We start from the raw sequence: 56,834 nt of genomic DNA, 5'->3' as shown, positions 1-56,834 counted from the left end.
CTGCATCTGATACAGATCAGCCATTAAAAGAAGGCTTTCCGCGTAAGACGGGTCTTCCGGAGAAATCGTCTCCAGCACCTCAAGAGCTTTTTCTTCTTCATCAATATCTATTAACAATTCGGCGTAAAAATTCGTCAGCTCAGACTCATCCGGATAAAGGTCATGCAGATCACTGATCAGCGCTAACGCTTTTTCGGCGTTTCCCCATTCATAGTAGAGCTGGGCTGCAATGGCTTTGTCTTCGTCATGAAGCTCTGTTTCAGCTTTTGAAAGCGCTTTGAGTCCCTTTTCGGTTTCACCTGCTTCAACTAATTTTATGGCTTCTTGAATCAATGTATTCAAATCAGACCGGTCCTTTCTTTTCCTATACCTCATCAACCAATGAAAAGGGTTTTTATTCGGGTTATTCTTATCATAATTCAGACAGGGCCTGCCCGCAAATAAGATGCTTCACCCGGCATTATAGTTTATCAGAAAATAGTTAAGAGGAAAACGGCAAAAAAGGGGACGGCATCTTTATACGCAGACAGCGCAATTTGTTCCGGCTGTTTCTGTAACGAAAACGCATTCCCCCTTTCTGTTATTTTCTGTTTAAGACAAGCTATGTCAAAGCCCAAGATTTTATGACACATGAAGAAAAAAGCCCGAAGAATCGTCTTCAGGCTTTTTTGGCTAATTGATCTAAATGCTCAAAAAATGTCGGATATGAGACGTGGATCGCCTCAGTATCACGGATGTCAATCGGCTCTTCTGTCAGGCATGAAGCGATACCGAGCATCATGCCGATGCGGTGGTCGCCGTGGCTTGACACATCGGCTCCGCCCGCAAGCGTTTTTTTGCCGTGTATTTTCATGCCGTCTTCAGTCGGTTCAATGTCTGCGCCGATTTTCCGGAGCTCTGATACGACGGTGTCGATCCGGTTCGTTTCCTTCACCTTCAGCTCCGCAGCGTCTTTAATGACAGTTGTGCCTTCAGCCTGCGTTGCCAAAAGGGCGATAATCGGGATCTCGTCAATTAAACGGGGAATGATTTCTCCGCCGATTTCTGCCGCTTTCAGATCTGAAGTTTCAATAACCAGGTCTCCGTAAGGCTCCGCGCTGTCCGCTTCTGAAGGAATCACTTCAAGTGAAGCCCCCATTTGCTTTAAGACATCAATCATTCCCGTGCGTGTCGGGTTCAGGCCGACGTTTTTCAGCACAATCCGGCTTCCGGGAACGACAGCGCCTGCCGCGAGGAAAAAGGCCGCTGAAGAAATATCGCCGGGCACGAAAATATCAACTCCCCGGAGCTTCTGACCGCCCGTTACGGAAGCGCTCGTCTCCGTTTCCGCAAGCTCGGCGCCAAAAGCGTTCAGCATCCGTTCCGTATGGTCTCTTGATTTATGAGGCTCAGTGACGGTCGTCGTCCCTTCAGCCTGCAATCCGGCAAGCAGCACGGCGGATTTGATCTGCGCGCTTGCAACAGGGGAGACGTAATCAATGCCTTTCAATTGTCCGCCTCTTACGGATAAAGGCGTAAATCCTCCGTCCGCTCTTCCGTCAATCGCGGCTCCCATCTGTTTTAAAGGCTCCGTCACCCTCTTCATCGGGCGCTTTGCAATACTTTCGTCGCCCGCTACCGTACTGTGAAATGGGCGTCCGGCTAAAATGCCGAGCATCAGGCGGATGGTCGTGCCGGAATTTCCGACATCAAGAAGGCTGTCAGGCTCACAAAGTGCGTCAATGCCCTTCCCGTATATCGTTACATCACTTCCGTTTTGTTCAATGGAGACACCCATTTTTTTGAAGCAGGCAATGGTGCTCAGACAATCGGCTCCAGGCAAAAAGTTTTTTACCGTTGTCGTTCCTTCCGCAAGCGCTCCGAACATAACAGAACGGTGGGAGATGGATTTATCCCCCGGAATATGAATTTCACCGTTTAAAGACGTCACTTTTTCTCTTTTCAATGTTTTCCACCTCAGTCAGCGTAAAATGTGTCATATTTGGCGCGGGATTGAATGCAGGTTTCCGCGCGTTTCCGGTCATCATCAGTCTGGAAACTGATTCTGAGAATTCCGTTAATATCTTCTCTTGTTTCGATAATGCGGATGTTGGTAATACTGATTTTTTCTTCTGCCAATATCGCCGTAATTTCCGAAATGACCCCCGGATGATCGGGAACATCGACATAAAGGTCATAAAAGGACGGGATCGCTCCTTTTTGACGGAGCGGCAGACCGTCGCGATAATCTTTCGCTTTTTTAAAATATCCGAACAGGCTGCCCGCATCTTCATTTTCTACATAAGATTCGATCGTGTCAATCTCCCGTTTCCATTCTTTGAAGCGGTCAAGCAGTTTATCTTTGTTATGAAGAAGTATGTCCCTCCACATCGCCGGACTGCTTGAGGCGATCCTGGTGATGTCCCGAAAACCGCCGGCTGCGAAACGTTTCAAATACGGATAATCTTCTTCAGCATGATGAGCCTGATGTACGAGGCTTGCAGCAACGATATGAGGGAAATGGCTGATGACGCTCGTTACGCCGTCATGCTCCTCGGGGGTCATCTCCACAAAGTGGGCGTTTGCCGCTTTCAAGAGTTCCTTCAGATGCATTACTGACTCTTTAGAAGTTGATTTTCCGGGTGTTAAAATGTAAAACGCATTTTCGAATAAAAATTCTTTCGCGGCAGCGGCCCCGGATTTATGAGATCCCGCCATCGGATGGCCGCCGACAAATTGATAGTGAGCCGGAAGCACTTTGTCGGCGTAGCTGACGACTTTCTGTTTCGTGCTGCCCACATCCGTAATCAGGAGTTCATGGGTGATGTCTGATGCGGCCAGCACATCGAGCATTTTCAGCGTTTGGGCGACAGGCGTGGCGATAATGACAACAGACGCTTGCTGCGCCCCTTCCGTAAATGAACCGGCCCGCTCGTCAATAATTCCGAGCTTCAGCGCGGCAGTGAGCTGTTCTTCCGAAATATCTACACCGATAATCCGTTTATGCGGATGCTCCTTTTTGATGGCCAATGCGATCGATCCGCCGATCAGCCCGATCCCCGCAAGCAATATAGTATCCTTCATTTCACTCATTTCCTTTTTCAACTATTTTAATAGAGCAAAGAGGTGATGCTTGATCACCTCTTATAATATTTCAGCTAAAATTGTGAGAATTTCCTCATTCTGCTCTTTCGTACCGACCGTAATCCTTAACGCTGTCGGAAATCCGAGCGCCTGTCCTGAGCGGACGATATATCCTTTTTCCAACAGGGCTTGGAACAGTTCATCCGCCGGGCGGTTAAAATCAATGAGCACAAAGTTGGTTTGTGAAGGATAACAAGTTAATCCGTGAGTTTCTGCAAAATCATAATACTGCTTAAGGCCTGCTTGATTTTTCTCGACGCATTCCTGAATAAATGTCTGGTCATCAAGCGCTGCCAGTGCCGAAGCCTGACCGATTCTGCTCGTATTGAACGGCTCTCTCGCCGGTTCAATCTGGCGGATCAGCGCTTCGTCCGCAATGCCGTATCCGACGCGCAGCGCGGCAAGTCCGTACGCTTTAGAGAAGGTGCGGAGGATCATAACATTCGCATATTGCTTTAAAAGCGGAATGCTTTCTGGGTAATCTTCCGCCGTGACATACTCGTAGTACGCTTCATCAAGTACAACGAGTATATGCTCGGGAACTCTGTTTAAAAAGGCAATTAGCTCTTGCTCAGAAGTATATGTCCCCGTCGGATTATTGGGGTTGCATACCCATATGACTTTCGTCTTGCCGTCAATTGCTTCCAGCATCCGGTCCAAATCATGAGCGCCGTCACTGCGGAGCGGCACCTCGCGCACCTCAGCGCCTTCAATCACCGCATTGTGTCTGTATTGCGGGAAAGTCGGGGCGGCGGTAATCGTGTTTGCCTGATCATTTAATAAAGAACGGCAGATAATCTGCACAAGCTCATCAGAGCCGTTGCCGAAAATGATAGAAGATTCACTGACCTGCAGATGCTCACTGAGCCGCGTTCTCAAAGCGGCACTGTAACCGTCGGGATACAGCGCAAGCTGCTCAATCTCCTGATGCAGCGCATCTTTAGCGGCCTGTGAACAGCCGAACGGATTTTCGTTAGAAGCGAGTTTCACTACTTTCTCAAGTCCGTATTCCATTTTCACTTCTTCTATTGGTTTGCCCGGCTGATACGGTTTCAGCTGCCGCAGCTGTTCTTTAATCTGCAAATCCAGTCACCTCATTTTACACTGTACAGTCGTCCGAACGTCTTTGCGTATTCTTCAAATTCAAGAAGCGCATCAGCTCTTGTTCCGGGATTCACAAGCTTTGTTTTAAGCTCTTCAACTTTTTTGACAAGCGCGCTGCCGACAACGACACCGTCAGATATTTCATTCATCCCGTCAACCTGTTTGCGGTTTGAAATGCCAAAACCGACCGCCACCGGAACAGAGCTGAATTCTTTCACCTTACGTATGAAAGAGTATACAGACGGATCGAATTCGCTGCGTACGCCCGTCACTCCTAAAGAGGATACACAATACACAAAGCCGCTGGCCTGTTCAGTAATTATTTTCAAACGGTCTTCACTTGTCGGCGCAACCAGTGAGATATAAGCGATGTTCTCCTTTTTGCATGTCATTTGCAAAAGGGCGCTTTCCTCTAATGGAAGGTCGGGTACAAGCAGACCGTCTATGTCGTTTTCCCGCAGTAAAGCGAAAAAGTATTCTTTTTCTAATTGTAACACAGGATTATAATACGTAAAGAGGATAATTGGAATATGAACGCCGTTTTTTTTCATTTTGCCGCCAAGTTCAATGGTTTTTACGATATTCATTCCGTTTTCCAGAGCCCGTTTTGAAGCCCGTTGTATGACGGGTCCGTCCGCAAGCGGATCTGTGTAAGGAACGCCGATTTCAAGGGCAGAAGCGCCTGCATTCTGCAATGATATTGCCAGCTCAACAGAAATGTCAGGAAGCGGATCGCCAGCTGTAATAAAAGGGATAAATAATTTTTCAGAATCTCGCAGATTAAACATGTGTCTCCACCCCGTTTTCCAAAACATTCATCAGCGTATGAACATCTTTATCTCCTCTTCCCGACAAACTGACGAGAATGATTTTGTCTTTATCCATGTCTTTTGCCATTTCAAACGCTTTTGCCAGAGCGTGGGCAGATTCAATAGCCGGAAGAATACCTTCTGTTTCAGAAAGCAGACGTAACGCGGCAATCGCTTCATCGTCTGTCACGCTTTCGTACGTTACACGGCCGCTTTTATGCAGATAGGCGTGCTCAGGGCCGATCCCCGGGTAATCAAGGCCTGCTGAAATGGAATACGGTTCGATAATCTGCCCGTATTCATCTTGTATTAAATAGGTCATTGAACCGTGAATCACCCCGAGCGTCCCTTTTGCGATCGTTGCCGCATGCAGCGGTGTATCAATTCCTTTTCCGGCAGCCTCGGCGCCGATCAGCTCAGTATCTTCGTCTAAAAAGGCCTGAAAAATGCCCATCGCATTGCTTCCGCCGCCGACACATGCAACAACCATATCCGGGAGCGTTCCTTCAACCCGGCGAAGCTGTTCTTTCGCTTCCTCGCCGATGATTTTCTGAAATTCGCGAACGATATACGGATATGGGTGCGGACCCACTACAGAACCGATAAGATAGAAATGATCTTCACAATGCTGGACCCAATACCTGATTGCCTCATTCGTCGCATCTTTCAGCGTGCCGTTTCCGCTTGTGACCGGCACCACTTCCGCGCCGAGCAGTTTCATCCGGAATACGTTCAGCGACTGGCGCGCAACGTCTTCTTCACCCATAAAAACTGTACACTTAAAACCGAATTTTGCGGCGGCTGTCGCGGCAGCCACACCGTGCTGTCCCGCACCGGTTTCGGCGATGATTTTCGTTTTGCCCATCTTTTTGGCAAGCAGAATCTGGCCTAACGCGTTGTTAATTTTATGGGAGCCGGTATGGTTTAAATCTTCTCTTTTCAGATAGATTTTCGCCCCTCCCAAATACTCTGACACCCTGTCTGCGAACGTTAATGCGGTCGGTCTTCCGGAGTAATCAAACAATAGTTTTTTATATTCGGCATGGAAAACAGGATCATTCTTTAATTCTGTGAAAGCCGTTTCGATTTCCTCAAGGGGCCGCATCAATGTTTCAGGGACAAATTTGCCGCCGAATTCGCCGTATCTTCCGATTTCATTTGGATATGGATACATAGTGATTCATCCTTTCTTCTAAAAGCCGGATCAGTGTTTGATCCTTTTGTCCGTTTTTTTCAATTCCGCTGGCAAGATCTATACCGCACGGACGCGATCTCAGTAAGCCTGTAATCGTTCCAGGATTAACGCCGCCCGCGATAAAACAGCGCTTGTTTGCATTTTGAGCCTGCTTTCGGTACAAGGGGACACGGGCCCATGAAAACGCGATTCCCGTGCCGCCTCTCATTCCTTTTACTGAAGAGTCAATGACATAGCCGTCGACAGCAGGTGCAAATTGAGCCATCTGACGAAGCGTCCCTTCCCCGTGATGGAGCGCTTTCCATATCTCCGAGCGCACAAGCGGACGGAGGCGGCGGGCATGCTCAGGCGATTCATCACCGTGAAGCTGGATGGCGTCAAGTGCCAGATCAGAGGCGATTTGCACGATGTTTTCTATCGTTTCATTTACAAATACTCCGACATGTTTCTTGTCTGTCCGGACCTGCTCTTTCCATTTCCGGACCTCATCCGGCGTTACTCTCCGTTTGCTTGCGGCAAAAATAAATCCCAGATAATCCGCTTCTGAAGCTGCCGCAAGTTCATAATCATGCTTCGATCGTATTCCGCAGTACTTTAACTCAGGCTTTTTCATGTCGTCACTCCCCGAACAGTCCGCGGATCGCCTTTTGCTGCGAATCCTCTCTCATTAAGGATTCTCCGACCAATACAGCCTGCGCCCCGTGCTTGTTGACGAATTGCAGGTCAGCCAAAGAACCGATGCCGCTTTCACTGACCAGCAGGCAGCCGTCCGGTACAAGCTGCGCTATTTTTTCCGTTTGCGAAACAGAAGTACGGAACGTTTTTAAGTCCCGGTTGTTTATGCCGAGAATGTCCGGCTGAAACACTTGTAAAATCCGTTCAAGCACAGTTTCATCATGGATTTCAACGAGAACGTCCATGCCCTTCTCGCGGGCTTCCAGATAAAGCTCATGAAGCTCTGAAGGTTCCAGCGCTTCCCCGATCAGCAGAATGGCATCGGCGCCGATCCTGAACGATTCCTCCACCTGAAGGGAATCAATAATAAAATCTTTTCTCAGCACGGGAAGAGACACGGTTTGTTTAACATCTGTCAGAAATTGATTTCTCCCCTGAAAAAAACGGGTATCCGTGAGAACCGAAAGGGCGTCGGCTTTAGCCGCTTCATAATCCGCCGCAATCGTTTCCGGAACAAAATGCTCTTTAATCAATCCTTTAGACGGCGAAGCTTTTTTCACTTCGGCAATCAGCCCGATAAAACGGTTCGGGTTCAGGAGCGCTTTTTTAAAGGATCTCCGTTCAATTTGACAGGTTTCCGGCAGCACGATGGATTTGATTTCTTCTTTTTTCTGCTGAATGATTTGATCAAGCATACATTTCTTCCTCTTTCTGTTTCAGACGTTCGAGCTGCCTTTGGGCATCTCCGTTTTGAATCGCTTCTATGGCGGTTTTCGTTCCTTCTTTCAGATCGTTTGCAAGACCTGCCGTATAAATGGCCGCGCCCGCATTTAAGGCGGTAATATGCAGAGCGGATGACGGAGCTTTATTTGCAAAAATATTCTGAATGAGGAGCGCGCTTTCTTCCGATGAACTCACTTGAATATCCTTTAGTGAACCTTCTGTAAAACCGAATTGTTCAGGTGAAACGGAATATTCCAGACGTTCACCGTTTTTCAGTTCAATGATATCGGTCGGTGCTGAGATGGACAATTCATCTAATCCGTCACGGGCCGACACAAGCATGACGTGTCTGACATCAAATTGTTCCAGAGCGCTTGCCATCAGGCGCGCTTTATCAAATGAATAGACGCCGATCACCTGCCGCTTCACCTGCAGCGGGTTGCTGAGCGGGCCCAGCAGATTAAATACGGTTCGGAAGCCAAGCTCTTTTCTTGCGGCGGCGACGTGCTTCATTGACGAATGAAACAGCGGCGCAAACAAAAACCCCATTTGTTTCATTTCAATGCTGCGTTTGACGCTGTCTGGAGTGGCTTGAATGGAAACCCCCAGCTTTTCCAGCACATCCGCGCTGCCGCTTTTAGACGAAACGGAGCGATTTCCGTGCTTGGCAACTTTAGCTCCGGCGGCAGAAGCTGTAATTGCCGCTGCCGTGGATATGTTAAACGTAGAAACCCCGTCTCCGCCTGTTCCGCACGTATCAACGACATCCGCCAAGCCACCTGATGTCTGTGCCCGCGCCCGCATCACTTTTACAAATCCGGCAAGCTCCTCCGCCGTTTCACCTCGGTGGGCTAATACCGATAAAATCCCGCCGATCTCAGACTGCGACATGTCCCCGTTCATCATCATTTCCATCAGCTTTTCGGCTTCTCCGGTTTTCAGCGTACGGCCATTAACGCACGATTGCAGAAATTTGTTCATCCGTCTTCTCCTCCCCGCCAGAAAAGATGTCTTCTGCGATTTGAATCGTTTTTAAAAGCGCCCCCGCTTTGTTACAGCTCTCTTCATATTCGGCTTCCGGGACGGAATCGGCGACTATTCCCGCGCCCGCCTGCACCGACGCCGTACCGTTTTTGACACTCATAGTGCGGATGGTAATACACGAATCAATTGACCCGTCAAATCCGATATAAGCGATACATCCGCCGTAGGTTTCTCTGGAAGTCGGTTCTAATTCATTTAAAAGCTGCATCGCGCGGATTTTCGGAGCGCCCGTGAGTGTTCCTGCCGGGAATGCCGACATCAGCGCGTCAACGGGATGGATGCCCTGCTTTAAACGGCCGGTTACAACAGAGATGATGTGCATCACATGTGAAAAAGAAACGACCTTTGTGAATTCCGGAACGGCTACGGAACCGTACTCCGCAACTCTGCCGATGTCATTGCGCGCAAGATCGACGAGCATGTAATGTTCAGCTTTTTCTTTTTCGTCATTCATCAGCTCTTTTTTCAGGCGTTCGTCCTCTTCGTTTCCGGCGCCCCTTCTTCTCGTTCCGGCAATCGGATGAATTTCCAGATGCCTTTCATGCACGCGGATCAGACGTTCAGGCGAACTCCCGACAATGTCTCTGTCAGGCAGTTTGATATAGTACATATAGGGTGAAGGATTGATGATGCGAAGCACCCTGTACAGCTCAAATGAATGCCTGGATACCGGAATGTCAAACTTTTGCGAAAGCACCCCTTGAAAAATGTCTCCCGCTTTTATATATTCTTTCAGTTTATTAACACCGGCCATAAACTCTTCTTTTGTATAATTGGATGTCACATCGGCAAAACTTGGCGTGTCAAACGTTTCTTTAGAAAAAAACGGCTCTTTCATATCTTTCGATTCTGTCAAAATACCGATAAGCTTACGAAGCTCCGCGCAATTTTCTTTAAAAACGGCCCGCTTTTCTTCCTCCGTCTCCCGGCCGTTAAGCTCCGCATACTGAATGAAATGCACTTGTTTCGTTTCGTGGTCGTACGCGATGATTTTCCGGCAGACAAACAGCATGCATTTTTCGAAATCTGTTACTTTCGCGTGGCTTGGCACGGAAGGCTCAATCAAAGGAATCATGTCATAGCTCAGATAACCGACCGCCCCTCCCGCAAATGGGATATCAAGCTCTGGTGTTTTAATGCGGAAGCTCTCATTCATCCAGTCAAGCACGGCTTTTAATTCTCCGGCTTCAAACAGCGTATGCCCGTTTGGATCAGCGGCAGTGAATGTGTTATGACTCTCTTTAATCGTGATAAAAGGATCGAGGCCGATAAAAGAGTATCTCGACCAGCTTGACGACTCATCCTTGCTTTCTAAAAGATACGTAATGTTTCTGTCCAGTTTTTCAACCATCTGAATGGGTGTGATCGTGTCGACCGTAAAAGTCTCTGCGATTGGAATGGTGCGGTGTGTCAGACTGTCCTTTAAAAATAAAGAAACATCCGATTGTAAATTCATGATTCTCCTCCTTACGGTAAGGAGAATGAGATGAAGAGTGAGAGGAGTCTTGCGTATAAGAAATAAACCCAAAAGAAAGGCTTCTTTTGGGCAGAATAAAAACGTGTTTATCTCAGCTCAGCTAAACTCATTCTCTGCTACCCTATTCTAAACTCAACTGTTCAATATCTTACTTACCAGCTCTATACACACTCTTGTGTATTTCTAAGCTTTGTTTATCGTATTACATGTCAGTATTTTTTGTCAATGATAAATCCGGCCTTAACACAACGGCTTTTTCTAAATAGACATGCTTGATTTCATCCTGAGGCGTATCCGTCTGAACCGTCATCAGGACACGGATACACTTTTGCAGAGCGCCGGTGACATCCATTTCCTGCATGCACGTCACCGGGACGTACTGCCACCCGGAAAGGCGGCGGACCGCTTTTGCCGGAAATACGGAATGGATATCAGGCGTGGCGGATAACAGGATCTGTACAACGTCTTCCGGCTTGCATCCATTTTGTTCAATGATTTTTTCAAGCAGCTGCTGTGTTTTTTCTAAAATTTCTTGTTCGGTGTCTTGTTCCACCGTTGTTGCTCCGCGAATGCCGCGTATCATCATGCTGTTTCCTCCATTCGCCATTTGTTCAGCAATTTTTCGAGCTCATCTTTTGAAAGCATGCAGTCCCGCGCTTCGCCTAATTCTTTTAACACGATGAACTGTGTCATGCCTCCGCGCGTTTTTTTATCATTCATCATCCGGGCGGAGAGAACCGGCGTTTCAATATCTTGTCTGATGCTTCCCGGGTAGCCGAGCCCAATCAGCCATTGTGTGAGTTCTTTCCTGTTCATCTTGCAACCCGCAACCTGTTCACTCACGTAAAGGGCAAACTGCATGCCGAGGGCGACCGCATCTCCATGTGTAATCCGGCCGTAGCCGTATTCCGCCTCAACGGCATGGCCGAGCGTATGGCCGAAATTCAGAAAAGCTCTTATCCCCTCTTCCTTTTCGTCCTCACGCACGACGGCCGATTTGATTGAAATTCCTTTATAAATCATTTCATTCAGCTCAGCGCTTGTCAGTCCTTGCAACGTGTCAAATGTGAGAAGTTTTTCTAAAAAAGCATGATCGGCGATAAACGCGTGTTTGATCACTTCAGCCATGCCCGATCTCAGCTCTTGTTCCGGCAGGGTTTTCAGTAGCTCCGTATCGTAAATCACCGCTTTCGGCTGATAAAACGCGCCGATTAAGTTCTTTCCGAGTTTATGGTTGACGGCCACCTTGCCGCCGACCGCGCTGTCATGGGCAAGCAGTGTCGTCGGCATTTGAATGAAATCAATTCCGCGCATAAAAGTTGCTGCGCAAAAGCCGGCCAAATCACCCGTCACGCCGCCTCCGAAGGCGATCATACATGAGGAGCGGTCCATATGGAAAGCGATCGCTTCCGTTTGAATCCGTTCATACTCTTTTAGAGACTTCGCTTCTTCTCCTCTTGGAACGATCACTTTTTTCACGGGCCATGTTTCGTTTAAAAGCCGGAACATCTCATCACCGTAAAGCCGGTCAACTTCAGCATCGATGATGAGAAGGATCTTTGTCAGCGGCCTGTTCAGTGAAGACAAAAGGGCAGCAGCCTGTTTCCTTATGCCTTCACCGATATACACGGGATATGCGGAGGAAGCTGTCCGAACCTCAAGCTCTTTCATCAGAATTCCCTCGATAGTTTTTTCATGTTTTCAACATTTTCTTTAATGCGGTCGATCTGGTCAAGCCCGAATTGTTCGACGACTGCATTTGCGATTTCCCAGGCCACTGCTGCTTCAGCCACTACGCTTGCTGCCGGAACCGCGCAGCTGTCTGAACGTTCAATGCTCGCTGTAAACGGTTCTTTCGTTTCAATGTCGACGCTTTTCAGCGGCTTGTACAAAGTAGGGATCGGTTTCATAACGCCGCGGACGACAATCGGCATTCCCGTCGTCATACCGCCTTCTAATCCTCCGAGCCTGTTTGTGGCGCGTGTATAGCCTTTCTCTTCATCCCATACGATTTCATCATGAACTTCACTGCCGTTTTTGCCGGCCGCTTCAAAACCGATGCCGAACTCTACGCCTTTAAACGCGTTAATCGACAGAACGGCAGCAGCGAGCTTGCTGTCCAGCTTACGGTCATAGTGGACATAGCTTCCGACACCGACCGGCATGCCTTCGACGATCACTTCAACGATTCCGCCGATCGAGTCGCCGTTTGCCTTCGCTTCATCAATGGCTGCCATCATTTGACGGCCTGCTTCTTCATCGTAGCATCTGACCGGTGATTCTTCCGTTACCCGTTTGAGATCCTCAATGGATGTGTAATCGGTTTTCTCTGCTTTTACGCTGCCGATTTGCAGGACATGTCCGGCGACTTTAATGCCAAGCTCCGCTAAAATCTTTTTAGCGACGGCTCCGGCAGCCACGCGAACCGTTGTCTCACGCGCGGAAGATCGTTCTAACACATTTCTCATATCACGGTGATTATACTTAATAGCACCGTTCAAATCCGCGTGTCCCGGTCTCGGTCTTGAAATCTGGCGTTTCATTTCACTTTCTTCTTCTTCTGTAATCGGTGCGGCGCCCATGATTTTTGTCCAGTGAGTCCAATCTTTATTTTCTACAACGAGCGCGATGGGTGAACCGAGTGTCCGGGCATGCCGCACGCCGCTTGTGATCTTCGCTCTGTCCGTTTCAATCTGCATGCGGCGTCCGCGGCCGTGCCCTTTTTGACGTCTGGCAAGCTCAAAATTAATGTCTTCTTCAGTTATATAAAGCCCCGCAGGCACACCTTCTATAATTGTCGTCAGCTGCGGACCGTGTGATTCTCCGGCTGTTAAGTATCTCATTTCTTTCTTCTCCCTTCATCGCATTAACGCTTTTAAGTAAAACTATACCACAAGTTTTCATTAAATGTCTTCTATCTTTTTTGATAAAAAAATGTATCAGTGCTCTCAAGGCCGAATTTTTCCGGGCTGAAAATTTGTTCTGTACTGCCGACAAACAGAATTCCGTTCTTTTTCAGACTGCCCGCCATTTTCACATACAGCTCTTCTTTTGCTTTTTCAGTAAAATAAATAAAGACGTTGCGGCAGACGATCAGATCAAAATCCTGTTCATAGCTGTCGGCAAGCAGGTTGTGCCGCTTAAACCGGATGTTGTTCTGAATCTCTTGTTTTACTTGATAACTGCTGTCAGCCTGCTTGGTGAAATAACGGCTTTTCACGGAAGCCGGCACCTCTTGCAGCGAGCGTTCCTGATAGATGCCCCGCTTGGCTTTGCTTAGCGCCTTTTCATCAATATCTGTCGCCAATATATCAAATCCGGCCAGTCCCGTCTGCTGATTGAGAATCATAGCCAAAGTATAGGGCTCCTCTCCCGTTGAACAGGCCGCACTCCATATTTTTAACGGTTTGTTATGCTTTATTAACGGAAGAATTGAGGTTTCAAGAACTTCCCACCGTTTATAATTTCGGTAAAATTCAGAAACATTGATCGTCATTCTGTCTAATGTTTCGTTTAATAAAAGCTTGTCCTTTTCCAAAGCGGCGGCAAATTCCTGAAAATCTCTGAACCCCTTCTTTTCATAAAGGGACGTCAGCCGCCTTTTCATCTGTGCTTCTTTGTATAAAGATAAATCAACGCCGGTTATTTGTTTCCACTTGGTGATAAAAGTTTCGTAAGGCTCCATTGCTTCTCTCCCAATCTCGCTGTCTTTTGTCCTAGTATAGCCTGTTTTCTGTCGAAATTGTACGATTTCAATAAAAAAATCAGCCCGCGGGCTGATTTGTGAGAAACGAAAAGACAGGGCAACGCAGCCTCTGTCTTTTTTAAATGATGTAAACCTTTTCATAATACGAGAAAAAGAAAGGCTGACGGTTTAGTACACCCAGTCGGCCATTAATTTTTGATACGGTACAAGCTCTTCCTGTTTAAAGAAAATGTGAATTTCCCTCTCAGCGCTTTCTAAGGAGTCTGAACCGTGAATGATATTTTTGCCGACAAACATGCCGTAGTCACCGCGGATTGTGCCCGGCAGTGCATCTTTCGGGTTCGTTTTTCCGATCAGCTGTCTTGTGATCTCTACTACATTTTCCCCTTCCCATACCATTGCAAATACGGGCCCTGATGTAATGAATTCCACAAGCTCGCCGAAAAACGGCTTCCCTTTATGTTCAGCATAATGGTTTTCAGCCATCTGTTCTGAAACTTGCATTAGCTTGGCTCCTGCCAATTGTAAGCCCTTACGCTCAAATCTGGATAAAATCTCTCCGATCAGCTGGCGCTGTACGCCGTCCGGTTTTACCATGATAAAAGTTTTTTCCATAAGATTCTCCACCCCATCATTATGTATAGGCTTTCAAGTTGCACACCGAAATCGTAACATCTTTCTGACAATTAATCAATCCAGGGCGGAGAATGTTCACATCTTGTTCGTAAAAGGAATTTAAAATTTCCGTTTGCCGATATATTTGGCGATGGCGGCCAATGATGAGCGCGCACGTCCTCTCGGCAGTGTATTCAGTTTTTCAAACGCTTTTTTTAAGTACCTGTCACTGACGGCCATTGATTTTTCAATCGCGTCTGTGCGTTTAATATTTTCAATAATGGGGGCGAGCTGCTCCTGTGTTGTTTCACTGTTAATTAATTTCAGCTGATTTTTCAATTCAGGCTGACGGAGTGCATACAAAACGGGCAGAGTGACATTTCCTTGCAGCAGATCCCCTCCGACCGGTTTTCCCAGTTCCTCTTCCGTTGAAGTGAAATCAAGAATGTCGTCAATAATCTGATAGGACATGCCCACGTAATAACCGAACCAATATAATGCCTTGTGAATCTTCTCATCAGCTCCCGAAGCGATGGCGCCGAGCTGACAGCTGACGGCAATGAGAAGAGCCGTTTTCCGTTTGATGCGGCGCAAATAGGTTCTGAGGTTTTGCTCCATATTGTATTTATCTCTGATCTGTTCAATTTCTCCGAGGCATACTTCTACGATGGTTTTGGACAGGATCCGGTGGGCTTTCGGCTCATCCAATCTCGTCATCATCTCAAGTGAGCCCGCAAGCATATAATCACCGGTATACATGGCGATGCGGTTGTCCCACTTGGCTTTGATGGTCGGTTTTCCCCTCCGCAGCTCGGCGTCATCAATGACGTCGTCATGCACGAGGGACGCCATATGAATCATTTCCAGCGTCACCGCAACATATTTTATTTTATTAATGTCATAGTCGCCGAACATGCCGGAAAGCAATACGAAAACAGGGCGGATCCGCTTGCCGCCCGCCTGGAGCAGGTGGAGCCCGGCTTCACTCAGCAAGGGATAGTCTGACCGCACCGTTTGCTCAAGCTCCCTTTCGATCACATCAATATCGTCATTTAAAAAAGAATAGGCCATTTTAAATTTCATATCATTCACCCAAACATCTGTATATTCATCATTTCCAACCGATATGCGTAGCGGCCACTCCGCCGGTAAACGAATGGTATTTGACATTCGTCAGGCCCGCTTCTTCAAACAGACGCGCAAGTTCTTTCATACCGGGAAATTCTCTTGCCGATTCTTGAAGCCAAGAATATTCTTTATAGCTCTTCGCAAACATTTTTCCGAAGAAAGGCATGATGTATTTAAAATAAAGAAAATATGCCTGTCTGAATCCGAACATTTCCGGCTGGGATGTTTCCAGACATACGACCTGCCCGCCCGGTTTGACGACCCGCCGCATTTCTTTCAGCACGGTCAGATAGTCGGGAACGTTTCGCAGCCCGAAGCCGATGGTGACAAAATCAAAAGAATCATCAGCGAAAGGAAGCTCCATCGCATTTCCGTGCAAAAGCTCAATTTGGCTGTAACCGCCCTCTTTCACTTTTTTCTCACCGATGCTCAGCATATTTTTGCTGAAATCCAGTCCTTTGATTTCGCCGCTTTTTCCGGCCGCTTCTGCGAGGGCAATCGTCCAGTCAGCCGTTCCGCAGCAGACATCAAGCGCTTTTGCGCCTTCTTTTACATTCATGATCTGCATCGTTTTGTCGCGCCACTTTTTATGCTGCTGAAAACTGATAACAGAGTTCATTTGGTCATAATTTTTATAGATTTTTTCAAACACGCCGTGTACGCGCTGTTCTTTTGACTCCTGCATGTTGATTACCCTTCTTCCACTTTCTGATGATATGTTTTGTCCTGGCTGATCGCTTTAAGCCGGTTCAGCATGAGGTTTTGGATTGGTGAATTGAGCGGCAGCAGCGTTTCAATGCTTTGCTTTGCCTTTCGGAAGCTATCTTCCATTATGTCAGCCTTTGATTTCCCTGACTTTACAATATTGCCGATGACATCGAGAAATATAGCATTGCCGTTCATCAGCCGCTTATATACAAAAAAATCACTCGCCAGCTCTTTCCAGCGCGGAAGATTAAAGTGGTCTGACACTCTGTGAAACAGGGCCGCTTCCACAATCGCCATGCTTTCGATCAATTGATTCAAGTCATTGACAGACCGATCGTACAGACGGATTTTATGCTCATTGATTTCTTTAATTGCCGTAGCGAGCGTCCGAATCATATAGATATCCTTCATTTCAGATAAAAGCGAATAATACAGTCCGCTGAAATAGTCGCCGGCAAGCACGGTGAGCTGCCGGTTTTTATTTTCGTCTCGCTTTAACGCTCTGGCTGTTGTCACTTCATCGTGGGTATCAAGGGCGCTTTGGACAAGCATCGCAGTTACTATGTAATTTTCTCTGTCGTTGTTCTTAATGTCCGCCTCTTCAAACAAAGCGTGAAAAAGAAGAAGCTTATCCTCATCGATTTTAGGCGCGGAAATATGTTTCGCTAAATAAGGATGAGACAGCTTTTGTTTTAATTTCGTATTTAGATTCGCTAAAGTTCCGTAGATGTCTTGCAAAAATATCACCCTTGTCCCCAAATTCACATTTATTCTAATATGTATGAGATTTACTCGTCATTATTATACGCAGGTATCATTATAGCATAAAAAAAAGAAATTGGCTGTATTCTCCCGCCGTTTGCGGGCATTTGGCAAAAGCGGGAAACAGCCGGCTTATTTTTTTTCGCTGTTCATTTCTCCGTAAGCGGTCTGGATGAGGGCGTTGCCTCTCACTTTGATGGCAGAGGTATGCTCAGTAAACTGAGCGATAATCACTTCGCCTTTGTCCAGTTTTTCGGAATGGTGAAATTTCGTATCCGTTCCTCTCGTTAAACCGATGACGTTCACGCCGTCCTCGACCGCTTTAATGACGACAAAATCACTTGAATGCTTTGAATTCATATCTGCACCCTCTATCATTATTAATCCGCACGTTTAATATGTTCTAACACTTCGGAACGCGCCGCTGCGTCATCTTTAAAAATACCTCTTACAGCGGAAGTCACTGTTTTTGCGCCCGGTTTTCTTACGCCCCTCATCGTCATGCACATATGCTCAGCTTCGACGACAACCATGACGCCGTGGGGATCTAAGGTCTCTACGATGCTTTCTGCAATCGTTGAAGTGATGCGCTCCTGCAGCTGCGGGCGTTTTGAGACGGCTTCCACCGCCCGCGCCAATTTACTCAGGCCCGTCACTTTGCCGCCGCGCGGAATGTAGGCAATATGCGCTTTTCCGTAAAAAGGAACAAGGTGATGTTCACACATGGAATGAAACGCGATATCTTTTACAAGAACAAGCTCCTCATGGTCTTCTCCGAAAACGGTTTTAAAGTGTTCTTTCGGGTCTTCATTTAATCCCGAGAATACTTCCGCGTACATTTTTGCCACGCGTTTCGGCGTATCTAAAAGCCCTTCCCGGTCCGGGTCTTCTCCAATCGCCTCTAAAATCTGGCGAACCGCCTGTTCAATCTGTTCTTTATTAACTTCTTTCATTGTCTGTGTCCTCCACCATTGAATACATTTAATTTCGATTCTAGCACATTTGCCGCGCCAAAAGCAAAACGAAAGTCCTGCCCGGTGACCGAGGCTGCTTAAATATGAAAAGCCCCTTTATCAAGGGGCTTTTCTGTGAAGAAACAAAGTGTATGTATCAGATGCATACACGATCTATATTCACAATTATTTTCCTGCAACAGCGTCTTTAAGAGCTTTACCTGGTTTGAAAGCAGGTACCTTGCTTGCAGGGATTTCGATTTCTTCACCTGTTTGCGGGTTACGTCCTTTACGTGCAGAGCGCTCGCGCACCTCAAAGTTACCGAAACCGATCAGTTGGATTTTATCACCGTTTTTAAGTGCATCTAAAATCGTATCAAAAACAGAATCAACTGCTTTTGTAGCGTCTTTTTTAGACAATTCGCTTGCTTCAGCAACCGCATTGATTAGTTCTGTCTTGTTCATGCCTTTCACCTCCTCCCAAAAGGGTATCAAATCAGCAGTTTATTATCATTTCTTCACAGTTCAGCCTGATTCTAAACCTGTCTGATAAAAAATCAAAGCAGGGAAGAACAGACAAGTAAACGGCTTTTCAAAAGAAAACAGACACTTTGAGGAATGTTTGTCCAACAAAGTGAAGATTTTCTGTATGTAGAGTAACACATATAAAAAGCCATATCAAGCATTTTAAAGCCTCAATCCCTTGCTCGTCAAGGTTTTCACGTGTTTTACCGAACAAATATTCCTTTTTTTGCTTTTTTCCTCCTAATCCTTGATTGATTTCCAGTATCTAAAAAGAAGAAAAAAAGACCCCCCGTTTCAGGAAGAGGTCCTTCAGCTTACAAAATAATGGCGATCAGGCCGCCTGAGCCTTCGTTAATAATTCTCTCCAGCGTTTCTTTCAGTTTATATCTCGCATTTTCCGGCATGAGTGACAGTTTTGCGGAGATTCCTTCTCTTACGATAGAGCTCAATGATCTGCCGAAAATATCGGAGTTCCAGATAGAAAGCGGATCATCTTCAAAGTCCTGCATTAAGTAGCGGACAAGTTCTTCACTTTGTTTTTCCGTCCCGATGATCGGCGCGAATTCACTTTCCACATCCACTTTGATCATATGAATGGACGGAGCGACCGCTTTGAGCCTTACTCCGAACCTTGATCCCTGTCTGATGATTTCCGGTTCATCAAGGCTCATATCGGCTAAGGCCGGGGCGGCAATGCCGTAGCCGGTCTGTTTCACCATTTTCAGCGCATCTGATACCTGATCATATTCTTTTTTCGCGTGGGCGAAGTCCTGCATTAATTCAAGCAGGTGGTCTTTCCCGCGGATTTCAACACCGACAACTTCTTTTAAAATCTGGTCATATAAATGATCCGGCGCATACAAATCAATTTCTGCGACACCCTGGCCAAGTTCGATTCCGGCCAGACCGGCGCTTTCAATAAACTCAAATTCACTGAAGTGGCCGACAACCCGGTCGACATCGCGCAGGCGTTTAATATCTTTTACGGTTTCTTTCACTGATTCCTGGTAGCTCTCTCTGAGCCAGTGATTTTCTTTCAGCACCATGACCCAGCTCGGAAGGTTGACATTGACTTCCAGCACAGGGAACTCGTAAAGCGCTTCTCTGAGGACGCTTAACACATCTGTTTCCCGCATGCTTTCAACACTCATGGCCAGGACGGGAATATCATATTTCGCGCTTAATTCAGCTCTGAGCGCTTCTGTTTCCGGGTGGTACGGTTTTACCGAGTTGATGACCATAATAAACGGTTTGCCGACTTCCTTCAGCTCGTCGATGACTCTTTCTTCCGCTTCCACGTAATCGCCCCGCGCGATATCGCCGATTGAGCCGTCTGTCGTAATGACGACCCCGATTGTGGAGTGTTCCTGGATGACTTTTCTCGTACCGATTTCCGCTGCCTCATGAAAGGGAATCGGTTCTTCGTACCAAGGTGTATTGATCATTCTCGGTCCGTTTTCATCCTCATATCCCTTCGCCCCGGGAACCGTATATCCCACACAATCCACAAGACGGATGTTGACATCAAGTCCTTCTGCGACATGAACGGACATGGCTTGATTCGGGACAAATTTTGGTTCTGTGGTCATTATCGTTTTTCCTGCTGCGCTTTGCGGAAGCTCATCCTGCGCCCGCGCTCGATCGGCCTCATTGCTGATATTCGGGAGCACCACGAGCTCCATAAATTTTTTAATGAATGTAGATTTCCCTGTACGGACAGCGCCAACGACTCCTAAGTATATATCGCCCCCTGTTCGTTCAGCGATATCCTTGAAAATATCGACCTTTTCCAAGTGATCCCCTCCCGGACTTCCTATCCTTATCATTTTTCATTCACCATTCTCCAATCAAATACAGGACACTATATGTGTATGACGTTGTCCTATTTCAATATGACATCTTTAGAAAATTTTCAGGCAGTCTTTTCTATCAAAATCAAAAAAACCTTTCTCCCTATTTGTATGCGCGGGAAAAAGGTTCATTCCTGTTTCGTTTGACTTTCTAAAAAAACGGGTTCCTGTTTTTCATTTACGGTGTAAGTGACTGAAAAGGCCGGGACGAAAGGAGTCTCTTTCCATAAAATATCCTGAATTTCCGCGCCCGGTTTGATTTTCTTTTTGTTTTCCTTCAGGCAGCGGGCGAGATCGACGCGATAGTCGGCATAGATTTCTCCGTCAGCGCCGATTAAAAGCGGCAGAGACGTGCCTGAAACCGGACTTTTGACTGAAGGAGAGTCTTTCATGCCGAGCTTTTTTTTATTTAAAGTGAACAGCCCTTTTGAAACGGCGTCCTCATAGGGAGGATATGTATGCTTTTCCTGATACATTTTGACACGCAGCTTCATGTCACGGATTGCTTCCGCCATTTGGAGATCGACCAGCTTGACGGTCGGCTTATGTTCCACATCGACAAGCACGTATTGGTACATTCCCCCGCTTTCATAAGCTGAGGCCGGCGGCTCCTCTATGTATCTAGGCGCGAGCCGCTTAAAATCTATCGGATATTTTTGATAGAGCGGTGTTTTCATATCTTTTGTCTGAATCGGCAGAAGTCCGCCGTTCGCCTTTTTAAATTCATCCACTGCCGCTTGCACCTGCTGAAGCTGATGTTTGTAAGATACTTTATTTTCAGTTTTTTTCGCTTCAGGGTACAGACAGCCGGACAGCAGAAGCACCGCCATTGCCGTTATGACGGCCATTTTTAACTTATGCATTCCGCGCCCCCTTTCGGCTTTATTCATTGACAGGCCCGCTGAAAACGACCATTAGCACGATCAATCCCGAGATGACCATGCAGGCATAAGCGAGTGAAGAAACCGCTGCTTTTATCAGTTTGTTTTTCACTTTGTACCTGCTGACATAAATAGAGGCCACCGCAACAAACATTAATCCCATAGCACCAAGCGCAAACCACATTTTCATCAATGCCACACTCACGTTCGTGCCCCCCCGTCCCATCATTGTAAGCGTTATATTTCATTTTAATATACAAATGTTGAAAAGATCAACAGGTTTTCCATCTATTGAAAAAACAAAAAAACTGAAGCAAAGAGGGGGACTTTGCTTCAGTCAAGTTGACTATATTCACCTGTACGTCTGAGATACACTCTCTTGGACTTCGATGCTATAGTATGCGTAGATGCGTACGTCTGCATCCTCTTCTGCCTAAATCAGCAAATGTTTTAAGCGATTTCAGCCGGAGAGTTCTGCGTTTTGGACTTTCGTCACTTCAGAATATGCTGACGGCATGGTATTGTCACTTCACCCGGTTTTCGAATGTGTTGACCAAGTCTTCCATCTCATGGGTTTTCACTCTGGCCATTAAGGATTCTACGGCTGTTTCTACCTTCTGCCCGTTAAATAATACTTGGTGAAGCGCCTCTGTGATCGGCATTTTCACTTGGTATTTTTGAGACAGCTGATACGCAGCTTTCGTCGTCCGCACGCCTTCAACAACCATCCCCATCTTATCCAGGACAGCTTCCAGCTTGTATCCTTTGCCGAGCAGGTTGCCGGCGCGCCAGTTTCGGGAATGAACGCTTGTACACGTCACGATTAAATCGCCTACGCCGGTCAGGCCGGAAAAGGTGAGCGGATTTCCGCCCATCTTTGTGCCGAGTCTGGCAATTTCAGCAAGACCTCGGGTGATTAAGGCCGCTTTTGCATTATCTCCGTATCCCAATCCGTCTGTAATCCCCGCTGCAAGAGCGATGATATTCTTTAACGCTCCCCCTATTTCAACACCGATCATATCCGGATTGGTATAGACGCGAAAATGCTGGTTCATGAATAAATCCTGAACCGCTTCTGCAGCCTTGATATTTTTTGAAGATGATGTAACAGTCGTCGGGTGTCTTAATCCGACTTCCTCAGCGTGGCTCGGCCCTGAAAGCACGACGATGTCTTTTCTGTACTCCTCAGGCAGCTCCTCTTCCATTAATTCTGAAATGCGGAGAAGCGAATCCGGCTCAATTCCCTTGCTGACATGAACAAAAATCGATTGTTTCGGGATGTACGGCAGAGCCTTTTTCAGCACTTCCCGAATGGCTTTTGTCGGGACTGCCACAATGATGAAGTCAGCTCCTTTTAAAGCCTCGCTTAAATCAGCTGTACCGATGATAGAACTTGATAGCTCCACCCCCGGCAGATAATCTTTGTTTTCATGCAGTTCGTTGATTTGATCGATCAATTCGGCACGATGTCCCCACATCATGACTTGATGTCCGTTATCAGCCAGCACTAAAGAAAGTGCAGTGCCCCAGCTTCCCGCTCCAAGCATTGCCACTTTTTTCATCTCTGTATCACACCTTTTTATTTTCTTGCTCTTGCAAATATTTTAATTGGCGTACCTTCAAATCCGAAAGCGTCCCGGATTCGGTTTTCTAAAAAGCGTTCATAAGAAAAATGCATCAGCTCCGGATCGTTGACAAAAACAACGAAGCTCGGCGGCTTAACAGCGACTTGAGTCGCATAGTAAATTTTCAGACGGGAGCCGTTGTGCGTCGGAGTCGGATTCATGGCGACCGCATCCATGATGACATCATTTAGGACATTTGTCTGCACGCGGAGAGAGTGGTTTTCACTCGCTTTAATAATCGCAGGCATGAGTGTATGAATCCGCTTTGTCGTCAGTGCCGACATAAACAGCACCGGCGCATAATCGAGAAATTGGAAATGTTCCTGAATATTCTGTTCAAATTCTTTCATCGTGCGCTCGTCTTTATCAACAGCATCCCATTTGTTTACGATAATGACGACGGCTTTCCCGGCTTCATGGGCGTATCCGGCGATCCGCTTGTCCTGCTCAAGGATGCCTTCTTCTGCATTCAGCACAACGCCGACGACGTCTGAGCGGTCAATGGCTTTTAACGCCCGCAGCACACTGTATTTTTCTGTTGTTTCATATACTTTACCCTTTTTTCTCATTCCCGCCGTGTCAACGATTACAAATTCCTGCTGATTGTAGGTGAACGCCGTATCCACTGCGTCTCTGGTCGTTCCGGCTACGTTGCTCACGATAACCCGCTCTTCGCCGAGCATCGCATTGACAAGGGATGATTTTCCGACATTCGGGCGGCCGATCAGGCAGAATTGAACGACATCATCACTGTACTTCGTCTCCGGAATGTTTTTAAAATGCTCAGCACAAGCATCGAGCAAATCTCCCAATCCTAAGCCGTGTGTGCCCGAAATCGGATACGGTTCTCCAAAGCCGAGCGCATAAAAGTCATAGATGTTCGCTCTCATTTCGGTATTATCTAATTTATTAACGGCTAATACGACCGGTTTTTTCGTCCGGTACAGTATTTTTGCCACCTCTTCATCCGCAGACGTCACACCTTCGCGGCCGTTCACCATAAAGATGATCACATCAGCCTCGTCCATGGCGATTTCAGCCTGCTGGCGGATCTGTGTCAGAAACGGTTCATCTCCGATATCAATTCCGCCCGTATCAATCAGGTTAAAATCATAATTCAGCCATTCCGCCGAACTGTATATCCGGTCCCGCGTCACTCCGGGGGTATCTTCTACTATTGAAATTCTTTCACCCGCAATCCGGTTAAAGATTGTGGATTTTCCCACATTCGGTCTTCCGACAATGGCTACGACAGGTTTACCCATAGTACCCTTCCTTTCAATCCAGCCGCTTACATTTTCACAAAAAATTGTTCAACCGGTTATTAAAAATCATCTTCGCTATGAAAAGAACCCTTCAAACAGAAGGGCTTAACTCATTTATTATATCAGTTTTCACTGAGATCACAATGTATTCTTCAAAATGTTTCGCATTCATGTAACAGTCTCCGTCTGTTTTCAAGACATTTTCGTCGCTCCTTTGCCCTGCTTTTTGCTTTTTTGGCTGATGCGCGCCGCAAGCTGTTCATATGTAGTCAGCCCGACGAGAAGAATCACTCCCGCCGAACAGCCTGAAAGCCATTTATAATCCCCGACGGCTGCCGCACCCGCAATATTGCGGATGACCGCAGCATACAATAGCTCCCCCTGGCACATGCCGAGAACAAAAAGACAAAGCCTCTCAGGGAACCGCCCCTCAACAGAAAGCGTAATAACGGTAAGCAGTATAACCGCCGCCCATTCAGGTTTTATGATAAACCAAACAGGATCATATAATGCAAAAAGAAAAATAAAGCCGTACGCCGCAGCCGCCGTCAGATGAATCACAATATTACGGAGCCGTTTATGCATACCGAGGCTTCCCGCATAAACAAATGCCGCAGCAAAAAACATGACATATGCCGCGTTCAGCGTAAAATAAGCCGTAATCTGATGTATGCTTGCCATCATATTAGTCAAAATAAAGACTGATACGTAAAAACGGCTTTTTGTTTTGGCAAAAATAAAAGTCGCAAGTATCCATAAAAACCACATTGACCAGTAATAATAAAACGGTTCCATAATCGCTCCTCCTCTGATCAGTATGGAGCGGGAACGCATTTTTTAAACCAATTATACCTGAAAGGAGCGGATAAGGATGGGAAAAGACAGACAGGAGAAAAAACTGAAAGCCTCCCGCCGGGTGGAATCTGATCGCGATGATTCGATTCACCATAAAGGAGCGACAAGCCTTGAGCAAAACGGGGAATTCCGAAAAAGAAAATCGTAAAAAACAGAAAAAGGCATGCGGGTCCGCATGCCTTTTAACGTCTGCTGAAACGGGACGTGTCAATTCCCCGTTCAGAAAGCCAGTGATGTGTGTCACCTTTTATGACCAAAGGCGCCTTTTGCAATTGGGAAACCGATTGGCATCCGAGGGCGGTCATAATCATTTTCAGCTCTTGCAAAAGCGCCGTCATCTCGTCAAACAGGCCCTCTTCTCCTTTAGAGGTGAGAGCTTTCAGGAAAATGCCCGCCATTCCCGCGCTGGAAGCACCGAGGGCAATCGATTTGGCGACATCCAGGGCACTTTGCAGCCCGCCGGATGCGATAATTGATTGATCAGCGGAGAGCGAATGGATTTCCGCTAAGCTTGCAGCAGTGGAAATTCCCCACGTATTAAAAAATTGAAGCGCCTTCTCTCTGCGCATATTTTCGATCTTAGAGAAATTTGTACCGCCGTATCCGCCGGCATCAACTGCTGCTGCGCCAGCATCAAATAACTGCCGTGCCGATTCCCTGCTCATTCCGAAGCCGACTTCTTTGACAAAAACGGGCACTCCCGCTTCCGCCGCAATCCGCTCAATACGGCCGAGAGCGCCAGTAAAGCTTCTGTCACCCTCTGGCATGACGATCTCCTGAATCACATTTAAATGTATCTGGAGGGCATCTGCTTGAATCATATCAACTGCCCTTTTCGCCTGCTCAGCATCCGCCTCGCTGCCTAAATTGGCAAATATCAGCCCGTCCGGATTCTCTTTTCTGACGATCTCGTAAGAACACCGTTCGGAGGGATCTTTTAAAGCTGACATTTGCGAACCGACAGCCAGCGGCATGCCGGCTTTGTGCGCGGCTCTTGCCAGCGATCTGTTAATTTCGTATGTAAGCTGTCCGCCGCCGCCTGTCATCGCATTGATAAAAATCGGCGAACTGCTTGTGAGTCCGCCGATTTTCGTTGATATATCCACTTTTTCCAATGCTAGGTTCGGTAGGCTGACATGAACAAACGTAATATCATCAAGCCCCGTTTCCCGGTTTTGGCCGGTAGACAGCGCATGATTTATATGTTCTCTTTTTCGTTCTGCTCGTGTCACGTTTTATCACCAATTTATTTTAATTTATTAAGCTTGTCTCCGATTAAATCGCCAAGCTGGAAGCCGGTGCTCGGCTCTTCTTTCGCCTGGTATTGGCGGAAGTCCTCTTGATCGGCTTTCGGCGCTTCTTCAAGCTCACGCATGCTTAAGGAAATGCGCTCTTCGCTTTCGTTCACGTCAAGCACTTTCACTTTAACAGTCTGTCCTTCTTCAAGCACTTCATGCGGCGTTCCGATATGTTTATTGGAAATTTGCGAAATGTGCACAAGTCCTTCCACGCCCGGAAGAATTTCAACGAAGGCGCCGAAGCTTACAAGGCGCTGCACTTTTCCTTCAAGCACATCTCCCTGCTTTACCTTTTCGCCGACCTGGCTCCAAGGTCCCGGCAGCGTTTCTTTAATAGATAAAGAAATACGCTCGTTATCGCGGTCTACGGACAGTACTTTCACTTTTACGTCCTGACCTTCTTCCACCACGTCAGACGGTTTTTCGACGTGTGAATGAGACAGCTGCGAAATATGAACAAGCCCGTCAATTCCGCCGATGTCGACAAATGCGCCGAAATCAGTCAGACGCTGCACTTTTCCTTCAAGCACGCTTCCAACCTCAAGCGTTTGGAGAAAATCATGCTTTTTGGCTGTCTGTTCTTTTTCCACTACAGCCCGGTGTGACAGAATCACCCGGTTTTTATCACGGTCGAGTTCAACGACGATAAGAGAGAGGGTTTTCCCTTTATAGTCAGTGAAATCCTCGACGAAATGAGCTTCGACAAGTGATGCGGGAATGAAGCCGCGAACACCGATATCAACGACGAGGCCGCCTTTCACCACATCTTTCACTTCAGCTTCAAACACTTCTTTTGTGTCGAATTTTTTTTCAAGGTCTTCCCAAGCGCGGTCAGCATCAACGGCACGTTTAGATAAAATCAAAGCATCGTCTTCCACTTTTGTTACTTTCAGGTCAAGCTCGTCGTCAACTTTTACGACATCCGATGCTTTCTCTACATGAAGACTTGATAATTCACTGATTGGAATGATTCCGGACTGTTTGACATTGACAATTTCGACATCTACATGCTTGTCCTCTACCTTTGTCACAATCCCTTTTACTACATCTCCAACCTCTGGCACTTGAACATCAATTTGATTCATTTCCTCTGTCATTTGAATAACCTCCTTGGTCCAAACCTACACAGCTTAATTAATACGGTTTGAAAGCTGAACATGTGAATGTCCGCTTTTCAGCCGAATATGTATTAAAGAATCATCCAAAAAAGATTTTGAATGATCAATAAAAAGTTTTATTAGTATTAACTTCTAATAAATGGACTGGTTTGTCAAGCAATAACATCTTGTCTTTCGAAAAAAATTATAAAGCGCTCCGCCCGAAGTTAACGTGATTTCTGTTCGACGATCTCCAGAATTTTTCCCGCGACTTCGGCAATGCTGAGTGACGTCGTATCGATTTCAATCGCGTCTTCCGCTTTGCGCAGCGGGGAAACTTCCCTCTCTGAATCGAGCTTGTCGCGTCTGGAAATTTCTTCAATGAGCGTCTCGTAATTCACGTCATAGCCTTTTTTCTTATTCTCTTCATATCGGCGCTTCGCTCTTTCCTCTACGGACGCGAGCAGAAAAATTTTCACTTCGGCATCAGGCAGCACGTGAGTACCGATATCACGGCCGTCCATGACGACACCGCCTTTTTGTCCGAGCTGCTGCTGTCTTTTGACCATTTCTTCTCTGACGCCTTTATGCTTGGCGGCGATTGATACTTGGTTGCTGACTTCGTCTTTTCGGATTTCTTCTGTCACATCTTCTCCGTTTACCAGAACGATTTGTCCTTCCGGAGCGGATACAAGCTCAATTTCCGTACGCTTCAGCAGCTCTGTAAGCGCGGCTTCATCAGTTAAATCGGCATTCTGCTTGAGCGCCGTATATGTAATGGCACGATACATCGCTCCTGTATCAATGTACACATATGATTTTTTCTCAGCCACTATTTTAGCAACGGTGCTTTTTCCGGCAGCGGCCGGCCCGTCGATCGCAATTGATAATTTCTTGTCCATAATCTCTCTCCTTGCTCTTTACTCCTCTATGGATTGTATCATGAACTGCCGGAAAAGGGGCGAAAAAATTGAGCTGATTTACCGCTTTACCGTTTCAATCCATTCTTTTTTCTCCATTTTATCAACTCCCTCATATTTCACAGCTTTCGAAATATAAGGTTCAATAGGCTGATAATGAAGCAAAAACTGCACCGCGCCCAAAATGATAAGCTGAATGCAGACCAATTTGACCAGCAGACGTTCAAACGTTTTCATACACGCGCACCTCCATTAGGATTAGTATGGAAAAGTGCGCTGCTGTTTATTCCGACAGACTGTTTCTTCTCTGCTGCAGCTGCGCGCGCATGCAATATTGGAGTAAAAGCTGCTGCGCTGCGAGGCCGATTTCTGTAAATTCAAGCGTCATTTTTTGTTTATCCGCCTTTTCATCATAAAAAATCCGCTGGGTAACAGCCTCAGCCGTTATATCCGCCGTATTTTCCTTGCCGGGAAGAGAAAATGAGACATACAGCTTTTCACCTGGTTCCGCGGAAATATGCTCAGGCATCACAACAGCGATTCCGCCGGCGCTGATATTAGAGGAAACCGTTTGGAAAGCGGTTTTTTTCGCTTCCATTTTGACGGATACATCCAATACTGCTTCTGCACGGACGTATCGGCGTCTTTGAATCCGCTTCATTTTCTTCTGAGGAGGGATGTCCAATCCGATCATCGGAATGGGGTCTTTTTTCTTTCCTTTGATTATGCTTTTAAATTGATACGGCACTTGGCCATCCCCCATAAATTCCGCTGTTATTTCCAATCCTTTATGCAAAAAGACCGTCCGTCCCGAATCCAGATCGACGGGATATGAGATGTGCAGTTCGCCGTTTTCAACGCTTACTGCTTTGCTCCTCGCTTTTTTGGGCTCATTGTTCTCTATGTATTCAATCCAAATATAATCTCCGACAGCTATCATGGGCCTTCACTCTTTCATTATTTATGCTTTTATTAAAGCATGTAACGAAAAAAAGGAAAAGACTTTTAGTCCTTTCCTCCTTTATTTTTATAGGTCTTTATATATAGGTTCTGCACTTTTTAACTTTTCTATTTTTTCCTCTTTTCCGTCGTCCGCATTGATGAACATTTGATACGTGTCTTTCCCGATCGTTCCGAGCATTTCGTAGCAAAGCACTTCCTGACCAAGCTCATTTGTGATCAGCGCCTGCCGCGTCTCCCGCACTTCAACATTTTTATTCAGCTTCGCTTTCGCTTCATCAGCTGACAAAGCGGGAGCCGGAATCGTTCTCGTGCGGTGCGCCGCCAGGTAATCACGCGCGGAAAAACCGACGACTTCACCATCATCCAGCGCCACTTTCATTCGGATGGCTTCCGGATAAATGCGGACATTTTTCTCCACGGGAATAAAAGAAAAGACGCCGATGTTATTATATTGCGCGCTTTCATCAATTTCGAGACCTTTTGTTTCATATCCATTTTTCTTTAAAAACGCGACGGCCCGGTTAGATGCTTCATTGAGGCTGATCTTTTGTTTCTTCACGGCCCGTTTTTGAATCAAATAGACCGGATGTCCGCCTTTTTGGGTAATATCCATATAGATAAAAGACTTGTTGTCGGCGTCTTTCATGCGGATGCTGTATACGTCCCGATTCGTCTTCCTGCCGCTTTTGACCACTTTAATTGAATAATTATGATCAGGCGCAAACCGTTGTGCGATTTTGACCGCTTCTTTTTCCGTAATTTGTTTTCCTTTCAGATGCGTAAAACCTTTTCGTTCTGTATTTGCTCCCGTAAATGTGGGGCTGATGCTGTCTTCAGAAAAAGCGCCTACATTTTTTTCGACTGTTTTAAAGCTGTCAACGATCGTATTATCGCTTTGTTTTTTGTCAGAGGCGAGCGCCATCTCAACATCCATCCATCGTAAATTTTTGCTCATAACGAGATGCTGAACGCTGCGGAGCTGGTTTTGAATGTTCTCCGCCTGTTTGTACAGGCTGTTCAGTGTTGTATATTCTTTCTTATCAAGCGGTTTTTGGTCTAAATCCCGGACGGATGTTTTATAGCTGAAATCTCCTATGTTGGATAAAAACTCCTCCGTCTTATTAAAAGGCATAAGAGTCAAGGGCAGCTGGCTCACATTGTTATGAGCTTCAGATGTTATTCTCCATACATCAATGAGCGCCGGAGACAGAGATTTTTTACTGTTCATCGCAAGCGTCGTCCCGATTTTGTCGTGAAGCTGATCTACATGGTACGTCAATTCATGAAAAGCCCTTTGATAATTATTTTCCGCATGCAGAAGGACCGCATCTTTTTCCTGATGCTCTTTATATCCCCAGTATCCGGTTGCGGCGATCGCGACACCGAGAACAGCGATAATAATTCCTCTAATCATGTTAACACCTCATTTTGCGTACTTTTACTCACAGAAAATGTGTTTTCCGATTCTTTTTATCTGCGGACGTCCCCAAATCCATTTGCTTGTCGCCGTATCAGGGTTGAAATAATAAATCGCGTTTTCAGAAGGATCCCAGCCGTTGATCGCATCAAGAACCGCTTCTTTTGCTCTTTCATTCGGCTGCATGTATATTTGGCCGTCGGCAACAGCGGTAAACGCGAGCGGTTCGAAAATGACGCCGGCCACCGTATTCGGAAATAACGGGCTTTTAATACGGTTTAAAATAACCGCGGCGATGGCAACCTGTCCTTCAAACGGCTCACCGCGTGCTTCCCCGTACACAGCCTGCGCCAAAAGATTGATGTCGTTGTTTGAGAAACCGCCAGGCATATTGGCCGCTGTCGTATTTTGCTTTTGATTTGACTGACCGCCTGTATTGTTTTGCGGCTTTTGAGCAGGCTTATTCGTTCCCGCAGCCGGCTTCTGCGTTCCGGCTCTCGGTTTTGTTTGGTTTTCCAATGGGACGTTGCCATAATGAGTGAACGTATTCCCTTTTTGGATCTGCTCCATTACATATTCACGGTAATATTTTGATTTAGAGATCAGCACCTGTTTGGTTTTCGCGCCGACGAGGCCGTCAACCGGCTTCATGCCGAATTTCTCCTGAAAATTCCTCACGGCCCAGTATGTGGTCCAGCCGTAAACACCATCGATTTTCCCGTTATAAAATCCGTTATATTGAAGACGGGCCTGCAATTCTATAACATCATCACCCGTCGCGCCTCTTTGAATCACTTGATTTGAAAACGCATGAACCGTTTCATGATGATCGAAGAAAGCGGCGGCGAAAGAAAATAGAATGAGACATGCCATAAAGGCTCCTTTGCACTTCATCTCTTCAAGCCTCCTACTGCAAAATTTAAAGTGTACCCGTATTGTCTGTCACGAGGTTATTTTTATGCACGTTTCCTTCTTATCCCTCGTCAAGGCATAAAAAAAGAAACCGCACGCGACGCGCGGTTTCTTCACACTTGGATCATATTAACGGAGCGTGCTTTTTTTGCCTTTCGCAGCCCGAACCACCATAAAAACAGCATAAGCGGCAGCATATAATATACCCAATGATTGAGGGCGGTAAGAATAAAATCGTAAGAACCGTGCAGACATGAAGGCACAGCCAGCGAAATCACAAGCCATTTGACACGGGCTTTTTTCTGCGAAAAGCGGGCTTTTCCGAGATAAAATCCCATAATCACTCCGATCAGCGCATGGCAGGAGACCGGCAGAAGCGCCCTTATGAAAGCATGCTCAACGCCGTGGCCGAATAAATACAGAATATTTTCAAGCGTGGCAAATCCTAAAGACACACTGGCCCCGTAAACGATTCCGTCATAATGCTCATCAAAATGAGCATGCGGATACACACTGATCATCAGAACGAACCATTTCACCGATTCTTCCAGAAATCCCGAAGACAAAAACGAAACGAAAAAGCTTCCTCCCCCCACATGCTCTTTTTCAAGAACATATTGGATAAACATGGTCGGAAACACAAGGACAACCCCGAGAAAAAAAGACCTCAGCACCATATGTACGGGTTCATTGTCATACTGATCTTTTAAATAAAAATAGCTTAACAGCGCAATGCCGGGAGCAATTCCTGCAGAGATGATTGCAAACATCAGGCAACCTCTTTCCTTTATATTCCTATATCTATCGTACCATGTTGTTCATATTTTTACATCTTTCAATTTTTTAAAAAAAGAGCATATGAATGATCATATGCTCTCTGCACCCAGCCGTTTTGATATTTCATTTGCGATCAAGCCGCCGTGAAAACGGCCGTTCTCGATAAAAATTTCGTTGGCGTTATTTCCAGCCGCAATGACTCCGGCGATAAAAACACCGTCAACATTTGTTTCCATCGTTTCTTCCCGGAAAAACGGCCGGCCTGATTCAGCATCAATCCGCACACCGATTTTTTCGAGGAAACCGTGATCGGGATGGTATCCCGTCATGGCAAATACGAAATCGTTTTTCAGCCGGACCGTCTCATTTCGGCCCGAGCGGAAAATGATTTCATCTTCCGTCACTTCTTCAAGACAAGCGCCGAATTCCATCCGGATTGTGCCGTTTCTGACGAGGGCCTCAAACTCAGGCAGAATCCAGGGCTTGATGCTCGGGGAGTACTCATGTCCTCTGTAGAGCACCGTAACGCGCGCACCGGACTTCACGAGTTCCAAAGCCGCGTCCACACTTGAGTTTTTCCCGCCGATCACAGCAACATCTTTATCAAAATAAGGATGGCCTTCTTTAAAGTAATGAAATACCTTAGGAAGCCCTTCACCCGGTATGTTCATATAATTCGGATGATCATAATATCCTGTCGCAATGATACAAAACGGAGTGAGGTAGCGGTCTTTTGATGTTTCTACAAGAAAACGGCCGTCTTCCTGTTTCGTTACGCGCTCCACTGTTTCAAAGGCGTTTACGCGCAGCTCTTTTCTTCTGACAACCTCTCTGTAGTAAGAGAGAGCCTGTATTCGGACCGGTTTTCTGTTTTCCGTAATAAAGGCGACATCGCCGATTTCCAATTTTTCACTTGAACTGAAAAAAGTTTGGTGGGTCGGATAGTTATAAATGCTGTTTACGACATTCCCTTTTTCGATCACAAGCGCGTTCACGCCAATTTGCTTCAGATGTATAGCCGCCGATAATCCGCAAGGACCTCCGCCTATTATAATTGCTTTTTCTTCTGTCATGTCCTTCAACTCCTGCGATTGGCATTTCCATCATAAGTTTCCACTCATATAAAAAATCTCCTATATTATCATAGGAGATTTTTTTTGTTTATGCAAACGATTCGTTTATATCCAGCCTCTGAAACGCGAAGCCTCCGCCATTTTCCGCACGCCGACCATGTAAGCCGCAAGCCTCATGTCAATCCGGCGGTTTTGGGACATTTCATAAATATTATTAAACGATTTTATCATCATATTTTCCAGTTTTTCCTCGACTTCTTCTTCACTCCAGTAGAAGCCCTGGTTATTTTGAACCCATTCGAAATAAGAAACCGTTACACCGCCGGCGCTCGCCAGAACATCGGGAACCAGCAGCGTTCCTTTGTCTGTCAGGATTTTCGTCCCTTCCAGTGTCGTCGGTCCGTTTGCCGCTTCTACAACGATTTTCGCTTTGATGCGGTCAGCGTTTTCTTCTGTAATTTGGTTTTCAATCGCCGCCGGGACAAGTATATCACAGTCCAGCTCAAGCAGCTCCTGATTCGTAATGGTGTCATTGAAAAGTTTCGTCACCGTTCCGAAGCTGTCTCTGCGGTCAAGCAGATAATCAATATCAAGACCGTCCGGATCGTAAAGGCCTCCGTACGCGTCAGAAATTCCGACAACTTTCGCGCCGGCGTCATGCATAAACTTGGCCAGATAGCTGCCCGCATTCCCGAAACCTTGTACGACGACGCGCGCGTTCTGAATATCGAGACCTTTTTTCTTGGCCGCTTCTTTTATGCAGATGGTGACGCCTTTTGCCGTCGCTGATTCCCTGCCGTGGGACCCGCCGAGTACAAGCGGTTTTCCCGTAATAAAGCCGGGTGAGTTAAATTCATCAATTCTTGAATATTCATCCATCATCCAAGCCATAATCTGTGAGTTTGTAAATACGTCAGGTGCCGGGACGTCTTTAGTCGGTCCGACAATCTGACTGATTGCTCTGACATATCCCCTGCTTAGTCTTTCAAGCTCTCTGAATGACATATTTCTCGGATCACAAACAATTCCGCCTTTACCACCGCCATAAGGAAGATCAATAATTCCGCATTTTAAACTCATCCAGATGGAAAGTGCTTTCACCTCTTTTTCAGTTACATTCGGGTGAAAACGAATGCCGCCTTTTGTCGGACCTACGGAATCATTGTGCTGCGCACGATAGCCTGTGAATATTTTCACAGACCCGTCATCCATCCGAACAGGAATTTTAACCGTTAATAATCTGAGCGGCTCTTTCAGCAGTTCATACACTTCTTCTGGATACCCCAATTTTTCCAGAGCTTTATGTATTACGGTTTGGGTTGATTTTAATACATCATGTTTGTCTTCTTCATTATGACCGGTGAATCGATCGGCTGCCATTTGAGTTAACCTCCTAAAATCTTCTGTTTCTCTCATGCTCCCTTTCAGTGACTAGTATACACCTTCAATATCTCCGTGCATAGAAGAAAGACAATGATTTTTCCATTATTTCGCTTAAAAAAAGACGGCCGCTGAAAACAGCTGCCGTTTCAAATCTTTTTTATGAAAAATGTTTCTGGATGGTCTCCACAGCATTGCCGTCCATGATGAGTTTTCCGTACTCATGGAGCCTGTAAATCGTAATTGTCGCCGGGTGTCCGTATTCAGCCAGCACCGCGATGACGCCTTCGGCGGAACGGGAGCCGAGGTCTTCAAGGCTTACATAGTATTGGTTCTCATAGTGGTAGACGGTGCCGCCGGTAATCCCGATTCGGTGAAGGCTTCCGGCAAGCTGAATGATATCTTCAAACGAATGGAACTGATAAATAATATCCGGGCTTTCGTCAAGTTTGACCTGCATCTCGATATAATCATCGTCATATTCGTCATCTTCTGCGTCCGCGTCATGATTTTTCGTTACAATCACAACCATGCCTTGTGCCTGAAGAGAATATACTTCCACCGCGATCGGACCATTCGCTTCAAAGCCGAGCTCTGTATTTGCTTCATTCATCATATCTTTAAATAACTGGTGGACTTTAAACGAGTCCTTCCAGAGGTCTTCTTTTGTCAGTCCCCGATCAGTCAGATCGTCGAGGGTTAAAAAGATTTTAATCTTATTATAGTTCAGACGCTCAAGCCGCATAATGTTCCCTCCTGCCTCTTCTTGCACACAAATCATATAACACAGTATATGAATAAATGAGTCATAGGTTCTTAATTTGTTATCAGTTTACACTGTGTACAGCGGGAAGACAAGCAGAATGCCGTTTTTTATCACAGCGGCCGGGTTTGTTTCAGGAAGACGGCTCATCCGGTCCGCACAGCGTAATCATATGCGTCTCCGGTTTCGCCCCGAGCCTCAGCGGAACTTTTGTCGTCCCGTAGCCGTTGCTGATCAGGTAATGCGCTTTTTTTACCGTTCCCGTCCCGCCCAATTCGTACGGCCCGAACCGGCCGAAACGGATTTGACCGCCATGCGTATGGCCGCTGAACACAGCGTCAATCCCGTCTGACTCCCTCATTTGCTCATGGATGTCCGGGTTATGGCAAAGCAGGAGGTTTACTTTGTCAGCATCCGTATATCTGATTGCAGAATCGTAATCATCCATCATCATCCTGATATCATCCACGCCGCAGATCGTAACGGTTTCCCCTTTATAAGCAAACTGAACCGATTCATTTCTCAGCGGGATCACTTTATATGCCCGTAAAAGTGAGAGCAGTTTTTGCTGGCTGACCTCGTAATCATTATTTCCCCACACATACATGACAGGCGCGAGAGCCGTCAGACGTTTGATGTTTTCTTCAATTCTGGCGTAAGGAACTCCGCCCTCCGCCAAATCACCGCCGAGCAAAACGGCATCCGGCTTATAACCTGCCGCTTCGCGAAGAAGCTTTTCATCAATTAAACGGCGGTGCACGTCAGATATAAAGAAGATGGTGAGCGGCTTCATCCCCTTCATTTTATCAAGCGTAAATGTATGTGTTTTCAGATGGCTGCCGTTTGCCGTTTTGTACATAACGGCCGCCATAACCGCAGCCGCTCCCGCCAATGAGCCGAGAATTCCCGCTGTAAGCTTCATAAACGCACTCTCCATTCTGTCATTGTCTTACATTAGACGGACAAACAAAAAAAGACGTTTCTATCCTTTCCGGAAAACGCCTCATTTTATTTGCTTTCAAAATAAAGATTGATATCATACCGATGTTTCATCAAGTGAAAAACAGATTCTCTCGCCCTCCATTTTTCAGGCTGGGGCCATAAATCCGTGCTTTTTTGGATAATTTCACATCTCAGTTTATGAAATTCACCCTCAGCTTTTTCTTCCTTTTTTTTAAAATAATAAGAAGTGCAATACGCAAAAGCGGAAGCCATAATCCAGCACAAGTAAACCGTATGGCCTAATATTTCCTGCAGAATCAGCTGCGGAGAGGCTTGGGGGGCATTAAAGCTTTTAAACATCAGCAGTATGCACATCAGGGAAAAACAAACGAGGGACGCCCACTGCCATCTTCGGCATTGTGCGGCATAATTTTCGTATTTTAATTTCCGTTTCACCAGCGCCTGAAGCATTTGTTTCGTCGGTCCGTCAGCAAATCTGTCTAATTGCTTCCATAAAGAATCCATGCGCTTCACACCTTGTCCGTTTTCATTGGTACACTATATGAAAAACGCGGTGAAAACATGCATTTATTTTAATCAGACAGCGGAATGTTCAGAACCTGGCCGGTGTACACGTCGTTTCCGTTTAATCCGTTGTAGCTGCGGATTTTTTCTTCGCCCGCCCGGCTTTTATAATATTTCATTGAAATGCGGTAAAGCGTTTCTTTCGGCTGTACAGTATGCTGTACGGTCCGCACATTTTTCGGGACAGTCCCGGCTTGATCACTCGCGGCAGCCGGAGCCGCTTTTTCACGGACAGCCGGCGGAGACTGCTGTTTTGTCTCCGCGTATTCGGTGTCTGTCGGCTTTACTTGTTTTTCTGAGGGCGTTTCCGTTTTTTCACTTGGTTTTTCTTTCGTTTTTTCAGATGCAGCCGCTTCTTTTTTATCTTTGTCATCAGACTTTTTTTTCGGTTGTTCTAAAAGAGCGGTTTCTGACGTTTCTTTCTGAGCGCCTTTCGGAATAACGGCAGGCGCGCTTTCACTGTGGTCTATGAAGACATCTTCATAGTCCTTCGGGTCAAATCTGCTGCTGTTCGTCATATAAAGAAGACCGAAAAAGACACCGATTGTTACGATAATGAACAGGACGGTCAGAAAAGTGAACAGCGGCGTTTTTGTTTTGGTTTTTTCCTTTACCTGCTCTTCCTTTTTTTTACGCTCCTCTTTTACAGATTGTCTTGTCGGGAGGCTGTCTTCAAGATATTCAATTTGTTCATCCGCGGCCGCGGCAATCTGCTGCTCGGCACGCAGCTGAGCTTTTCTTCTTTCAACTCTTGACATTTCCGTCATGCAAACCCCTCCTAACATATTGAAAACGGATCTGACAGGCAAATACCGCATCAATAATAAAATGCGCTGTAACCGGAACGAATAAATTGCCGGTCCATTCATAGATAAGCCCCAGCAAAAGACTGATGCCCGCAACCATCATAAACAGAAGCCACTTCGCCAAGTATCTGAAATGAAGCACGGTAAAAATGAAGCTGGCGGCCCATAAGCCGATATGTGTCTGCAGAACGCCTCTGAACAAAATCTCTTCGCTGAACGAAATGAGAAGCGTCAAAAACAAAATGTGCAAAACCGGCCTGTTCTTAAAAAGCAATACATTAATGCCGCCGTCATCATATAAATGCGAAGGACACCATTTCATCACCGCCAGATCGGCAAAAATGACAAGGACAGCAAGAGTTACACCGTACCATATGATATTATCGTCACGTATATGCCACAGCTTTAAAAAATCGTGAATGTCGGTAAAAAAGAAAAAGCCGATAACAGCTGAAACCGCCAATATGAGCAATTGGGTGGCATACAGCTGCATCACAATCTCCCGGTCTGAGAGCTGCCGGATCAATTCGCTTTGCCGTCTCAGCTGAACTCACCCGCAGACTCTGAACCGAAAATCCGGCCTAATTCCAGCTTCCAATCTTCAAACCGTTCCATATTTTTACGTTCTCCTTTTTGCTCGTACGGAGCCAGATCAAGTCCGCAGCTGCTGCAGCATTGTCCGGTTTGACCTTCAGGCTCATACGATTCATCAAAATAAGACAGCAGCGCTTCTCTTATACATTCTTTCCGCTCTAATAACGCCGAAAAACGATTCATTTTACGCAGCTTCTTTTCCACGCGGTATGTCAGTTCTTCCTGCAGCTGCTCTTTTGTTGTTTTTCCTTGCAGATACAGATGGACGGCCGTTCGCGCCTGTGTTTCCTGGACGCCCTTGTTGATCAGAACGTCCCGAAGCTTTCGTTCATCACTCGTACCGGCATCCCGTATGACGGCCAGAATGCCTTCCAGATCATAATCAGACAGGCTTTCTGTCTGAATAATCTGCTGCTGAAGCTCGGTATCGCCGGGCGCCCTCAGCAAAATACTGACACTCGGGCTGCCGTCGCGTCCCGCTCTGCCGATTTCCTGCATAAAGGCCTCAGCCGTTTGGGGAGGATAAAAGTGAATGACAAAGCGGATATCTGACTTATCCACACCCATGCCGAACGCATTGGTACAGCAGATGCAATCAAGCTGGTTATGGATAAATTGCTGCTGGATTAAGATTCTGTCCCCTGTATCCATTCCGCCGTGATAATAATCCGTCCGCTTTCCCGTTTTTTCATTCAGCTCAGCCGCAAGCTCTTCCGCCCATTTTCTGGTCGGACAATATATGATACCCGGGCCTTCAAGCTTTTCGGCAAGCTCCGTGAGCCTGCTTATTTTCTCGGCATTATCCGCCAAATGTTCTGCCGCCAGGAGAATATTCGGCCGGTTGACTGAATAAAGATGACGCACCGCATGCTCAAGTCCGAGCACATCCGTCACGTCTCTGAGTGTTTCTTTTGTCGCTGTTGCGGTTAGCGCCAATACAGGCGGCTTTCCGAGTGCCTGCCTGAAAGGCCCGAGCTTCGAGTAATCAGGCCTGAAATCATGTCCCCATTCTGATATGCAATGAGCCTCATCAATAACAAATAAACTGACCGGAACGTTTTTCAAACGGTTCAGTACATAAGGTGAAGAAAGGGCTTCAGGGGACATATAGAGAAATTTATACCTGCTGATGTTGCTGAGAATAAAATGCCGCTCTGCGGAATTCAGCATGCTGTTTAATGCAGCAACCCGCTTTTCTCCTTTCGCTTTCAGCTGCTGCACCTGATCTTCCATTAATGAAAGGAGCGGCGAAATAATCAGCACCAGCCCGTCCATCATGTAACCCGGGAGCTGATAGCATAATGATTTTCCCCCGCCGGTCGGAAGCATGGCGATCGTATCCTTTTTTTGGAGCACGCTAGTCATAATCTCTTCCTGCCCTTTTTTAAAGGAATGCAAACCAAAATACTTGGATAAAGCTTTATGCAGCTCAGTCATGCTGGTTCACCGTCTTTGCCAGCGCCAGCCTGATCTGAAAATAGCTGAAGCGCATCTGCATTCCTTCGCGAATCCGTTTAATTTTATTCGTTTGATGCTGTTTTGCAAATGCCGTTATCATACGCTGTTCCTCTTCAGAAAGATACTGTTCTATAAAAAATGCAGGCTGATGCAATGATATTTCTACGATATGATCTTCGATTGTGGCAGTTTTTAAATTTCTGACCGCGGCGATCCGTTCAATCGGAAACCCTTTTTCCAACAGCTCAAAGGTTTTTCTGGCAGACTGTGTCAGCGCGCTTTCCGCCTGCAGATCGGACAACAGCTCGCGCAGAGCGGGATATGCACATTGCGGAAGCGATTGAATAACATAATGTACCGCTCCCCAAAACTGGACGGACACATACCATTCATCTTCGTTCAGCTGGAGAGCGAGCTGCTTATTCGTTTTGCCGATTCTGTTGAATGAAGTTAAAGAATAGACAAAAATAAGCGCCTGCCGTTCACTTACGCCTTGCAGAAGATGAAACAGCGCGTCATGCATTTGGACGGAAAGCTCTTTAGCATCTCTGTTTTTCCGCATGAACCGTTTGACCCATCTCAGCGTCTGCACATCGTTGGTAACCGGGATATATTGACTGCATTGATGCTCTTTGTTTGACAGGACTTGAATGAGCAGGGAAAGCCGCCTCCACAGGGTGACAGCAGGCGTTTGATAATTCGCGCCGTGGCAGTGCTTCGGCCAAGGCCGCTCGGCAAACGCCCGTTCAAGCCTTTGAACGCCGCGCGCAGTCACTTTCCACGTTCCCTCTTCTTTTCCGGCTGTGATGTATGAGTTCTCGGTGAGTTTATGCAAAGAAGCCGCAATATCGCCGCGTTCACACTGTGAAGCCATGCCGAAATATTTAGCGATCTGAAATAAGCCGGCATCCTGAATGGTTTGAGACGACTTTTTTCCTTTTAATAAATGAAACACAGCACTCGGAGTCCGTTCGCCGTCTATTTTGTCCAGACAGTCGAGAACCACGGTATCAAAGTAGTTTATCGCCAATCTAAACACACCTACATTTCTTCTGTGACAAGTTTCGTTTTTTGGTTCTTTTTATTTTAACAGATTTTCATATAAATTTGACGTTTAAAGTCATCTTTTAGGGGGAAGTGCTAAAGAGAATCCCTTATGTGATAAGCATTCTCAATCATTTTTCTGTTGAAATTTGACACTAACATCATTACAATAAGTAAGAGGAATAGGTGTTATATTTAAAAATATATAAGGTAAACCATTTGTTCCAACACGAACAATCTGGGAGGTTTTATTCATGGCAAAGTACACAATTGTAGATAAAGATACGTGTATTGCATGCGGCGCCTGCGGAGCTGCGGCACCAGACATTTATGATTATGATGATGAAGGCATTGCGTTCGTTACGCTTGACGAAAATAAAGGCGTCGTCGAAGTTCCGGAAGTTCTGGAAGAAGATATGATTGACGCATTTGAAGGATGCCCTACTGATTCAATCAAAGTTGCGGATGAACCGTTCGAAGGCGACCCGCTGAAATACGAATAAAAAAGCCCTCCCCGTGAGAGGAGCTTTTTCGTCCTGAATAAGACTCCGGCTGTTATCGGCCGGAGTCTTATTTTTTGCCGATCAGCACAAACAAAAAAGCGTCCGGCTGTTTTCACAGAGCGGACGCTTTCAATCTTTATTGTGTTTGGATGCTGCGTTTTTGTTCAATCCAAGGTTTCAGCTTCGTAAAGATGAACGTAAAGACGATGGTGATGATAATGCCTTTTACAATGTTAAACGGCAGAATTCCTGCGACAACCGCCGTTTTTAACTGGCTGTTTGACAGTGCCGGTGAATGTAAAAACCAAGTATACGCGGGCAGGATAAGAATATAGTTCAAAATACTCATCAGCACGGTCATCGCCGCGGTTCCGGCCAGCAGGCTCACCGCAAGACCTTTTGCAGAATTAAGCTTTTTAAACATAAACGCCGTCGGCAGAATAAACAGCGTTCCCGCGATAAAATTGGCTGCCTGCCCGACAGGCACGCCGGCCATGCTTCCTTGAATGATATACTGCAGAATATTTTTAATCGCTTCAACCGCAATCCCCGCCGCAGGCCCGTAAACCAAAATGGCGATAATTGCAGGAACGTCACTGAAATCAATTTTCAAATAATCCGGCAGACCCGGAAACGGGAAATTTAACAGCATAAGCACAAAAGCAATACTGCTAAGCATACTGATGACAACTAATTTTTTTACTTTCACAATGCTCTCTCCTTTTCGATCAAATCTCTCGAAAAGAGGAAAGGTTCTTTTGCGCCCCAATAAAAAAACCGCTTTTGTTAAAAAGCGGGAGCTTACTAAGGCTTGGCAAAGAAACGTTTGATATAAGCATCAAAACGTCTGCTGAACCTCCATCTTCTCCCATCCAGACTATACTGTCGGCTCCGGAATCTCACCGGATCCTGCCGCCGAAGCAGCTCGCGGGCTTAGAGCATGATGCTCATCACCGCCGGTAGGGAATTTCACCCTGCCCCGAAGATTGATCTTATGAATTTATTCACATTATATATGATCAAATTGCAATTGTATAGAGAACTGCTCAAATTTAAATAAAATATTGGGGAAGCCCAATTTAAGCTGATTCAGCGGTTTCCTTTTCTCCTTTACTGCGTCAATACACATTGACACTCTATTGAGAATATGATAAATTATCAGATATTTAGTCAGCTAAACTAGGAGGAAATCTAACAATGTTTCGAGTTTTGGTCTCAGATAAGATGAGCAATGACGGCTTAAAGCCGCTGATGGAATCAGACTTTATAGAAATTGTTCAAAAAAACGTCGCGGATGCAGAAGAAGAATTACATACCTTTGATGCCCTGTTAGTCCGCAGTGCCACGAAAGTAACCGAAGAATTGTTTAAAAAAATGACCTCTTTAAAAATCGTCGGCAGAGCCGGTGTCGGCGTAGACAACATCGACATTGATGAGGCCACAAAACATGGGGTTATCGTGATAAACGCGCCGAATGGAAACACCATTTCAACGGCAGAGCATACATTCGCGATGATTTCTTCATTAATGAGACACATTCCGCAAGCCAATATCTCAGTAAAATCTAGAGAATGGAACCGGACGGCTTTTGTCGGGGCGGAGCTCTACGGAAAGACTTTAGGCATTGTCGGTCTGGGCCGGATCGGAAGCGAGATTGCCCAGCGCGCCAGAGCGTTCGGTATGACGGTTCATGTATTCGATCCTTTCTTAACCGAAGAGAGAGCCGGCAAAATCGGCGTAAACAGCCGGACATTCGAAGAAGTGCTTGAAAGCGCGGATATCATTACCGTCCACACGCCTTTAACAAAGGAAACAAAAGGACTGCTTAACAGAGAAACCATTGCCAAAACGAAAAAAGGCGTCCGTCTTATCAACTGCGCAAGAGGCGGTATTATTGATGAAGCGGCGCTTTTGGAAGCGCTGGAAAGCGGCCATGTCGCAGGCGCTGCCCTTGACGTGTTTGAAGTGGAACCGCCAGTTGAATCAAAGCTTCCCGACCATCCGCTGGTGATCGCCACACCTCACTTAGGCGCTTCAACGAAAGAAGCACAGCTGAATGTCGCGGCACAGGTTTCTGAAGAAGTGCTGCAGTTTGCAAAAGGTCTGCCTGTCATGTCAGCGATCAACCTGCCTGCGATGACGAAAGATGAATTCAAAAAAATCCAGCCTTATCACCAAATTGCTGATAAAATCGGAAGTCTCGTATCACAATGTATGAAGGAACCCGTCAAAGATGTTGCGATTCAATATGAAGGCACCATCGCCAAACTTGAAACATCATTTATTACAAAAAGCCTGCTGTCCGGTTTCTTAAAACCGCGTGTAGACTCAACGGTCAATGAAGTGAACGCCGGCGGTGTAGCAAAAGAACGCGGAATCAGCTTCAGCGAGAAGATTTCCTCCAATGAATCAGGATATGATAACTGCATCAGCGTAAAAGTAACCGGAGACCGGAGCACATTTACGTTAACGGCTACGTATATCCCTCACTTCGGTGAACGAATCGTTGAACTGAACGGCTTTAATATTGACTTAAATCCTGCCGGCCACCTCGTTTATATCCAGCACCAGGATACGACTGGTGTAATCGGACGCGTCGGACGCATCCTCGGCGATAACGATATCAATATCGCTACCATGCAGGTAGGCCGTAAAGAAAAAGGCGGAGAAGCCATTATGATGCTTTCTTTTGATAAACATTTAGATGATAAAGTCGTCAATGAGCTGACTTCAATTCAGGATATTGTTTCCGTTAAACTGATTGACCTTCCGTAACCAACAAAAAACCCAAAACATTCATATGTTTTGGGTTTTTTACGTTTAATGGCTTGGAAGCGGATTAGGCGCGGCAGGCACAGCGATAGGTTTTGTCACATCATAATTACCGATTTTCTTTGTATGCGCATGTGTGAACAGCACCTCAGAATAACCGAATTCCTTCGCAGTTAACAGAAGCCCTTCGATCATTAAAATCCCTTCCAGCGAATCTTCAACCGTATGTTTTTCGGACAATTGAATCCGCAGCTGCTCACCGTCTTCCCTTTCCGATACCGATGCAATCGCATCTGCTTCTATAATGCTCGCGGTCTGTGAGCCTCCGTCTGTTGTCTTCATCCCGTCAATAGCCTGATATACTGAATAATAGGTTTGTTCAGACGGGATGAGATACTCTTGTCCCAGACTGTCGCTGTAAGAAAAATACGCCCGGTTTGTCTGTTTATGTACGGACATCTCAGCGGAAATGCCGTAAGATTTATAAAAATCCTGTCCGGCTCCGTTTTGAACCTTTTTCAATTTAATCCGCTCGTAAGGACTCCATGTCAAAGTCTCTTTCAGCATCTTTTTCAATAAGTCAGCATCGGCAACTGATTCGATAGAGAACCGTCCGTTTACCTGCACAAGCAAGTCCTTCTTATCCGCCGTTACCTGCACACCGTCCAAAAGGTTCGGCACAGACAGGAAGGATTCGGGCACTTCTAGGTTTTCCGCTTCGGATAAAGCCTCTGAAACCGATTCATCCGGCTTCTTTTTTTCAAAACTGACCGGAATGACGGCGGATGTTTCTGAATCGGCAAATGCCAAGGTAATGTAATTGTTTTTGTTTTGGTTTGAGACGACGAACGTCTTCTGATCCGGCGGCTTGACAGAAGCTGACTGACTGGCTTTTTCAGTCTGGCGGCTGTCAGCGGTTAGATCACCGGAAGATTTGTTTGTCATCAGGTGAGGAGATATAATCAGAGCGATGCACAATGCGCAGACGCCGGCTGCGGCGGGGCCGATCCAGCTTCGGGCCGGTTTTTTCCTGTACGGTTTACCTGTTTCAATATTCCGGTAAATGGCCTCGGGTGAACGATGATCTCTAACCGCCGGAAGTTGTCTTAACAACTCCTCTACTCTTTCTTCGTTCCAATATGACTTCATCATCCATTAGCTCCTCCCTCAAAAGCTCCATCTGTTTCCGAAGTATTTTGAGCCCTCTGTGTTGGGTCGTTTTGACTTTGCTTTCCGAGAAGCGGAGAGCGGCGGCTGTTTCCTGAATGGAATATCCCTGAATAAATCTCAAGATAATAACAGCTCTTTGATCAATGGTGCAATGATCAAGCGCGGTATAAATTTCCCGGACGTTTTCATGCTGTACGGCGAGTTCGTCCGGAAGCAAATGCTGATCTCTGACATCTTGTGTATCCCAATCAAACGTACCCATAATACGCTGTCTGATCGTCTGCTGCTTGCGGAACCAGTCAATCGCCACATGGCGTGCGATGGATAACAGCCATGTTTTTTCACTGCTTCTTCCTTCAAATGTATGATAGGAATTCAAGACGCGGATATACACTTCCTGCGTCAAATCTTCAGCCTGCGACTTATCTTTTACCATATAAAATAAAAATTGATATAAATCTTGATGGTATGCATCATATAATATCTGAAAGGTTTCTTCCATGGGAAACCCCTCCGTTCACTTTTTTGTCGTAAAAATGCGTTGAAAAGTTACATTACAACTATATTACGAGAAACTGGAATTTGGAAGGGAATTTATATTAACATATTCTTAAATTTTTAAAGGAGAAACAAATAAAAAACACCCGCAGAACATGCGGGTGTTTCGTATGGAACAAGATTGTTCGTCAATTTCAGACGTCATCCTGCACTTTTGTCGGAATATAAAATGTAAACGTCGTCCCTTTGTCGATGCTGCTGTGAACCGCAATTGAGCCGCCGTGGGCTTCCACGATATTTTTTACGATGGCGAGTCCGAGTCCGGTCCCCGCCCTGCCTCTTGTTCTTGCTTTGTCCGCTTTATAAAAACGTTCAAAAATAAAAGGCAGGTCTTCTTCCGGTATTCCAGAGCCGGAATCTTTGATATCGATTTTCAGTCCGTCTTTTACGGTCTGAGCCGCGATATGAACGCTTCCGCCTGACTCCGTGTGGCGCAGCGCATTATCTATAAGGTTGGTAAACACCTGTTCCATTTTATCTTCGTCAAAGACACACTCCGGCTGAGACACCGAGATGTCTTCTGTGAGCGAAACGCCTTTTTCCTTCGCTACCCCGGAAAATTTGCGGGAGATCTTCTCCAGAAATTCATGCAGGTTTACCGTTTCATAGTGCAGGCCCGTATGTCCGGATTCCATTCTGGCCAAATCCAGCAAATCATTGACGAGCCGGCCCATGCGAAGAGATTCATCATAAATGATCTGCGCGATTTCTTTTTTCTCCTCTTCGGTGCTTGCAATGTCGTCCACTATTGCTTCACTGTATCCCTGCAGCATAGAAATCGGGGTTCTGAGCTCATGACTGACATTGGCAATGAAGTCTTCACGCAATTTATCGAGCCTGCGCTCTTCGGTCATATCACGGAGCACGGCCACGGCGCCGCGGACGTGTGATTCCGCATAAAGAGGCGACATCAATAAAACCCATGACCTTCCTTGAAGCGTCATTTCAATCATTTGCTCTTTTTCTGTGTTCACTGCATTTTGAAATAGCTCTTTTGCTTCAGGGGGAAGGTTATCTCCTTCTTTAATGTTCATGTTCTGCTCATAATACCATGCCTGCAGAAAACGTTCGGCCGGCGGGTTGGTCACCAAAATGGTGCCGTCGATATTAATGGTGATGACCCCGTCTGCCATACTGCTTAAAATATTGGACAGCTGTTCTTTTTCCTGATTCAGCGCGTTAATATGGAAATTGAGCTGCCGTCCCATCTGATTAAAGGCAATGGCCAGTTCCCCGATTTCATCTTGGGTCAGAATCGGAATTTTTGTATCAAACTTTCCTTTCGCCAAGTCTTGGGCGCCTTCCCGCATTTTCCGAAGGGGATATGTCACCCTGCTGGATAAAAAGAACGCGAAAAACGTTGTCAGGACGATGGCAATGCCCGCCGCAAGAAAAATATAGCGTGTTGTATGTTTCGTCGTATCTTTGACGGCAAGCAGCGATTGGGATAAAAAGACCATGCCTTTTTTGCCGTCTTTTTCATACGGCACTCCGACGATCAGCCGTTCGTTATCCGAACCGGCATTGTTGGGGACCGCGCGTTTGCTTACTTTTTTGCGGTCTGTCAGCGCCTTGTGCAGATCCCGGTCATGTTTGATCTGCTCTAATGTAATAGAGGATAAATGATTATCGTCATTGGGCGAATACCAGACATGCTTATCATCCTGAATGATCGCGATGCTCGTTAAATTGTCCGCCAGTTCCCACGTGATGGATCTGGCAAGCGGCTGGTCTTCATGATTTTCTATTATGACCGCAATTTTATCGGCAAGCTGCGTTAAATCTTTTTCCGCTTCTTCAACGTGGTAATTTTCTATAAATTCCAGAAGCAGCACCGTTAAAATAAATAAAACAATTAACACGAGTGAAAGAATGGTAAACCAAAGCTTTCCTACTACGCTTTTCCAAAACTTCATTCAGCGCCTACCTCAAATTTGTATCCGACTCCCCATACGGTGACGATTTTTTTCGCCGCTCCCGGGGACACTTTATTTAATTTTTCACGGAGCCGTTTGACATGGGTGTCCACCGTTCTGAGGTCTCCGAAAAATTCATACTGCCACACTTCTTTTAAAAGCTTTTCCCTGTCGTACACTTTGTCCGGTGTTTTCGCCAGGAAGTACAGCAGTTCATATTCCTTCGGCGTCAGGCTCACCTCCGTGCCGTCCGCAGTCACCCTGTGAGCATCGTGATCAATGGATAGATGCGAAAAGACGAGAACATTTTTTGTCGGGGTATTGGCTGTCAGATAAGATGTTTGGGAAGCCCTTCTTAAAAGCGCCTTTACCCGAAGCACCACTTCTCTCGGGCTGAAAGGCTTGACGATATAATCGTCCGTACCCGCTTCAAACCCCTGGACGCGGTTGGCTTCTTCCCCTTTTGCCGTCAGCATGATAATCGGCGTCGCTTTTTTTTCTCTGAGCTGCCGGCATACTTCGATTCCGTCCGTTCCCGGCATCATTAAATCCAAGAGCACCAGATCATAATCTGATGCCAGCCCCATTTTAATGGCCTCGTCGCCGTTTTCCGCTTCTTCAATCACATAGTTTTCCCGTTCAAGGTACATTCTTAAAAGGCGTCGAATTCTGGCTTCATCATCTACTACTAATATTTTAGTTTCATTTGTTTGATCCATCGTTTTCCCCCTGCTTTCCTTCTGTTACTTTCATTTTAACAAACTGTGCGGCAGCTTGAGAACTGTATCGGCTTTTTGCATCTATGCGTACGAATGAAGTCCGGCAAGCACGAGATTCACAAAAATTAAGTTAAACATAATAATGGCGAAGCCGATGACGGCAAGCCACGCGGACTTTTCGCCATGCCAGCCTCTTGACAGCCGCAAGTGCAAATACGCTGCGTAAAATAAAAAGGTGATCAGCGCCCATACTTCCTTCGGGTCCCAGCCCCAAAAACGCGTCCATGCAAGCTGCGCCCAAATCATCGCAAACACAAGCGCGCCGAGTGTGAATACCGGAAAACCGATGGAAACAGCGCGGTAGCCGACTTCATCGACCAAGTCCAGATTCACATTTTTGACGAGCGGGCTGATAAGAGCGCTGATTCTCTTTCTGAATATCAGCCTGAGCCCACCGTATAAAACGAGACCTGCGCCAAACGACCAGATCACCGTATTGACCTTTCTGCCTGAAAAAATGGCCGGAAGCTCAATAAGCGGCTTCATTGCGCCTTCCGTAAGCAGTTCTCCCTCATGCGGGCCGACAAGCGCAGGCATATCATATATCATGACGCTTTTGGCTTCTTTTTTATCCACCCAATTAAATTCAGCTTTGTAGTCCGCCAGCCGGAATGCCGACGTGACGGCGATAAATGCCACGGTCGTCACGAGTATAAACATGATGACTTCAAGCCAGAACGTTTTTTTGCCCGGTCTGGATTGGTCGACATGCTTTAACAGGAAAATGACGCCGGCTACAAAACTGATCGCAAGAATCGCCTGCCCGAGCGCCGCCGTCGTGACGTGAATGTACAGCCAATTGCTCTGCAGTGACGGAATAAGCGGTGTAATGTCTGTCGGAAACATGCTTGCATATGCGATAAGCAAAAGCGCGATAGACAATGTGAACATGCCTAATGAAGGCAGTCTGTAAATAAAGTAAATAATAATAAAAGCGAGAACAAGCATCATGCCGAATGACGTCGTAAATTCAAACATATTGCTGACAGGCGCATGTCCGCTTGCCGACCATCTCGCAATGAAGTAGCCGAGATGACAAAGAAATCCGAAAATGGTTAACGTGATTCCGATAGCCGACCAGCGGCCCTTACCGTCCTTAGCACCTTTTGTTCCCCGGATGGCGCCGCCGAAAACAGGGACGGCAATTAAATAAATCAAAAAGGCAGCATAAAGAAAATTTGCGCTCAGCTCCGCCATGACACCACTCCTTTTTCACTAGGCCTGATTTTTGGCCAATTCTTTTTGATCGGCCGGCTCTTGAATCCCGGTCCCGCTAAGAACAAATTCGATATCCTTTTTCAGACCGAACCAGTTTTTGTTCGTATGTCCCGCCACAAGCACTTCATGATCACCTGTTTTGATCCAGATCCTTCTGTGCTGCCAGTACATTCCTTGAATGACGCCGATCATAAAGATCGCGCCGCCGACGGCAAGCACCCATAAGGTTAAGTCTTTTCTGACGGTGAGTCCTGTAATGTTTTTCGTTTCCACATGGTCGAATTTTAATTTGTACTTGTTACTTTCGGAACCTTCAACAGTCTGCTGAATCGCAACAAAACTTTTCTCCCCTTTCGGCTTGTCAGGAGCCGTGATTTTAAAGACAAAAGCCGGATTGTTAGGAACCTTCGTTTTCGTGCTCGGTTCTCCGTCCTTGTTAAAATAAAAATCAGGAAGATAACTGGCGATCTGCACTTTGTAACCGTTACCAAGATCATAGTCCGTGTCGGGATCAAGAAGATTGATCTTCAGTTTGCCAAATGACTGTTTTGTTTTTTGGTCGATCAGCTGAAATACCATCTGATCGAGCTGGTTTTCTTTATAGTCCACCTGATACACAGAATAGGAGTCAAAGCGAAGCGGTTCATTGACGCGGATATTGTTTTCTTTGACTCTTTTAAGCTTCGGCTTTTCGCCGAATACAATGTCGCCTTCCCTCTTGTACAAAACCGCGTCCGTTGTGAAGGATTTGGCGACTTTGCCGTTTCCGGCTCTGTCAATGGCGTCGGCGAATACTTTTTTCTCGGTGTCTTTGTTATATGTCTGCATCGTGAACCGGTTGTTTTTTAAGTAATACTTGCCATCAGTGCCGGGGATCTGAGCGGTTTCGCCTTCACGGACCCAGAGCGTTTCATCGACATACATACCGGGTACAAATCTCAGCATGGCTCCGATCAGAAAAATGATCAGACCGATATGATTGACGTAGGGCCCCCACCTTGAAAAACGGCCTTTTTCCGCCAGAATGCTTCCCTCTTGTTCTCGCACTCTATAATGCTTTTTTTTCAATCGTGTTCTGAGGCTATCAGCCGCATCCCCGCTCAGCTCGGTTTCTGTCCGGCTGTATAGACGCTGCCTCTTCAAAAAGATCGGATTCCGCCGAACTCCTTGATTTTTCAGCGCTCTGTACAAAGGAATCACCCGATCCAGACTGCAGATGACCAGTGATATGCCAATGGATGCGATCAGGAGCATATACCACCATGAGCCGTACAGGTGATGAAATCCCAGCAGATAATACATTTGGCCGATTATGCCGTACTGCTGTTCATAATATGTATCCGGCTGGGCGCCCGGCGGCAGATAAGCTTCCTGCGGAAAAACCGTGCCGAAAGCAGACGCCGCCAGAGTAATGACGATCAGCCATATTCCGACTTTTACGGAAGAAAAGAAGTTCCATACCTTATCTACGATTGTTTTGTTATATGTTTGCGAACGCCTTGCGCTGCCGTCGTACCGCATATCCGCAAGCAGCGATTTTTGATCATCAAGCGGCTTCCCGCACGACTCGCATAAAACCGTCCCGGCTGGATTCACGTGCCCGCATTCACATTTGACCTTTTTCATGAAGACGCCTCCGGCTTAATTAAATTCATATAGTCATGAACCATGCGTTCTGTCATCGTGCCGGTCACCACTTTCACGACTTTTCCGTCGGGATTGATCAAAAATGTCGTCGGAATAGGTGATACGCCGTACGCGTCCAGCACTTGCCGGTCAGTATCGAGCGCAACCGGGAAATTGACGCCGTATGTTTTCATAAAGTTATGTACTGCAATTTTTGATTCGCCGACATTTACCGCAACCACCTCGACACCGAGGTCTTTAAAATGCTTGTATTGATTCTCCATGTAGGGAAATTCCTGCTTGCACGGCTCGCACCACGTTCCCCAGAAATTCAGAAAAACGCCTTTTCCTTTTAACTGACTCAGTTCTATGAGTCTGCCCTCTGTATCTTTCAGCGCGAAATTCGGGGCTTTGGACCCCTCAGATATACGCTCGCCGTTTGTGTAAACAGCATTATAGATGGTATATCCGAGCGCGCAGAGTAAGATGAGAAGGATGCCGGTCCGAATGAATAAACGCCGCCGTTTTTTGTTCATTGTACACTGCTCCCCTCCCCTGCCTGCAAATCCATTCAATTATATCATCAACACGTTTTGTAATTTTTGAAGGTTATGTGAAAATTAGAAAGCGTTTTTACCGTGTTCAGCTAAAGCCCGCAGCCTTTTCACCTCATGCGGCGACAATTCTCTTGCGTCTCCTGTGCGCAGGCCTCTTAAATCTAAAAATGCGTATTCTTCACGTTTTAGTTTCAGCACGTCATGACCGATCGCCTCGAACATGCGGCGGACCTGTCTGTTCCGTCCTTCATGAATCGTCAGCTGAATGATGCTCGTCTGCTTTCTTTTGTCCAGGGAAAGCATTTTCGCTCTGGCCGGCGCCGTCTTGCCTTCTTCAAGCTGAATGCCGCGCTCAAGCTTTCTCAAAAGTTCCTTGGAAGGAATCCCCTTCACTTTGGCGACGTACGTCTTATCAATTTCGTATTTCGGATGCATGAGTTTGTTGGCAAACTCGCCGTCATTTGTCAGCAATAAAAGTCCGCTCGTATCATAATCAAGCCTGCCGATCGGATAAATGCGCTGCGGCACTTCTTTGAAAAAGTCGGTCACCACTTTCCGCCCTTTGTCGTCATCAGCTGCTGAGATCACTCCTCTCGGTTTATAAAGCAGAAAGTACACGGGTTCTTCCCGCTCCACCTTTAATCCGTTTACTTCAATCTGATCAGAACCGGTCACTTTTACGCCGAGTTCTGTTATTACTTTTCCATTCACCTTTACTTTTCCTTCTTTTATCAGCTCTTCCGCCTTTCTGCGTGATGCCACGCCGGCATGAGCAATAACTTTTTGCAGTCTTTCCATGTCGTTCACCTCAAGTATAATCTTACTTTTTTCCCCCTGAACAAACAAGCTTTTTCAAGGAGAGTTATTTTGATATATAAAAAGCGCCTGATTTCAGGCGCTTCCAAATAATAACGTAACTATGATGATTGATGCAACCACCCCGATCAAATCAGCGAGAAGACCAACCTTTAAAGCATCCCCCATTTTTTTGATGCCGACCGCCCCGAAATACACCGTCAGGACATACAGCGTCGTGTCAGTCGATCCCTGCATGACCGAAGCCAGCCTGCCGATAAATGAATCAGGCCCGTACACGGCGATCAGATCTGTCGTCATGCCGAGCGCCGCCGTCCCCGAAATCGGGCGGATCAGAGCAAGCGGCACGACTTCTGCGGGAATGCCGAGCGCTGTAAAGAAAGGCTTGCACAGCCCCATGACAAAATCCAGCGCGCCCGAGGCCCGGAATACGGTAATCGCCACCAGCATCCCGACCAAATAGGGAATGATGGAAAACGCTATCTCAATTCCTTCTTTTCCGCCTTCAACGAATGATTCATACGTCGGCACTTTTTTGATCGTGCCGTATATCAATATACCGGCGATAATAATCGGAATCATGGCTAAAGACAGCCAATTCACCATTTCCATTCGCTTACCTCCCTTTTCTTTTGCGGCGGTACCAGAAGTAGCGGTCAATGAAAATCGCGCCGATTCCCGAAATTAAAGTCGCTAAGATGGTCGGCCCGACGATATCGGTCGGTGATTTCGCCGAGTAAGCCATGCGCACGGCAATGACGGTTGTCGGTATCAATGTAATACTCGAAGTATTTACCGCCAAAAAGGTAATCATGGAACGGCTGGCCTCAGACTTACCTCCATTCAGCTTTTTCATCTGCTCCATGGCTTTAATGCCGAGCGGTGTCGCCGCATTTCCCAGTCCGAAAAAGTTTGCCATGAGATTTGATAAGATGTATCCCATCGCCGGATGATCAGGGGGAATATCGGGAAACAGCTTAGAAATAAACGGGCGGCACATTCTGCTGAATATATCCAAAAGGCCGGACTGCTCGGCTATTTTCATCAGGCCGAGCCAGAACACGAGAACGCTCATTAATCCGAACGAGATCGTAACCGCTTCTTTCGCTCCTTTAAAAACGGCTTCATTCACATCCTGCAAGGTACCGTTAAACATCGCAAAGACAAGTCCGATTACCGTCAGACATACCCAGATTAAATTGACCATGACGAACCGCCCGCCGCGCTCATAAACAGGCTCGTAAACGTCTCAATGAAATGCTTTTTCGGTTTTTTATGGCGCTCGTTTTCATAATAGACGGGGATCTTGGCGATCACTTTCCCATCATGCATAACAGTCATCCGGCCGACGACATCAGGAATGAGAGAGGCGTCCTTTTTCCAGGCTTTTTTCGGTTTTATTAAGGTTGTGCGGATTTTCACATCGTCGATTTCATCCTCTTTTAACAAATATTTGACATCCCGGGCAATAAAAGCGCGCTTTCCGTAAAACGTCTTTTTCAGCTTCGGAATGCCGCCTTTTTTGGCGACGACATAGGTTTTATAGTGATCAAAGACATAATTAAACATATTCATATGATCATCCCAATCATCCGGATCATTTATGGTGACCGCGATGAGATCCGTACCGTCTTTTGAGGCCGTCGAGACGAGCGTCCGTTTCGCGATTTTTGTGTAACCCGTTTTTCCGCCTGTGCTGTAACGGTAGAGCCCAGTCAGAAGCTTGTTTTTATTTTTCCATACCCGGTCCATCGTTTCCGCCTTATACACTTTTGTGCCTGAAACGGTCCGGTATTCCTTGATTTTCATCGCATATTTAGTCAAAAGCGCCATGTCATACGCCGTTGAATATAAATTTTCATGGTCGTCCAGTCCGTGCGGATTTTGAAATTTTGTATTTTCCATCCCGATTTGCTCGGCTTTTTTGTTCATCATAAATACAAAACCGTCAAGGCTTCCGCCGACATATTCAGCTATTGCTGCAGCGGCGTCATTTCCTGATCTCAGCATAAGCCCGTATACGAGATCTTTCAGCTTCACTTTTTGTCCCGGCTGAAGATAAATGGCTGAGCCTTCCGTTTTTACGGCATTCGGGGAAACCGTCACGGTCTCTTCCATCTTCCCTGATTCAATCGCCAGCACCGCCGTCATGATTTTCGTAATGCTTGCAATCCGCCGCTTATGATGTTCATCCTTGGCGAATAACACCCTGCCAGATGCTCCGTCGATTATAATCGCGCTTTTTGCGCTGACATGTATTTGGGCATGTGCCGTATTGCCGTCTGTAATGGAAAAAAGAATAACAAAAGTCAAAAGAAATACGGCAGCTTTTTTGAGAAAGCGCATGAATGCTCACGTCCTTGTTGTGGGTTTGTACAAGTTTATGCGCATGTCCATGACTTATGAATACCAATTGCGTCACTTTCACATAAAAAAACTCTCCCAAAAGGAAGAGTTTTTATCTGACTGATGCCATATTTGAGCCTGATGCTTCATATTGCGCTAATTCTTCCCGCATGCGCAGAAATTCACTGCTGAGCGAAAGCAGAAGGCTCCGCAGCGAGTCCGGCACTTGCTGGTAGAATTCAATCGCGCTTTGGCCTGTATAAGCGGCGCGGCTGTTTTCGTACCATGTATCCTTTTTCGGCATGAAAAACTCTTCCACGCACTGATGATACACTTTATACAGCGTTTTTTCCGCTCTCACCTCATGAAACGGCTCCTGCATTAAAAGCCGCCTGCAGGCTTCCTGGGCGCCTTCGCAAAAGACGGTCATCCTCCTCAGCACACTGAGCACGTCGCGGCAGTATGCCTCATCCGCCTCTCCTTGAGCCCGCATCTCCGGCAATGTTGTATGATTTAAATAGCTGCTGACCATCGTGACAACCTCGGCTAAAAATTCACCAGTTTCTTCAGTATGGGCCCTCACAATCGAATTTCCCATTTCCGTCCGTTTCCTTCCTCTCTTGTACGTCGTCATTTGCGTCATTCATCAATGGCCTTTCCTTACTATCGTATGATGAAAAACGATTATTATTTAATATCCTCAAAAGTTTGGTTGAAGTTTTCAAAGAATAAATCGGCTTCCTCCTGGAGAACGTCTTCCTCCGCATTTTCAGGAAGCGGCGGGAGCTCCTCCAATGTTTTTAAGCCGAATTGTTCAAGAAATACCGGTGTCGTGCCGTATAAAATCGCCCGGCCGGGACCGTCGGCGCGGCCCACCTCACACAGCAGCGCTTTTGACACGAGGCTGTGCAGAATCCGTTCAGACTTCACGCCCCGGATATCTTCAATTTCCGCCCGTGTGATCGGCTGCTTGTACGAAACGATCGCCAGCACTTCCAAAGAAGCCTGTGACAGCCCTTTTGACGGCACTTCGATTAGTTTTTTCAAATAAGGCACGAATTCTTTTTTCGTTCCAAGCATATACGTATCCGCATATTCGGTAAGCTCGATGCCTCTGTCGTCTTCCTTGTACTGAGCGGCCACTTCTTCCATGATTCCGGCCAGTTCCGCTTCTTCTATTTCAAGCACCGTCACCAATTGCTTTTTGGTCAGCCCTTCATCACCCGCCGCATACAGCAGGGCTTCCACAATCGCTTTCCAATTCACGATATCAAGCGCCATGAATGGATTCACTCCCCGTAATGTATATATCTGAAAAGTTTTCTTCCTGTTCAATGATAATCTGCTGATTTTTCATCAGTTCCAGGACTGCTAAAAACGTCACGACGAGATGGTCCTTTTGCCGAGAAGGAAAAAGCTCCGTGAAGTTTATTCTTCTACCCGCCGTTTTTAAGCTTTTTACGATTTCGTTCATTCTGTCTTCAATCGGTATTTCCTGCCTTGTAATGGTCGTTTCTTTCG

General features: G+C 46.4%; 62 protein-coding genes and 1 riboswitch (2 of these 63 cut by a window edge). Of the genes, 3 read left to right on the top strand and 59 right to left on the bottom strand.

The window, feature by feature from the left end; genetic code table 11:
* From ACWHAR_RS03825 to ACWHAR_RS03695, 27 genes are all read right to left on the bottom strand, one after another.
* Positions 1-342 carry the start of a tetratricopeptide repeat protein gene (locus ACWHAR_RS03825; RefSeq protein WP_032873261.1) on the bottom strand. Its footprint begins 930 nt before the window's first position, so only the first 342 of its 1,272 coding nucleotides appear in the window; it begins with the start codon at positions 340-342; its stop codon lies off the left edge, out of view.
* A 316-nt stretch (positions 343-658) separates the two neighbouring features.
* Positions 659-1,945, bottom strand: coding sequence for a 3-phosphoshikimate 1-carboxyvinyltransferase (aroA, locus tag ACWHAR_RS03820; RefSeq protein WP_032873259.1), 1,287 nt, complete (start codon positions 1,943-1,945; stop codon positions 659-661).
* An 11-nt stretch (positions 1,946-1,956) separates the two neighbouring features.
* Positions 1,957-3,072, bottom strand: coding sequence for a prephenate dehydrogenase (locus tag ACWHAR_RS03815; RefSeq protein WP_032873509.1), 1,116 nt, complete (start codon positions 3,070-3,072; stop codon positions 1,957-1,959).
* 51 nt (positions 3,073-3,123) lie between these two features.
* The gene (hisC, locus tag ACWHAR_RS03810; RefSeq protein ID WP_032873258.1) at positions 3,124-4,206 is read right to left on the bottom strand and encodes a histidinol-phosphate transaminase; all 1,083 of its coding nucleotides are present in this window, start codon (positions 4,204-4,206) and stop codon (positions 3,124-3,126) included.
* An 11-nt stretch (positions 4,207-4,217) separates the two neighbouring features.
* The gene (gene trpA, locus ACWHAR_RS03805; RefSeq protein ID WP_032873257.1) at positions 4,218-5,015 is read right to left on the bottom strand and encodes a tryptophan synthase subunit alpha; all 798 of its coding nucleotides are present in this window, start codon (positions 5,013-5,015) and stop codon (positions 4,218-4,220) included.
* Positions 5,008-6,210: a tryptophan synthase subunit beta gene (trpB, locus tag ACWHAR_RS03800; RefSeq protein ID WP_032873256.1), complete on the bottom strand. Its 1,203-nt coding sequence runs from the start codon at positions 6,208-6,210 to the stop codon at positions 5,008-5,010. Before trpB ends, trpA begins: the two co-directional genes overlap by 8 nt.
* Positions 6,191-6,844 carry a phosphoribosylanthranilate isomerase gene (locus ACWHAR_RS03795; RefSeq protein WP_032873255.1) on the bottom strand — a complete coding sequence of 218 codons (654 nt, stop codon included), beginning with the start codon at positions 6,842-6,844 and terminating at the stop codon, positions 6,191-6,193. The genes trpB and ACWHAR_RS03795 overlap by 20 nt, the downstream gene beginning before the upstream one ends.
* A 4-nt stretch (positions 6,845-6,848) precedes the next feature.
* Positions 6,849-7,601, bottom strand: a complete 753-nt coding sequence (trpC, locus tag ACWHAR_RS03790; protein ID WP_014418257.1) for an indole-3-glycerol phosphate synthase TrpC — start codon at positions 7,599-7,601, stop codon at positions 6,849-6,851.
* Positions 7,594-8,610 (bottom strand): anthranilate phosphoribosyltransferase, encoded by a 1,017-nt coding sequence (gene trpD / locus ACWHAR_RS03785; protein ID WP_032873254.1) that lies wholly within the window; start codon positions 8,608-8,610, stop codon positions 7,594-7,596. Before trpD ends, trpC begins: the two co-directional genes overlap by 8 nt.
* A complete protein-coding gene (gene trpE / locus ACWHAR_RS03780; RefSeq protein ID WP_032873253.1) occupies positions 8,582-10,129 on the bottom strand; it encodes an anthranilate synthase component I in 1,548 nt (515 codons plus the stop codon). The genes trpD and trpE overlap by 29 nt, the downstream gene beginning before the upstream one ends.
* 223 nt (positions 10,130-10,352) lie before the next feature.
* Complete coding sequence (gene aroH, locus ACWHAR_RS03775; protein ID WP_003153463.1) at positions 10,353-10,736, bottom strand: chorismate mutase; 384 nt, start codon at positions 10,734-10,736, stop codon at positions 10,353-10,355.
* A complete protein-coding gene (aroB, locus tag ACWHAR_RS03770; RefSeq protein WP_032873252.1) occupies positions 10,733-11,821 on the bottom strand; it encodes a 3-dehydroquinate synthase in 1,089 nt (362 codons plus the stop codon). The genes aroH and aroB overlap by 4 nt, the downstream gene beginning before the upstream one ends.
* A complete protein-coding gene (aroC, locus tag ACWHAR_RS03765) occupies positions 11,821-12,993 on the bottom strand; it encodes a chorismate synthase (RefSeq protein ID WP_003153459.1) in 1,173 nt (390 codons plus the stop codon). The genes aroB and aroC overlap by 1 nt, the downstream gene beginning before the upstream one ends.
* A gap of 71 nt (positions 12,994-13,064) precedes the next feature.
* Positions 13,065-13,835, bottom strand: coding sequence for a protein-glutamate O-methyltransferase (locus tag ACWHAR_RS03760; protein WP_032873251.1), 771 nt, complete (start codon positions 13,833-13,835; stop codon positions 13,065-13,067).
* Between the two features lie 189 nt (positions 13,836-14,024).
* Positions 14,025-14,471, bottom strand: a complete 447-nt coding sequence (gene ndk, locus ACWHAR_RS03755) for a nucleoside-diphosphate kinase (RefSeq protein ID WP_007409456.1) — start codon at positions 14,469-14,471, stop codon at positions 14,025-14,027.
* A 120-nt stretch (positions 14,472-14,591) separates the two neighbouring features.
* Positions 14,592-15,554: a heptaprenyl diphosphate synthase component II gene (gene hepT, locus ACWHAR_RS03750; RefSeq protein ID WP_003153454.1), complete on the bottom strand. Its 963-nt coding sequence runs from the start codon at positions 15,552-15,554 to the stop codon at positions 14,592-14,594.
* 28 nt (positions 15,555-15,582) lie between these two features.
* The gene (gene menG, locus ACWHAR_RS03745) at positions 15,583-16,284 is read right to left on the bottom strand and encodes a demethylmenaquinone methyltransferase (RefSeq protein WP_003153453.1); all 702 of its coding nucleotides are present in this window, start codon (positions 16,282-16,284) and stop codon (positions 15,583-15,585) included.
* Positions 16,285-16,289: 5 nt separating this feature from the next.
* Positions 16,290-17,045 (bottom strand): heptaprenyl diphosphate synthase component 1, encoded by a 756-nt coding sequence (gene hepS, locus ACWHAR_RS03740; protein ID WP_007409455.1) that lies wholly within the window; start codon positions 17,043-17,045, stop codon positions 16,290-16,292.
* Between the two features lie 156 nt (positions 17,046-17,201).
* Positions 17,202-17,429, bottom strand: coding sequence for a trp RNA-binding attenuation protein MtrB (gene mtrB, locus ACWHAR_RS03735; RefSeq protein WP_003153449.1), 228 nt, complete (start codon positions 17,427-17,429; stop codon positions 17,202-17,204).
* A gap of 20 nt (positions 17,430-17,449) precedes the next feature.
* On the bottom strand, positions 17,450-18,022 hold the full coding sequence (folE, locus tag ACWHAR_RS03730; protein ID WP_003153448.1) for a GTP cyclohydrolase I FolE: 573 nt from the start codon (positions 18,020-18,022) through the stop codon (positions 17,450-17,452).
* A gap of 186 nt (positions 18,023-18,208) precedes the next feature.
* The gene (hbs, locus tag ACWHAR_RS03725) at positions 18,209-18,487 is read right to left on the bottom strand and encodes a non-specific DNA-binding protein Hbs (protein WP_003153447.1); all 279 of its coding nucleotides are present in this window, start codon (positions 18,485-18,487) and stop codon (positions 18,209-18,211) included.
* Between the two features lie 374 nt (positions 18,488-18,861).
* Positions 18,862-20,340: a stage IV sporulation protein A gene (gene spoIVA, locus ACWHAR_RS03720; RefSeq protein ID WP_007409454.1), complete on the bottom strand. Its 1,479-nt coding sequence runs from the start codon at positions 20,338-20,340 to the stop codon at positions 18,862-18,864.
* A 185-nt stretch (positions 20,341-20,525) separates the two neighbouring features.
* On the bottom strand, positions 20,526-21,260 hold the full coding sequence (locus ACWHAR_RS03715) for a hypothetical protein (protein WP_007612249.1): 735 nt from the start codon (positions 21,258-21,260) through the stop codon (positions 20,526-20,528).
* 19 nt (positions 21,261-21,279) lie between these two features.
* Positions 21,280-21,483, bottom strand: a complete 204-nt coding sequence (locus tag ACWHAR_RS03710) for a DUF2768 domain-containing protein (protein WP_003153435.1) — start codon at positions 21,481-21,483, stop codon at positions 21,280-21,282.
* A gap of 319 nt (positions 21,484-21,802) precedes the next feature.
* A complete protein-coding gene (locus tag ACWHAR_RS03705) occupies positions 21,803-22,840 on the bottom strand; it encodes an NAD(P)H-dependent glycerol-3-phosphate dehydrogenase (protein ID WP_003153434.1) in 1,038 nt (345 codons plus the stop codon).
* A 17-nt stretch (positions 22,841-22,857) separates the two neighbouring features.
* Positions 22,858-24,168 (bottom strand): ribosome biogenesis GTPase Der, encoded by a 1,311-nt coding sequence (gene der, locus ACWHAR_RS03700; protein WP_032873250.1) that lies wholly within the window; start codon positions 24,166-24,168, stop codon positions 22,858-22,860.
* Positions 24,169-24,360: 192 nt separating this feature from the next.
* Positions 24,361-24,963 carry a YphA family membrane protein gene (locus ACWHAR_RS03695; RefSeq protein ID WP_012117870.1) on the bottom strand — a complete coding sequence of 201 codons (603 nt, stop codon included), beginning with the start codon at positions 24,961-24,963 and terminating at the stop codon, positions 24,361-24,363.
* A gap of 76 nt (positions 24,964-25,039) precedes the next feature.
* Between ACWHAR_RS03695 and ACWHAR_RS03690 the strand changes: the two genes are divergently transcribed.
* The gene (locus tag ACWHAR_RS03690; RefSeq protein WP_003153429.1) at positions 25,040-25,171 is read left to right on the top strand and encodes a YpzI family protein; all 132 of its coding nucleotides are present in this window, start codon (positions 25,040-25,042) and stop codon (positions 25,169-25,171) included.
* 34 nt (positions 25,172-25,205) lie between these two features.
* On the opposite strand, the gene fni is transcribed toward ACWHAR_RS03690, so the two are convergent.
* The 17 genes from fni to ACWHAR_RS03605 form a co-directional block, all read right to left on the bottom strand.
* A complete protein-coding gene (gene fni, locus ACWHAR_RS03685) occupies positions 25,206-26,255 on the bottom strand; it encodes a type 2 isopentenyl-diphosphate Delta-isomerase (RefSeq protein WP_032873249.1) in 1,050 nt (349 codons plus the stop codon).
* 14 nt (positions 26,256-26,269) lie between these two features.
* A complete protein-coding gene (gene rpsA / locus ACWHAR_RS03680; RefSeq protein WP_007612259.1) occupies positions 26,270-27,418 on the bottom strand; it encodes a 30S ribosomal protein S1 in 1,149 nt (382 codons plus the stop codon).
* A gap of 227 nt (positions 27,419-27,645) precedes the next feature.
* Positions 27,646-28,320 carry a (d)CMP kinase gene (gene cmk / locus ACWHAR_RS03675; RefSeq protein ID WP_015240110.1) on the bottom strand — a complete coding sequence of 225 codons (675 nt, stop codon included), beginning with the start codon at positions 28,318-28,320 and terminating at the stop codon, positions 27,646-27,648.
* A gap of 78 nt (positions 28,321-28,398) precedes the next feature.
* Positions 28,399-28,575, bottom strand: a complete 177-nt coding sequence (locus ACWHAR_RS03670) for a YpfB family protein (RefSeq protein WP_003153420.1) — start codon at positions 28,573-28,575, stop codon at positions 28,399-28,401.
* A 46-nt stretch (positions 28,576-28,621) separates the two neighbouring features.
* Positions 28,622-29,278 (bottom strand): flagellar brake protein, encoded by a 657-nt coding sequence (locus ACWHAR_RS03665; RefSeq protein WP_032873248.1) that lies wholly within the window; start codon positions 29,276-29,278, stop codon positions 28,622-28,624.
* An 87-nt stretch (positions 29,279-29,365) separates the two neighbouring features.
* Positions 29,366-30,715: a germination protein YpeB gene (ypeB, locus tag ACWHAR_RS03660; protein WP_007409448.1), complete on the bottom strand. Its 1,350-nt coding sequence runs from the start codon at positions 30,713-30,715 to the stop codon at positions 29,366-29,368.
* Positions 30,716-30,739: 24 nt separating this feature from the next.
* Positions 30,740-31,612, bottom strand: coding sequence for a spore cortex-lytic enzyme (sleB, locus tag ACWHAR_RS03655; RefSeq protein ID WP_007612266.1), 873 nt, complete (start codon positions 31,610-31,612; stop codon positions 30,740-30,742).
* 131 nt (positions 31,613-31,743) lie between these two features.
* Positions 31,744-32,400, bottom strand: a complete 657-nt coding sequence (gene prsW, locus ACWHAR_RS03650) for a glutamic-type intramembrane protease PrsW (RefSeq protein ID WP_032873247.1) — start codon at positions 32,398-32,400, stop codon at positions 31,744-31,746.
* 96 nt (positions 32,401-32,496) lie between these two features.
* A complete protein-coding gene (locus ACWHAR_RS03645) occupies positions 32,497-33,480 on the bottom strand; it encodes a YpdA family putative bacillithiol disulfide reductase (RefSeq protein WP_012117874.1) in 984 nt (327 codons plus the stop codon).
* 105 nt (positions 33,481-33,585) lie between these two features.
* The gene (gene gudB, locus ACWHAR_RS03640) at positions 33,586-34,860 is read right to left on the bottom strand and encodes an NAD-specific glutamate dehydrogenase (RefSeq protein WP_003153413.1); all 1,275 of its coding nucleotides are present in this window, start codon (positions 34,858-34,860) and stop codon (positions 33,586-33,588) included.
* Positions 34,861-35,020: 160 nt separating this feature from the next.
* On the bottom strand, positions 35,021-35,605 hold the full coding sequence (locus tag ACWHAR_RS03635; RefSeq protein ID WP_003153412.1) for a genetic competence negative regulator: 585 nt from the start codon (positions 35,603-35,605) through the stop codon (positions 35,021-35,023).
* Positions 35,606-35,756: 151 nt separating this feature from the next.
* Positions 35,757-36,545, bottom strand: a complete 789-nt coding sequence (locus tag ACWHAR_RS03630) for a metallophosphoesterase (RefSeq protein ID WP_032873245.1) — start codon at positions 36,543-36,545, stop codon at positions 35,757-35,759.
* An 86-nt stretch (positions 36,546-36,631) separates the two neighbouring features.
* Positions 36,632-37,090, bottom strand: coding sequence for a YpbF family protein (locus tag ACWHAR_RS03625; RefSeq protein ID WP_007409443.1), 459 nt, complete (start codon positions 37,088-37,090; stop codon positions 36,632-36,634).
* Between the two features lie 68 nt (positions 37,091-37,158).
* Positions 37,159-37,917, bottom strand: coding sequence for a LysM peptidoglycan-binding domain-containing protein (locus ACWHAR_RS03620; protein WP_032873244.1), 759 nt, complete (start codon positions 37,915-37,917; stop codon positions 37,159-37,161).
* The gene (locus tag ACWHAR_RS03615; RefSeq protein WP_007409441.1) at positions 37,895-38,482 is read right to left on the bottom strand and encodes a CPBP family intramembrane glutamic endopeptidase; all 588 of its coding nucleotides are present in this window, start codon (positions 38,480-38,482) and stop codon (positions 37,895-37,897) included. The genes ACWHAR_RS03620 and ACWHAR_RS03615 overlap by 23 nt, the downstream gene beginning before the upstream one ends.
* Positions 38,483-38,496: 14 nt before the next feature.
* Complete coding sequence (locus tag ACWHAR_RS03610) at positions 38,497-39,987, bottom strand: RecQ family ATP-dependent DNA helicase (protein WP_032873242.1); 1,491 nt, start codon at positions 39,985-39,987, stop codon at positions 38,497-38,499.
* Positions 39,980-41,038 (bottom strand): helix-turn-helix domain-containing protein, encoded by a 1,059-nt coding sequence (locus tag ACWHAR_RS03605; protein ID WP_032873240.1) that lies wholly within the window; start codon positions 41,036-41,038, stop codon positions 39,980-39,982. Before ACWHAR_RS03605 ends, ACWHAR_RS03610 begins: the two co-directional genes overlap by 8 nt.
* A 268-nt stretch (positions 41,039-41,306) precedes the next feature.
* On the opposite strand from ACWHAR_RS03605, the gene ACWHAR_RS03600 reads away from it, so the two are divergent.
* A complete protein-coding gene (locus tag ACWHAR_RS03600) occupies positions 41,307-41,555 on the top strand; it encodes a ferredoxin (RefSeq protein WP_003153403.1) in 249 nt (82 codons plus the stop codon).
* Positions 41,556-41,691: 136 nt separating this feature from the next.
* Here the strand turns inward: ACWHAR_RS03600 and ACWHAR_RS03595 are convergent, their stop codons facing one another.
* Positions 41,692-42,264 (bottom strand): ECF transporter S component, encoded by a 573-nt coding sequence (locus ACWHAR_RS03595; protein WP_003153402.1) that lies wholly within the window; start codon positions 42,262-42,264, stop codon positions 41,692-41,694.
* A 147-nt stretch (positions 42,265-42,411) separates the two neighbouring features.
* Positions 42,412-42,546, bottom strand: a riboswitch (FMN riboswitch).
* A 206-nt stretch (positions 42,547-42,752) separates the two neighbouring features.
* On the opposite strand from ACWHAR_RS03595, the gene serA reads away from it, so the two are divergent.
* Positions 42,753-44,330: a phosphoglycerate dehydrogenase gene (gene serA / locus ACWHAR_RS03590; protein WP_032873237.1), complete on the top strand. Its 1,578-nt coding sequence runs from the start codon at positions 42,753-42,755 to the stop codon at positions 44,328-44,330.
* Between the two features lie 45 nt (positions 44,331-44,375).
* On the opposite strand, the gene ACWHAR_RS03585 is transcribed toward serA, so the two are convergent.
* The 14 genes from ACWHAR_RS03585 to ACWHAR_RS03520 form a co-directional block, all read right to left on the bottom strand.
* Entirely contained in the window at positions 44,376-45,440 is a 1,065-nt protein-coding gene (locus ACWHAR_RS03585; protein WP_032873235.1) for a hypothetical protein, read from the bottom strand.
* Positions 45,415-45,999: an RNA polymerase sigma factor SigX gene (sigX, locus tag ACWHAR_RS03580; RefSeq protein ID WP_003153399.1), complete on the bottom strand. Its 585-nt coding sequence runs from the start codon at positions 45,997-45,999 to the stop codon at positions 45,415-45,417. Before sigX ends, ACWHAR_RS03585 begins: the two co-directional genes overlap by 26 nt.
* A 190-nt stretch (positions 46,000-46,189) precedes the next feature.
* On the bottom strand, positions 46,190-47,971 hold the full coding sequence (locus ACWHAR_RS03575) for an ATP-binding protein (protein WP_007409435.1): 1,782 nt from the start codon (positions 47,969-47,971) through the stop codon (positions 46,190-46,192).
* Complete coding sequence (gene resD, locus ACWHAR_RS03570) at positions 47,968-48,690, bottom strand: DNA-binding response regulator ResD (protein WP_003153397.1); 723 nt, start codon at positions 48,688-48,690, stop codon at positions 47,968-47,970. Before resD ends, ACWHAR_RS03575 begins: the two co-directional genes overlap by 4 nt.
* An 81-nt stretch (positions 48,691-48,771) precedes the next feature.
* On the bottom strand, positions 48,772-49,947 hold the full coding sequence (gene ccsB, locus ACWHAR_RS03565) for a c-type cytochrome biogenesis protein CcsB (protein ID WP_032873233.1): 1,176 nt from the start codon (positions 49,945-49,947) through the stop codon (positions 48,772-48,774).
* 18 nt (positions 49,948-49,965) lie between these two features.
* The gene (resB, locus tag ACWHAR_RS03560) at positions 49,966-51,594 is read right to left on the bottom strand and encodes a cytochrome c biogenesis protein ResB (RefSeq protein ID WP_032873231.1); all 1,629 of its coding nucleotides are present in this window, start codon (positions 51,592-51,594) and stop codon (positions 49,966-49,968) included.
* On the bottom strand, positions 51,591-52,130 hold the full coding sequence (resA, locus tag ACWHAR_RS03555) for a thiol-disulfide oxidoreductase ResA (protein WP_003153391.1): 540 nt from the start codon (positions 52,128-52,130) through the stop codon (positions 51,591-51,593). Before resA ends, resB begins: the two co-directional genes overlap by 4 nt.
* An 84-nt stretch (positions 52,131-52,214) precedes the next feature.
* Entirely contained in the window at positions 52,215-52,949 is a 735-nt protein-coding gene (rluB, locus tag ACWHAR_RS03550; RefSeq protein WP_007612296.1) for a 23S rRNA pseudouridine(2605) synthase RluB, read from the bottom strand.
* 93 nt (positions 52,950-53,042) lie between these two features.
* On the bottom strand, positions 53,043-53,579 hold the full coding sequence (spmB, locus tag ACWHAR_RS03545; protein ID WP_003153387.1) for a spore maturation protein SpmB: 537 nt from the start codon (positions 53,577-53,579) through the stop codon (positions 53,043-53,045).
* Positions 53,580-53,583: 4 nt separating this feature from the next.
* On the bottom strand, positions 53,584-54,174 hold the full coding sequence (locus ACWHAR_RS03540) for a nucleoside recognition domain-containing protein (RefSeq protein ID WP_003153385.1): 591 nt from the start codon (positions 54,172-54,174) through the stop codon (positions 53,584-53,586).
* The gene (locus ACWHAR_RS03535; RefSeq protein WP_020956018.1) at positions 54,162-55,313 is read right to left on the bottom strand and encodes a D-alanyl-D-alanine carboxypeptidase family protein; all 1,152 of its coding nucleotides are present in this window, start codon (positions 55,311-55,313) and stop codon (positions 54,162-54,164) included. Before ACWHAR_RS03535 ends, ACWHAR_RS03540 begins: the two co-directional genes overlap by 13 nt.
* Before the next feature lie 112 nt (positions 55,314-55,425).
* Positions 55,426-55,911, bottom strand: coding sequence for a DUF3907 family protein (locus tag ACWHAR_RS03530; RefSeq protein WP_003153380.1), 486 nt, complete (start codon positions 55,909-55,911; stop codon positions 55,426-55,428).
* Positions 55,912-56,000: 89 nt separating this feature from the next.
* Positions 56,001-56,594 (bottom strand): SMC-Scp complex subunit ScpB, encoded by a 594-nt coding sequence (gene scpB, locus ACWHAR_RS03525; RefSeq protein WP_007409428.1) that lies wholly within the window; start codon positions 56,592-56,594, stop codon positions 56,001-56,003.
* Positions 56,584-56,834 carry the 3' portion of a segregation/condensation protein A gene (locus tag ACWHAR_RS03520; RefSeq protein ID WP_007409427.1) on the bottom strand. Its footprint extends 505 nt past the window's final position, so 251 of the gene's 756 nt are visible here — the last part of the coding sequence; its start codon lies off the right edge, out of view; the stop codon is at positions 56,584-56,586. The genes scpB and ACWHAR_RS03520 overlap by 11 nt, the downstream gene beginning before the upstream one ends.

The sequence above is a fragment of the Bacillus sp. LR--39 genome (assembly GCF_053613335.1).
The sequence above is the reverse complement of the archived record's forward strand: the minus strand, read 5'-3'. Positions and strand labels throughout refer to the sequence as shown.

What these genes read in the sequence shown, in the direction of transcription:
- ACWHAR_RS03715 (WP_007612249.1), bottom strand. Translation starts at nt 21,260, where the DNA reads ATGCATAAGTTAAAAATGGCCGTCATAACGGCAATGGCGGTGCTTCTG.
- aroH (WP_003153463.1), bottom strand. Translation starts at nt 10,736, where the DNA reads ATGATGATACGCGGCATTCGCGGAGCAACAACGGTGGAACAAGACACC.
- ACWHAR_RS03620 (WP_032873244.1), bottom strand. Translation starts at nt 37,917, where the DNA reads ATGACGGAAATGTCAAGAGTTGAAAGAAGAAAAGCTCAGCTGCGTGCC.
- aroC (WP_003153459.1), bottom strand. Translation starts at nt 12,993, where the DNA reads ATGAGATACTTAACAGCCGGAGAATCACACGGTCCGCAGCTGACGACA.
- ACWHAR_RS03645 (WP_012117874.1), bottom strand. Translation starts at nt 33,480, where the DNA reads ATGACAGAAGAAAAAGCAATTATAATAGGCGGAGGTCCTTGCGGATTA.
- sigX (WP_003153399.1), bottom strand. Translation starts at nt 45,999, where the DNA reads ATGGAAGAAACCTTTCAGATATTATATGATGCATACCATCAAGATTTA.
- serA (WP_032873237.1), top strand. Translation starts at nt 42,753, where the DNA reads ATGTTTCGAGTTTTGGTCTCAGATAAGATGAGCAATGACGGCTTAAAG.
- mtrB (WP_003153449.1), bottom strand. Translation starts at nt 17,429, where the DNA reads ATGAATTCAAAGCATTCAAGTGATTTTGTCGTCATTAAAGCGGTCGAG.
- ACWHAR_RS03665 (WP_032873248.1), bottom strand. Translation starts at nt 29,278, where the DNA reads ATGATAGCTGTCGGAGATTATATTTGGATTGAATACATAGAGAACAAT.
- resB (WP_032873231.1), bottom strand. Translation starts at nt 51,594, where the DNA reads ATGAAAAAGGTCAAATGTGAATGCGGGCACGTGAATCCAGCCGGGACG.
- trpD (WP_032873254.1), bottom strand. Translation starts at nt 8,610, where the DNA reads ATGAACAAATTTCTGCAATCGTGCGTTAATGGCCGTACGCTGAAAACC.
- sleB (WP_007612266.1), bottom strand. Translation starts at nt 31,612, where the DNA reads ATGAAGTGCAAAGGAGCCTTTATGGCATGTCTCATTCTATTTTCTTTC.
- ACWHAR_RS03690 (WP_003153429.1), top strand. Translation starts at nt 25,040, where the DNA reads ATGGGAAAAGACAGACAGGAGAAAAAACTGAAAGCCTCCCGCCGGGTG.
- ACWHAR_RS03705 (WP_003153434.1), bottom strand. Translation starts at nt 22,840, where the DNA reads ATGAAAAAAGTGGCAATGCTTGGAGCGGGAAGCTGGGGCACTGCACTT.
- menG (WP_003153453.1), bottom strand. Translation starts at nt 16,284, where the DNA reads ATGCAGGAGTCAAAAGAACAGCGCGTACACGGCGTGTTTGAAAAAATC.
- ACWHAR_RS03540 (WP_003153385.1), bottom strand. Translation starts at nt 54,174, where the DNA reads ATGGTCAATTTAATCTGGGTATGTCTGACGGTAATCGGACTTGTCTTT.
- der (WP_032873250.1), bottom strand. Translation starts at nt 24,168, where the DNA reads ATGGGTAAACCTGTCGTAGCCATTGTCGGAAGACCGAATGTGGGAAAA.
- trpE (WP_032873253.1), bottom strand. Translation starts at nt 10,129, where the DNA reads ATGAATTTACAATCGGATGTTTCTTTATTTTTAAAGGACAGTCTGACA.
- ACWHAR_RS03795 (WP_032873255.1), bottom strand. Translation starts at nt 6,844, where the DNA reads ATGAAAAAGCCTGAGTTAAAGTACTGCGGAATACGATCGAAGCATGAT.
- gudB (WP_003153413.1), bottom strand. Translation starts at nt 34,860, where the DNA reads ATGGCAGCCGATCGATTCACCGGTCATAATGAAGAAGACAAACATGAT.
- ypeB (WP_007409448.1), bottom strand. Translation starts at nt 30,715, where the DNA reads ATGATTAGAGGAATTATTATCGCTGTTCTCGGTGTCGCGATCGCCGCA.
- cmk (WP_015240110.1), bottom strand. Translation starts at nt 28,320, where the DNA reads ATGGACAAGAAATTATCAATTGCGATCGACGGGCCGGCCGCTGCCGGA.
- trpC (WP_014418257.1), bottom strand. Translation starts at nt 7,601, where the DNA reads ATGCTTGATCAAATCATTCAGCAGAAAAAAGAAGAAATCAAATCCATC.
- hepT (WP_003153454.1), bottom strand. Translation starts at nt 15,554, where the DNA reads ATGAAATTTAAAATGGCCTATTCTTTTTTAAATGACGATATTGATGTG.
- ACWHAR_RS03625 (WP_007409443.1), bottom strand. Translation starts at nt 37,090, where the DNA reads ATGGATTCTTTATGGAAGCAATTAGACAGATTTGCTGACGGACCGACG.
- ACWHAR_RS03815 (WP_032873509.1), bottom strand. Translation starts at nt 3,072, where the DNA reads ATGAGTGAAATGAAGGATACTATATTGCTTGCGGGGATCGGGCTGATC.
- aroB (WP_032873252.1), bottom strand. Translation starts at nt 11,821, where the DNA reads ATGAAAGAGCTTGAGGTTCGGACAGCTTCCTCCGCATATCCCGTGTAT.
- ACWHAR_RS03760 (WP_032873251.1), bottom strand. Translation starts at nt 13,835, where the DNA reads ATGGAGCCTTACGAAACTTTTATCACCAAGTGGAAACAAATAACCGGC.
- resA (WP_003153391.1), bottom strand. Translation starts at nt 52,130, where the DNA reads ATGAACAAAAAACGGCGGCGTTTATTCATTCGGACCGGCATCCTTCTC.
- rpsA (WP_007612259.1), bottom strand. Translation starts at nt 27,418, where the DNA reads ATGACAGAGGAAATGAATCAAATTGATGTTCAAGTGCCAGAGGTTGGA.
- ccsB (WP_032873233.1), bottom strand. Translation starts at nt 49,947, where the DNA reads ATGGCGGAGCTGAGCGCAAATTTTCTTTATGCTGCCTTTTTGATTTAT.
- spmB (WP_003153387.1), bottom strand. Translation starts at nt 53,579, where the DNA reads ATGGAAATGGTGAATTGGCTGTCTTTAGCCATGATTCCGATTATTATC.
- ACWHAR_RS03695 (WP_012117870.1), bottom strand. Translation starts at nt 24,963, where the DNA reads ATGGAACCGTTTTATTATTACTGGTCAATGTGGTTTTTATGGATACTT.
- ACWHAR_RS03530 (WP_003153380.1), bottom strand. Translation starts at nt 55,911, where the DNA reads ATGGGAAATTCGATTGTGAGGGCCCATACTGAAGAAACTGGTGAATTT.
- ACWHAR_RS03575 (WP_007409435.1), bottom strand. Translation starts at nt 47,971, where the DNA reads ATGAAGTTTTGGAAAAGCGTAGTAGGAAAGCTTTGGTTTACCATTCTT.
- rluB (WP_007612296.1), bottom strand. Translation starts at nt 52,949, where the DNA reads ATGGAAAGACTGCAAAAAGTTATTGCTCATGCCGGCGTGGCATCACGC.
- ACWHAR_RS03630 (WP_032873245.1), bottom strand. Translation starts at nt 36,545, where the DNA reads ATGAAGCTTACAGCGGGAATTCTCGGCTCATTGGCGGGAGCGGCTGCG.
- ndk (WP_007409456.1), bottom strand. Translation starts at nt 14,471, where the DNA reads ATGGAAAAAACTTTTATCATGGTAAAACCGGACGGCGTACAGCGCCAG.
- prsW (WP_032873247.1), bottom strand. Translation starts at nt 32,400, where the DNA reads ATGTTTGCAATCATCTCTGCAGGAATTGCTCCCGGCATTGCGCTGTTA.
- trpA (WP_032873257.1), bottom strand. Translation starts at nt 5,015, where the DNA reads ATGTTTAATCTGCGAGATTCTGAAAAATTATTTATCCCTTTTATTACA.
- ACWHAR_RS03600 (WP_003153403.1), top strand. Translation starts at nt 41,307, where the DNA reads ATGGCAAAGTACACAATTGTAGATAAAGATACGTGTATTGCATGCGGC.
- scpB (WP_007409428.1), bottom strand. Translation starts at nt 56,594, where the DNA reads ATGGCGCTTGATATCGTGAATTGGAAAGCGATTGTGGAAGCCCTGCTG.
- ACWHAR_RS03670 (WP_003153420.1), bottom strand. Translation starts at nt 28,575, where the DNA reads ATGAAAACGTTTGAACGTCTGCTGGTCAAATTGGTCTGCATTCAGCTT.
- folE (WP_003153448.1), bottom strand. Translation starts at nt 18,022, where the DNA reads ATGAAAGAAGTTAATAAAGAACAGATTGAACAGGCGGTTCGCCAGATT.
- ACWHAR_RS03535 (WP_020956018.1), bottom strand. Translation starts at nt 55,313, where the DNA reads ATGCGCTTTCTCAAAAAAGCTGCCGTATTTCTTTTGACTTTTGTTATT.
- resD (WP_003153397.1), bottom strand. Translation starts at nt 48,690, where the DNA reads ATGGATCAAACAAATGAAACTAAAATATTAGTAGTAGATGATGAAGCC.
- ACWHAR_RS03610 (WP_032873242.1), bottom strand. Translation starts at nt 39,987, where the DNA reads ATGACTGAGCTGCATAAAGCTTTATCCAAGTATTTTGGTTTGCATTCC.
- trpB (WP_032873256.1), bottom strand. Translation starts at nt 6,210, where the DNA reads ATGTATCCATATCCAAATGAAATCGGAAGATACGGCGAATTCGGCGGC.
- hbs (WP_003153447.1), bottom strand. Translation starts at nt 18,487, where the DNA reads ATGAACAAGACAGAACTAATCAATGCGGTTGCTGAAGCAAGCGAATTG.
- ACWHAR_RS03635 (WP_003153412.1), bottom strand. Translation starts at nt 35,605, where the DNA reads ATGCGGCTTGAGCGTCTGAACTATAATAAGATTAAAATCTTTTTAACC.